This window comes from Larkinella punicea, from assembly GCF_003334855.1.
GTDB classification, from domain to species: domain Bacteria; phylum Bacteroidota; class Bacteroidia; order Cytophagales; family Spirosomataceae; genus Larkinella; species Larkinella punicea.
Map to the genome: position 1 here is coordinate 1 of NZ_QOWE01000031.1, position 57,100 is coordinate 57,100.

Genomic DNA, 57,100 nt, shown 5'->3' on the forward strand with positions numbered 1-57,100 from the left:
CGAAGCTAAAACCGACTGACTCTGAATAATTGGTTTATCCATCGCTTTTGAAAATCCAGTAGATCAAAGAACAACAAACTTTTAACTTTTTATCCCGTAAGGCCAAATCCTTCGTACAGTACTGATTTTACATTTTTCATTCATTTTTCAACCCAGTTTCTCCTTAAAAAGCGCAACGGTTCGTCCCCAGGCGAGTTTGGCAGCGGCTTCGTTGTAGCGCGGGCCGGCGGTGTCGTTGTGAAAAGCGTGTTGTGCCCCTTCGTAGACATACAACTGATACGGTACATTCGCTTTCTTCAGGGCTTCCTCGTAGGCCGGAATCCCCGCATTTACCCGTTCGTCCATCCCGCCGTAATGCAATTGGACCGTCGCTTTGATTTTCGGGACATCAGCAACATCGGGCTGACGACCGTAGAATGGAACGGCAGCTTTCAGATCGGGGTAATTGACGGCCAACTGGTTTGACATGGCGCCACCCCAGCAAAAACCGACACAACCGAGTTTGCCATTGCTGTCGGGGCGGCTTTTCAGGTAATCCAGGCCTTTCAGGAAATTCTGTTTCGTTTTTTCGGCATCCAGTTTCCCAAACAACTCCCGCATCTGCGTTTCGTCGGTGGGTGTTCCTCCGGCGGCTGAGAGCGCATCGGGGGCCATGGCCAGAAAACCGGCCAGCGCGAGTCGGCGGGTGACGTCCTCGATGTGTGGATTCAGACCCCGGTTTTCGTGAATGACGACCACCGAGCCGTACTTTCCATTCGCTTTCGGGCGGGCCAGATAGCCTTTCATGGTGGTGTCGGAACCAGGATAGGTGACGCGTTCGGTGATGATCCGGTCGTCCTGACCCGCAACGGTTTGCGCCTGGGCATAGTTCACTTCCAGGGTCGATAAAACCGCCAGGGCTGCGGTCATGCCGCCGGTCAATTTGGCCAGTCGTGACAGAAAGACATCCCGCTTCAGCGGTACGTGGGTGTACTCGTCAAATAGGTTGATAATGCGCTGATCCATGGGTCAAAGGTTTAGCAGGAAAGATACAAAATAGTTTACGGTTATTTCAAATCAAAACTACTGCCTTCCTGCACCAGCTTCTGGTACAGGTCCTGATCGAACTGGTAGTAGAAAGCCCCCTTTCGGGACGAAACTTTGTCTTTTTCGTTCAGTTTCACCAGCCACTCCATCGAGTTGAGTCGTTTGCTAAAATTTCGGTGATCGAGCGGCTGGTTGTTGATGGCTTCGTAGAGACTGCGCAGTTGGGGAATGGTAAACTTCTCGGGAAGCAGCTCAAAACCAATGGGTTGAGTGCGTGCCCGACGCCGTAGCCGGGCCAGGGCTTTCTCCACCATGTCGTTGTGGTCAAAAATCAAATCCGGTCGTTGGGAAACCGGAAACCACCTGGCATTGTGCGATTCGGCGAGTTTTTTGTCGTATTGGTCGGTGCGAATGAGGGCGTAGTAAGCAATCGAGAGGGTGCGGGCCACCGGGTCGCGCCGGACTTCACCATAGGCATACAGTTGTTCCATGTAAACGCCGGTCAAACCCGTCAGGGTTTCCAGAATCCGTTCGGCGCCTTCGTCGATGCTTTCGTCACTTTTCAAAAAACCGCCCATCAGCGACCAGTTGCCCTGCTCGGGTTCAAATCCCCGCTTGATCAGCAACAGTTGCAGTTCCTGCTGATCGAATCCAAAAATAATGCAATCTAAAGCGACAAAATGCTTTTCGTGCTGGTCGTATACAATTTCCATTCGACGTACCCACGGACAAAAGTCCGTGAAATCCTTACAATGATTGATCCTAGCCTCAATATTAACGCAAACTATGAGATTTACTGCATGATTATGAGTTAATTACGTGCCATAGGATCAGGTGATTTGTTTTGCTATCGCACCGGCGCCCCGGAAACATCAGTCCGCTACGCGGCCAATAATCTCATAGTTCGCATTAATATTAAGGATTTCACGGACTAAAGTCCGTCAGTACGTTAATAAAATACCGAAAATACCACAATTACTAGTCCGGTAATGACCGCAGCACCAATCAAAAACGATCTTGAAACCCGGAACCAGCCGGCTTCCACGGCAAAGGCTTTCGGCGAATCCTGGCCTTTCGATTCGACCAGACTGATCACGACCTGCAAGGCGACACACGCCCAGAAAACCAGCCCCATCCGGTTCAGGAATGGTATGTCGGTGGCGTTGAATTTCAGGTAGGCCGACAGCGGAATGCTCAGCAAGGCAGCCGCCAGTGCTCCATTGGAGGTGGCTTTTTTCCAGAAAAAACCGAGCAGAAAAATTGCCAGAATCCCCGGTGAAATGAAACCGGTATACTCCTGAATGTATTCGAAACCTTGCCCGAAATTCTTTAGAAACGGACTGATTACCAAGGCAATGAGAAACGAAACGACAATGGCAATCCGCCCCCGCCACACGGTTTGCTTCTCGGTCAGGTTGGTGTTGAAAAACTTACGGTGAATATCGAGCATGTAAATCGTCGCGATGCTGTTGGCTTTCCCGGCCAATGACGCCACAATGGCCGCCGTCAAAGCTGCAAACGCCAGCCCTTTCAGACCCACCGGCAGCAGATTGAGCAAAACCGGATAGGAATTATCCGGTTTCACAATACCGCCTTCGGTAATGCCCCGAACAATCGCCGGTTCGGCGTTTTCCTGAAACAATACATAAGCGGCCAAACCGGGCAAAACCACAATCAGGGGCATCAGGATTTTGAGAAACGAAGCAAACAACAGACCGTTGCGGGCCGTGTTGAGGTCGGCCCCCAAAGCCCGTTGCGTAATGTACTGATTACAACCAAAGTAGTTAAAATTAACGATCCATTGTCCGCCAATCACAAACATCATCAAACCGGGCAATTGGGTATAGGCATCCGTAAAACCGCCTTTTCCGTCGTGAACCTGGTACTGCCCCTTGCTGAAAATCATGTGCATATGGTGGTCCGCTTTTTCGCGAATCAGGCCCAGTCCCTCAAAAACACCCGCGCCGGTTCCGACCCGGTCAGACAGCAGATCGAGGGCCAAATAGGTGGTGGCCAAACCGCCTACAACCAGACAAACGACCTGAATCACATCCGTGTAGCCAATCACTTTCATGCCGCCCAGCGTGATGAAAACCGCAAAAACCGTCAGAAAAACGGCGCAGGTCATGAAACCGAAACCGGTCATTTTTTCCAGACTCAAAGCTCCCAGGTAAATGATAGACGTCAGGTTGACGAGGATGTACAGAAGCAGCCAAAAAACCGCCATGATCGTTGCCAGCCGCCCATCGTAGCGTTTTTGCAGAAACTGCGGCATGGTGTAAATCTTGTTTTTGATGTACATCGGCAGAAAATACACCGCAATGATGATGAGCGAAAAACCGCCCACCAGTTCATACACCGAAATCGCCAGACCGAGCTGAAACGCCTGCCCACTCATGCCGATGAATTGCTCCGCCGAGATGTTGGAAGCAATGATCGACGCGCCGATGGCCCACCAGGTCAGGGAGCCTTCGGCCAGAAAGAAATCTTTCGAATCGGCGGTTTGCTTGCCTTTGTGGGTGTATACCCAGTATCCGTACACCGCGACGATGACGAAGTAGATGAGAAAGATGAAATAGTCAACCGATTCGAGTCCAAGGGTCATGATTGCAGGAAGGTTTAGGGGTAAACCCAGACAGCGGCCAGCGGCCCTGTCTGCGGTTTTGATGGCTCCAATTCAACCGCAGACAGGGCCGCTGGCCGCTGTCTGGGTTACTGTCCGTAATACGCGTCTTTGCCGTGTTTCCGGAAATAGTGTTTATCAATCAGGCTTTGCTTGATGCGGGGCGTGTCGGGGTTGATGGTCAGCGTGAGGTAAGCCATTTTGGCAAGTTCTTCCAGAACCGTCGCATTATAAACGGCTTTCGCCGGATTTTTTCCCCAGGCAAACGGGCCATGACAGGCGACCAGCACCATCTCGACTTCGCTGGCCGAGAGGTTTTGTTCCCGAAAAACATTCAGGATTTGGTTGCCGGTTTCGTGTTCGTAATCGCCCTGAATCATCGCGTCGGACATCACCTCCGTCACTGGAATGGAAGCCACCAGATGGTCGGCGTGGGTGGTGCCCAGATTCGGAATTTCGCGCACGGCCTGCGCCCAGGCGACCGCATACGTGGAATGCGTGTGGCAAATACCGCCGATGGTTTCGAAATGGCGATACAGTAAGGTATGCGTTTTGGTATCGGACGACGGCCGCATTTTTCCTTCCACCAACTGGTTGTCCAGATCCACAATGACGATGTCGTCGGGTGTCAGTTCGTCGTACGGAATACCGCTCGGTTTGATGCCCACCACACCCGCTTGCCGGTCGATTCCGCTGACATTGCCGAAAGTGTAAATTGCCAGCTTCTGCCGGGGAATTTCCATATTGGCTTCGTAAACCGCTTCTTTCAGGGATTGATATAAGCTCATAGCAACTAGTTTTTTGCCCCCAACCCCCTAAAGGCCGGGCGGCCGGTGCCGGGCTAATGTATCCGGATTTTTTAAGCCCGGCACCGGCCGCCCGGCCTTTAGGGGAGGTGGGGGTCATTTTTTCTCAATAAAACCGCCCAAACTCAAATACCGCTCGTAAAGCACATCATACACGGCAGCCCGTTCGGGACGGGGCGTATACACGGCATCGAAAGCGGAAGCCATCGCTTTTTGGGCCTCGGCGAATGTCGGATAAATACCGGCGGCCACGGCGGCACACACGCCAGCTCCCCGGGCGCAGCACTGGTCGGATTCGGCCACTTTGATGGGTACGTTCATGACGTCCGCCAGCGTTTGCATGACGAAGGCCGACTTCCGGGCCACCCCGCCAATGGCGATGACCTGCTGAATCGGGACACCTTCTTCCACAAACCGTTCGGCAATCTGGCGTGCGCCATAGGCTGTGGCTTCGACCAGCGATTTGAAAACGTGCGCGGCACTGCTGCCCAGATTTAACCCGGAAATAGCGCCTTTCAGCGTGTGATTGGCATCGGGCGTGCGTCGGCCGTTCAGCCAGTCGAGGGAAACGATGTCGGTTGAACGGACGGGCAATTGGCTGGCCTGTTCGGCTAAGTACGGAAGCAGTGCGGTTTGCAGCGACGGAATCAAACTCGCCTGTCCTTGTTGCGTTAATAAACCGGCGACCGGTTCCAGAATGAGTCGCGTAAACCAGGCGTAGAGGTCGCCAAACGCCGACTGCCCCGCTTCCATCCCGAGCATGCCCGGCACGATGGAGCCGTCGACCTGTCCGCAAATGCCGCGAATCAGCAAATGGCCGACGTCTTCGGAAGGCGCCATGAGCATGTCACAGGTGGAAGTTCCAATTACTTTTACCAGGGCGTAGGACTCAATATTGGCCCCAACGGCACCCATGTGCGCATCAAAACCGCCGACACCAATGATAACCGTAGTCGGAACGCCCAGCTTTTCCGCCCATTCCGCCGAAATCGTGCCCATCGGCTCGTCGGACGTGTAGGTGTGGCGAAAGAGACGGTCGCGCAGTCCCGCCAGCAGCGGATCGAGCGTGGTGAGAAATTCTTCGGACGGCAATCCGTCGAACTCTGCGTGCCAGAGGGCTTTATGGCCAGCCGCTGTCCGGCTTCGTTTGAGCGTCAGTGGGTTGGTGTTGCCGGTCAAAACCGCCGAGATCCAGTCGCAGTGTTCAATCCAGGAAAAAGCCGCCGGTCGGATGGATTCATCGACCCGCAGCGTCCGCAGGATTTTCGACCAAAACCACTCGGAGGAATAGATTCCGCCCACGTATTTCGTAAAATCCGTATCCCAGCGGTGCGCCAGTTGGTTGATTTCTTCCGCTTCCTGGTTGGCCGTGTGGTCTTTCCAGAGAATGAACATGCCGTTCGGATTGTCGGCAAACTGGGGAAGCAATGCCAAAGGCGTCCCGTTTTCATCGACCGGGCCGGGTGTCGATCCCGTCGTATCGACCGAAATTCCCCGAATGTCGGCAATTACCTCCGCCGAAACCGCACGTAGCGCGCTCCGAACCGATTGCTCCAATCCTTCCAGATAATCGAGCGGGTGTTGCCGGAACTGCGAACGGGCGGGGTCACAATAGGCACCGGTTTTCCACCGAACGTATTCATGAACACCCGAAGCCAATTCGTCACCGGTTTCGGCATTCACCAGAACCGCCCGCACCGAGTCCGTTCCAAAATCAACCCCAATTACGTATGGCATAATGAGTGATGAGTTAAGAGTGATGAGTTAAGAGTGCATGCGTCAGCCAACTCTTAACTCATCACTCTTAATGCTTTAAGTGATAGTATGCTTCGTTCCAACGCAGGTCCTGTTTGAAGGCGTGGATGCGGGTTTCTTCGTTGATCAGGACGTATTCGACGCCCGCGATTTCGGCGAAATCTTCCATGTATTCGGAGGAAATCGCTTTGCTGAAAACCGTGTGGTGCGCGCCACCGGCCAGAATCCAGGCGGCTGCAGCCGTTTTCAGATTGGGTTTGGCATCCCACAAGACGCGGGCGACCGGTAATTTCGGCAGCGGTTTTTCCGTTGAAACGACATCCACTTCATTGACAATCAATCGAAACCGGTTTCCCATATCGACCACCGACGCGTTGATGGCCGCGCCGGGTGCCACATTGAACACCAGCCGAACCGGATCAGCTTTGCCGCCAATCGACAGGGGGTGAATTTCGCAGGACGGTTTTCCGTCGGCAATCGATTCATCGATTTCGAGCATGTGCGCGCCCAACACCCGCTGACCGTTGGGCGACAGGTGATAGGTGTAATCTTCCATGAACGAACTGCCGCCTGGAAGCCCCGCTCCCATCACTTTAATGGCCCGGCCCAGTGCCGCCGTTTTCCAGTCGCCCTCACCCCCGAAACTATAGCCATCGGCCATCAGCCGTTGTACGGCAATTCCAGGCAGTTGATTCAGGCCGTGCAGGTCTTCGAAGGTATCCGTGAATCCTTTGATTTGGTGATCGTCCAGAAAACCGCGTAAGCCAATTTCGATTTTGGCAGCATCGCGCAGCGAATCGTGGCGTAACCCGGCTTTTTGCAGTTCGGCAACAATTTGGTATCGCTGTTCATATTCGCTTACTAATGTATTGATTTCCTGATCGGTTACCTGGTTGACATACGCGACCAGATCACCAATCCCGTAGCCGTAAACCGCATAGCCAAACTTGATCTGGGCTTCCACCTTATCCCCTTCCGTGACGGCCACTTCGCGCATGTTATCACCAAACCGGGCAAACCGGGCACCCTGCAAGTCGTGCCAACCGGCGGCCACCCGCGCCCAGACGTTGATGCGCTCGTGCACTTCGGAGTCTTCCCAATGTCCGACAACCACTTTGCGCTCCAGGCGCAAGCGGGCGTTGATGAACCCAAATTCCCGGTCGCCATGCGCCGACTGGTTGAGGTTCATGAAATCCATGTCGATGGTCTCCCAGGGAATGTCACGGTTGAACTGGGTGTGTAGATGCAGCAGCGGTTTCCGCAAAATCTTCAAGCCGTTGATCCACATTTTGGCGGGCGAAAACGTGTGCATCCACGTCATCAAGCCAATGCAGTTGGGTGCAGTGTTGGCTTCCAGACACAGTTTATAGATTTCATCCGGGCCGGTCAGTACGGTTTTGAAAACAATTCTGACCGGAATGGCCGACGACTGGTTGAAGGCATCGACGATGGTCCGGGAATGTTCCGCGACCTGTTTGAGGGTGTCTTCACCGTATAAATGCTGGCTGCCGGTAACAAACCAGACTTCTAAATGGTCAAAAGAAATCATTGGCGAATGGGGTGTTGAGGTAGCCTTTCAAGGATCGATCAGGCTTTGGTAGGCAAATATAAATAATAAATGTATTTTTTACGTTTATGGAAAGAGAAAATTTATACTGGAAATAATCCAGTGTCTAAAAGCGGTTCCTGAAAAGAATAAAGGATTTTCAATTTTAGCACTTTCGCTTTTGCCCCGTTCCCCTAAAGGGGACTTATAGGATCCGGATTAAGCTGCGTCCAAGTCCCCTTTAGGGGAACGGGGCAAAAGCGAAAGTGCAAAGAATTATCAGACGAAGTCCTAAATTTGAAAGGGCATAAAAAAAACAGGAATGCGATTCCTGTTCAGTAGTTTTTGTTCGATCCGTCAGGCGGGTCGTTCCGAGCGGCCTCCCCCCCCTTTTGGGCGGTTGGACGGTCCTTTCCGGGGACCTGGCCGTTTTTTGCGCGGGGGAAAAGCGGCACTTTTCGATGGGTTATATTCCAGTGTTTCACCCAGATGCGCGGGCAACGGAACCTTGGTTACCGGCACACCCAGTAACCGTTCAATGGCCGCGAATTTTCGTTGCTCGGTTTCGCTGATAAACGTATAGGCAATCCCGGTGGTTTCGGCGCGGGCCGTGCGACCAATCCGGTGAACGTAATCTTCGCCGTCGTGCGGAACGTCGTAGTTGATAACGAGGTCGATGTTGTCGATGTCGATCCCGCGCGACAGAATATCGGTTGCCACCAGAATTTTCAGTTTCCGGCTTCGGTAGGCCAGCAGAACCTGCTCGCGTTCATTCTGTTCGAGGTCGGAATGAATCGCTTCGGCGGCAAAACCGGCCTGTTTCAGTTCGCGGGCCAGTTGCTTGACGTTTTCTTTCCGGGAACAGAATATCAGCACCGACGGGAAATTATGTTCCTTCAGCAGGTATTTGACCAGCGCAATTTTCTGTTTCTGATAAACCACAAAAGCCTCCTGAACGATCTTGGCCGGCGGTTTCGACAATGCCAGCGTAATTTCTTCGGGATTGTGCAGGATTTTCCGCGCCAGTTCCCGAATCTTGGGCGGCATGGTAGCCGACAGCAGCAAGCTCTGCCGTTTGGCGGGCAGGAACGAAATGATTTTCACAATATCGCCGTGGAAACCCATGTCCAGCATGCGGTCGGCTTCATCCAGAATCAGGTATTGCAACTGATCGATTTTGGCATAGCCCATGTTCAGGTGGCTGATCATCCGGCCCGGTGTGCAGATTACAATGTCGGCACCACCCGCCAGGGCTTGCCGCTCCGTGCTGTAGGAAGCCCCGTCGCCCCCGCCATAGACAGCAATCGAGCTGACCGAGGTGAAATACGAAAAGCCTTCCAGGTTCTGGGCAATCTGAATCGCCAGTTCGCGGGTAGGCACAATCACCAGTGCCTTGATCTGATCATCAGGACCGGCCGACGTTATTTTGTGAAGAATAGGAAGCAGGTAAGATGCGGTTTTGCCCGTGCCGGTTTGGGCCGAGACAATGAGATCTTTACCAGCCAATATAAGAGGGATAACTTGTTCCTGTACAAGTGTAGGCGTATCGTAATTCATGGCGTCGATACCTTCCATCAACCGATCATCGAAGCCAAAGTCTGAGAATTTCAAGCTAAAAAACTAAAGGTTAAGTGTAGATTTTGGTCAATATAACACTATTTCAGGCATTAAAGCAAATTCCATGCGGATGTTAGGGCCGATTTCCCTCCGCCCGGCTCTTCTTCTTTTCCTTTGATTCGCTTACATTGCTAACCGAACCGTTCTTTTAGCCCCTCATTCCCATCGGGCCGGTTAGTCCAAACGCTATGATTCGTCACACCCTTTCCGCTTTTGCCGTTCTACTGGTATTTTCCACCTGCCAACGCCCTGCTCAACAATCAGTTAATCAATCTACCGTCTATTACCCGGCTCCCGGCGATGCGTGGGAACGACGAAAACCGGAGCAGGTGGGCCTGGATGCGGCTTTGTTGCAGCAGGCCGTAACCTTTGCGCAACAGCAGGAAACCCAGCAAATGCCGCGCGATTTTTCGACTCAGGAAGAAATCTTCGGTACCCTGCTGGGGCCCATTCCCTCGGATCGCGCCCAAACCAACGGTTTGATTCTCAAACACGGTTATATTGTAGCGGAATGGGGCGAAACCGGACGGCCCGATCCGACGTATAGTGTAGCCAAAAGTGTGCTTTCCACGATTCTGGGATTGACCATCGACCGGGGTCTGATCAAGGATGTTCATGATCCGGTAGCAAGTTCCATTCAGGATGGCGGGTATGACTCGGAGCAAAACCGCAAAGTGACCTGGGAACACCACCTCCGGCAAACCAGCGAGTGGGAAGGCGAGTTGTGGGGGAAGAAACACGATTTTGTCGGGACGGCTGCTTACGGGCGCGGAGAGCGAAAACCGCGAACCTTGCAGGAACCCGGCACGTTCTACGAATACAACGACGTGCGCGTGAACCGGCTGGCGCTTTCGCTGCTACGATTATGGAAAAAACCGTTGCCCAATGTCTTGAAAGACGAAATCATGGACCCGATTGGCGCTTCGAACACCTGGCAGTATGTGGGCTATCCGAACGCGCGGGTGAAAGTAGACGGAAAAATGATGTCGTCGGTCAGTGGCGGAACGCGCTGGGGCGGTGGTCTCTGGATCAACACCCGCGACGAAGCCCGGCTGGGGTATCTGGCCTTGCAAAAGGGTCGCTGGAATGATCGGCAACTGGTTTCGGCCAACTGGTTTAAAGAATCGGTCAAAAAGGGGCCGACGGGTCAGGATTACGGCTATTTGTGGTGGCTCAACACCGAAAAGAAGGCCTGGCCCAACGCCCCGGCAACGAGTTTTGCCGCCATTGGGGCCGGTTCCAACATCATCTGGATCGACCCGGAACATGATCTGGTGATCGTCTGGCGGTGGCATAACGGCAATCCCGATGCATTATTCAAACGGGTTCTGGCCGCAGTAAAATAAGTATAATCCATCCACACATACTCAACAAACAAGCATGTCAAATCCAAAGCCTGAAGTCTGGCAACGTGGCCCCGTCGCCGGTATTCCTTCCCTGCTGCAACCCGTTGCCCACGCCCTGTTGCAGGCGCGGGAAGAAGTCTATGCGCTGATGAACGATTTCCCGAGCCGCTATCTGTGGCAAAAACCGGCCGGTGTGGCGTCGGTTGGGTTTCATTTACAGCACCTGACGGGTGTGCTGGACCGGCTCTTTACTTACGCCCGAAACGAAAGTTTGTCACCCGCCCAGCGCGCGTGGCTGGCTGCGGAGGGCAAATCGTTCGAGTCCGAAAATCCGGTTCTGGAGTTGATCAGCCGGTTTAACAGCCAGGTCGATCAGGCCCTTCAGCAACTGGCCAACACCGACGAACAGACGCTGACCGATTTTCGGGGCATTGGCCGGGCGCAACTTCCCTCCACGGTTCTGGGTCTGTTGTTTCACTCCGCCGAGCATACGCAGCGGCATGTCGGGCAACTTTTTGTAACCGTTCGCGTGTTGCTTACCTATCCGAAACCGGATCATTAACGGACCTCTTTACCCCACTGACATGGCATATACCATTCCCGACCAAACCCGCATCGGTCACGTTCACCTGAAAGTTGCCAATCTGGAGCGTGCCTTGGGTTTTTACTGCGACCTGCTGGGCTTTACGCTCGTGACAACCTACGGAAAAGATGCGGCTTTTATTTCTGCGGGCGGCTATCATCACCACATCGGGTTGAACACCTGGTACAGCAAAGATGGCCCACCGGCCCCGGTTCGCAGCGCAGGCCTGTTTCATACGGCCATTCTGTATCCGACCCGCCGGGATTTATCGGTCGCGTTTCGGCGTCTGGTCGAAGCTAACTACGCCATCACCGGAGCCTCGGACCACGGCGTATCGGAAGCCATTTACCTGAATGACCCCGACCAGAACGGCGTTGAATTGTACTGGGATCGTCCGCGCGACGCGTGGCCCCAGAAACCCGACGGTTCGCTGGAAATGTATACGCGACCGCTCGATCTGGAAGCGTTGCTGCGGGAGTCGTTGTAAAATTTCTTGCGTTGGCCGGTTTGGCGTCACCGCTGACAGGGTCTTCGACCGCTGTCAGGGTGACGCCAAACCGGCGTTTACTTCGCTCGTACGTATTGGGGTGGCCACGCGGTTTCAGCCCCCAGTTTTTGGGCGGCATGAAGTGGAAAATAGGGGTCGCGCAGAAATTCGCGGGCCAGCAACACCAGGTCGGCCTGACCGCTCTCCACGATCTCATTGGCCTGTTCGGGCGTGGTGATTAGCCCGACTGCACCCGTCAGAATCCCGCTTTCCTTTTTGACCTTCTCGGCAAAGGGAACCTGATAGCCGGGGCTGAGCGGAATTTTAGCCCCCGCGACGTTGCCCCCCGTCGAGCAGTCGATCAGGTCGACGCCTTTGTCTTTTAAAACCGTCGACAAGGCCACGGCATCGTCGGCCGTCCAGCCGCCTTCGGTCCAGTCCGTTGCCGAAATCCGAACGAACAAGGGGTACTCTTCCGGCCAAACCGTCTGCACCCGTTCGATCAGTTCGAGCAGAAACCGGATGCGGTTTTCGAACGAACCGCCGTAGTGATCCGTCCGGTGGTTGCTGAGGGGCGACAGAAACTGGTGGACCAGATAACCGTGGGCAGCATGAAGTTCGATGATTTTAAAACCGGCTTCCAGCGCCCGACGGCTTGCCGCCACAAAATCGGCCACGATGCTTTCAATTTCTTCGATGGTCAATTCGAGCGGCATCGGCTCGGAAGAACTGAACGGAATCGGGCTGGGCGCTACGGTTTGCCAGCCGCGTTCGGCATCCGGAGCAATGAACTTGCCGCCATCCCAGGGCCGGTTGTGGCTCGCTTTTCGCCCGGCATGCGCCAGTTGCATGGCCGGAACGGAGCCGTGAGCTTCAATGAAAGCCGCAATGCGTTTCAGATTAACCAGATGCTCGTCTTTCCAGATGCCCAGATCGTCGGGCGAAATCCGGCCTTCCGGCGAAACCGCCGTGGCTTCCGTCATCACCAAACCCGCCCCACCCACGGCCCGGCTACCCAGGTGAACGAGGTGCCAGTCGTTGGCAAAACCGTCTTCACTGGAATATTGACACATGGGCGAAACCGCAATCCGGTTTTTGAATTGAACACTTCGAATGGTTAACGGACTGAATAAGTTTGGCATGATACTTTACGATTGTATGCTTTTTTAACCAACAGCCCCCTGAAGGAGTTCGAAAAACCACCGATTTTTCATGCGCCCTATCACCTCGCTACACCTGCCAGGTTTTCAAAACCGGGCAGGTGTTCTCCTCCAATTGCCCGGTAACGACATTCTACAACACCTGTAAGATCTGGTCCATCAATCATGAATCAGAAAAAGAGGACGCTGAAGAATATCGGATTGCAACTGGGTCTCGTTAGGCACCCAGTGATCGTCCCGGCTTCGCAGGTTCTGGGCAATGGTAATCATCTCATTCCCCACTTTACCCTGCTCTTGCAAGGTCAACCGATCAAATTTCTGCTGCCGGACGGGCTCCCAGTAAAAAAGCTCGGTTTTATCGTCGTAAATGCCGAGGGGAATCTTCTTTTTCTTCGTGAAAAGTTTCCGCAGTTCGGTGTCGGCTTCAGCGTGGGTTTCACAAAGAATGTGGTGGTACTGTTTTTTAAATAGATATAGAACTGAAAATCGTTTCATGCTGATGAAAGTTGGTGAGAAGTGGTTCGGCTGATGATCGAACCCAAAACCAATTGGGGATCATCTATCGCTTCCGGGTACTGGCTTCGTATGCTTTTGGGATGTAGGTCAGCCGGTTGTGTCCCGGAAATGCTGACAGGAGGCTCAATTTTGGATAAATAGAATATGGCAGCCTCAATGCCGGTGTAGTATGTATTGTAAATGTATTAACTAATTCACAGACTAACAAGCAGTTCTTGAAAAGATTATAGTAAAAATATATAAAATTTCAACCAGCAAAATGTAACTATTCTACTATATTTTTTATCCAGATAATGATTCAGAATCAATTGATTGCAACAGCAGAACTTCCGTCTGATGACTCCGAATTCCGTTTTGGAAACAGGTTCATCAGACGGAAGTGGTAGCGTTAGCGTCCGATAATTTTGACGAGGGTGCCCCGCGCCACCTTATCGTCGGGACGCAGGCTGTTGAGAACGCCCAGTTCTTCGACGCGATTGGCCGGCATTCCCAGCGTCCCCATCACTTCGCGAAACGAGCCTTCGCGGGAAACCGTCCGGATCTGCACCCGTTCGGGCTTGCGGTTGATCTTTTCCTGATCGGTCAAAGCCCGGAAGTTTTCGGCCACCGGACGAAAAGAACGATACGCACTTTCAAAATTACCGGCCGCCGACAGGCCATGCAGGGCATAAACGGCGTTGTTGTATTGAATCAGCCAGGTGCCGATTTGCAGGGCGGTTTTCGGATCCTGCTGTTGCTGAGGCTGCCCCTGTTGCTGCTGCGGTTGTTGCTGCGAAATCAGCACGTAAGCGGGGTTGCCATTGATGGTAGTGCGGTTGCTTTCGAGCACTTTCAGACCCAGCTCTTTCACCAGCGTCTGGGAGGCTTCTTCCAGCGAATTCCCTTTGGCCAGCATCAGAATCATGGCCGATTTTCCGTCTTTGGGGGCCATCTGGAATTGGGCCGGCGAATTCTGGTGCTGCCAGCCTTTTGGAACCGGAAACTGAAACCGCAACTCCGGATGGTAAAACATATCGTTCTCGACAAAACCCTGTTTGGGATCTTCCCCGTAGAGAATACCGTCGATCATCCGCAAATACCGTTCCCGCTCCACCTGATAGGTCGCTTTGTTCTGGGTCTGATAAGCCGTTGCCATTTCCTTCACTTTCCGGTTGCGGTCCGCCGGATCGGGGTGCGTCGACATAAAATCGGGCACCTGCTGCCCCGAATTGTCGGAAATGCGCTTGATGGTACTGAAAAAATTAGCCATCTGGTTGGCATCATATCCGATTTTGCTCGAATATTCCACGCCAATTTTGTCCGATTCCGACTCGTGGTCGCGGCTGTATTTCATCAAAAACAGGCCCAATCCCTGTTGCAGTGCTTCGAGGTTCTGGCCCAGTTGCGGCACCAGAATGGCCCCGCCAATCATGCCAATGGTGCCCAACATCTGAGTGGCTTGCTGACGGGCCGAATGACGGGCCGTGATGTGTCCGATTTCGTGCCCCAACACCCCGGCAAACTCCGCTTCATTGTTGAAGTGAGCCATGATGCCCCGCGTGAAGTATACATATCCGCCCGGTACGGCAAAGGCGTTGACGACCGGCGAATCGACGATGTAGAATTGATAGGGCAAGTCGGGCCGGTGCGAAATTTTGGCCATCTCCTTCCCTTTCAGGTTGATGAAATCGGTCAATTTTTTATCGTCATAAAGCCCCATCGTGGAAACCACCGAGGGGTGCGATTCCTTGCCAATGGCAATTTCCTGTTCGGTCGACATCAAGGATAATTCCCGTTTTCCGGTAACCGGATTTCGGGAGCAGGCAGAAAATACAAACAGGGTACTGAAGAGTACGAGGGTGGAAAATGTTTTGTTCATACCGATGGAGATGGTTTCTTTTCTTATTTTTGAGTTTTTTGCACCTAAACCTGGGGTTGATCACCCTGAAGCAGAGGTTATTTCAACATGAACTATCAACGCCCCCCCTTTTGTTTTGGGATCGAGCCAATCTATTTTAAAAGGTAAATTTTCCGCATAAATAACATATTAACATAAATTTTGCGGGAACGACGTATACACATGGCCACTTTGGCCTGCATCGTTCGCCTTAAAACACCTGAATCATGAAACTCCTGTTCGCTAGTTTGATTTTGTACCTTTTTTGTGTCGACGGTTTTGCACAGTCGAAGTCTGATAAAAAAACGGCGCAGCAGCCTGTTTCGGGCGGTTATACGATCACCGGCACATTAAAAAATGCCGCCAACCGAAAAATCATTCTGACCGAAAACTCCTTTTACAAATCCAGGCAACAGTCCGATACCACCACGGCGAATGCCAAAGGGCAATTCTCTTTCAAGGGCAAACTGGATGAGGCCACGTTTTTCAGTCTCAGTGTTGCGGGCAAAACCAGCCCTCAATACTTTTTTCTGGAAAACTCCCCCATCACCATCACCGGAAATGCCGATTCGCTCTGGGCCGTCAACATAAGCGGCTCGAAGGAAGAAAATATCCGGCAGAAAATCCAGCAAATGATGATGGACACCGCCATTGGCAACCGCTACAAACGCGCCGAACTCAAATACACCAATGCCCGGGCGGTCAACGATGTCAATGCGATGAAAGCCGCCATCAAGGATCGCGAGCAGGCCGTTGCGCAGGAACTGGTGCGGGTTAAAAATATCATTTCAACCTATTCGTCGTCCGCCGTCGGGGTGAATGTCCTCAGTGTACTGATGAGTTTGGGGGATCTGGCCGGAGCCGATAGCCTGTTGACGATCATGGAATCGAAGGAAATTGGAAAAACCGCCCAGGCGAAATATTTCCGGCAGCAGATCGACGTCATGAGCCGGCTGAACATTGGTAAGGTGGCCCCGGAATTTGCGCAAACCGATACGCTGGGCCAGGTGATCAAACTCTCTTCTTTCAAAGGCAAATACGTTCTGGTCGACTTCTGGGCAAGCTGGTGCGGCCCGTGCCGGGAAGAGAACCCCAATCTGGTGGCCACCTACCAGGCGTTTAAGGATAAAAACTTCACAATTTTTTCCGTCTCCCTCGACAACAACCGCCAGAACTGGCTGAATGCCATTCGGAAAGACAACTTAACCTGGTCGCACGTAAGTGATTTGAAAGGCTGGAAGAATGAAGTGGCGCAGCAGTACGGCATCAACAGCGTTCCTGCTAACCTTCTGGTGGACCCCACCGGCAAAATCGTAGCCCGGAATTTACGCGGTGAAGATTTGAATAAGAAAATCAAGGAGTTGATACAGTGACGGGGTTCCGAAAACCGTACAAATCACCGCTTCACCGGCAGATAGACGTGGAACGTCGTGCCTTTGTCCAGTTCGCTTTCGGCCCGGATGATGCCGCCGTGATTCTCCACAATTTTGCGGCACAGGGCCAGACCGATACCGGTGCCACTGTAGGACTTGCGGTGATTTAGCCGCTGAAAAATCGTAAAAACCCGTTCGGAATATTCCTGCTCAAAGCCGATTCCGTTATCCGTAAACTGAATGTGGACGTAGTCAAAACCCGGATTTAACCCGCTTAGCTGGGCCGCGTCGGTCGACCGGAGAGCCTGCGAAGCAATGACGATGCGGGGATCCTTCACGGAGAATTTGAGGGAATTGCCCATCAAATTCGAAAAAAGCTGGTTCAACTGCATCGGTATTCCTTCAATCACCGGTAGCCAGTCGCGTTGAATCGTAGCCCGTTTCTGCTGAATCAGCAACTCAAAATCGGTTTCGACATTCTCCAGAATCTGATTGAGGTCGGTTTCGACAAAGGGGTCGGCGGTGGTCGACAAGCGGGAATAATTGAGGACGGATTTGATCAGTTCGGCCATGCGCTTCGCCGACGTACTGATTTTAGTCAGGTACTGACCCGCAGCACCTTCATCGTTCAGATTAGCCTGGAGCAGTTCCGAAAACGATTGAATTTTGCGCAGCGGCTCCTGCAAATCGTGGCTGGCAATGTAGGCAAACTGTTCCAGTTCGTGGTTGGTTTTGATCAACTCCTGGTTACTCCGGTTCAGTTCCTCTGTTCGCTGCTGCACCATTTGCTCCAGTTTGTCCGCCATTTTTTTCTGGTCGTCGATGTCGGTACTGGTGCCAATCCACCACTGAATCCGGCCCTCCTCATCCCGCATGGGCACGGCGCGACTGAGTTGCCAGCGGTATTCCCCGTCGTATCGCTGAAACCGGTGCTGAAAGTCAAAATCTTCCCCGGTTTCCATCGATTTCATCCACCGATCCAGGTTGGCCTGGCGGTCGTCCGGATGAACAATACGAACCCAGCCATGATTGGCTACTTCCGCGCTGGTCAGGCCGGAATAGTCATAAACCGCCTGATTGAAATAGTTCAGCGTTCCGGACGAATCGGAAGCCCAGACAAACTGCGGCATGAAATCCGCCAGCAAGCGAAACCGTTCTTTGCTTTCTTCCAGGGCCTTCTGCACCGCTAGTTCAGGACGCAAATCCCGCATAACCGCCCCGATCGCCAGGGGCAAGCCCGTGTTCCGGTCATCGACCCGCAGGCAGTTGTTATACAGCGGAATGGTCTCCCCGGTTTTCACATTCCGGGCGGCAAACCGACCCGACCAGCGGCCCGTTCCCATGACTGACGGGATAATTTCGGCGGCCACGAATTCAAATTGCTCCGGTGTGTGCAAATCCGAAATCGGAATCAGCGAAACATCCTGATCGCAGTCGATGCCCAGCAGTTCTTTCCCGGCTTTGTTAATGTATGAATTGGTGCCATCCAGTTCCAGAATCGACATCAGATCGACGCTGTTTTCAACCAGTGTCATCAATTTATGCTGTTCTTCCCGGCCCCGAACCTCCCCGGTAATGTCCTGCAAGGTTCCGTTAAACCGATAGGCTTTTCCCGACTCATCAAAAAACGCCTTGCCTTTCGCCTTGACAAACCGCTCCCGTTTGTCAAGCCGGTTCACGATGGTATATTCGAGGTCATACTGTCCCGGCGAACCCGGTTTCAGAGCCGCCTGAATGGCTTCGGCGACCCGATCCCGATCTTTGTCAGCGATGACATCCAGAGCCATCGACAAATCGATTTCGGCACCAGGAGCCAGTCCAAACCACGATTTTAGCCGGTCATTTCCGGTAAAGCGGTTTGTGGACGGGTTCAGGTCCCAGGTTGCTAATTCAGCCGCATCGATCGCAAACTGCAATTGCGCTTTGCTTTCTTCCGCTTTTTTTAGGGTCAGAATTTTCTCCGTCGTTTCCGTACAGGTGACAAAAACCCCGCCCACGGCACCCGACTCCACATTGACCGGGCTGTAGCTAAAAGTCCAGTACACCTCCTCGACCCTGCCGTTCCGGTGGATGGGAAGCAGTTGGTCTTCGCTCCAGATGGCTTCACCACCGCCCATCACCTGATCGATCATCGGCTTGACCGACGCCCAGATTTCCGGCCAGATTTCGGCACCCCGCTGTCCCAGAGCCATAGGGTGTTTGCCATTGACGCCCAGGCTGGGTCGGAAGGCATCGTTATAAAAACCGATCAGTTCAGGGCCCCAAAACAAAAACATGGGAAATCTGGAATTCAGGATGATGCTCAGCGTCGTCCGCAGGCTTTGCGGCCAGTTTTCGATACGACCCAATGGGGTTTCCGACCAGTTGAACGAATGGATCAACCGGCCCATTTCGCCCCCACGGGCGAGAAATTGGAAGGGAACAGGCAAGGTTTTGGGTTCCATGAAAAGCTCTTTCAAGCCATCGGCTGATTGAACAACAGTTTAGCCAAGCGAGTGGTCAGGGTTGAAATGAGGGGCGGTTTGGTCAAAAAGTCGGTTGCTCCCAGGGCTTTGGTTTCGTGAATATCTTTGGGTTCCGACGACGTAGAATAAATGATGATGGGAATGTGTTCGATGCGGGCAATTTTCTTTAACTCCATCAAACACTGCTTTCCGTGCATCCGCGGCATGTTCAAATCCAGAAAAATGAACTGGGGCATGAACGCATCTTCCTCGCGGAGTTTTTGGATGGCTTCCCCACAATCGTCAGCCACCACACACGTCAGCGTTGGATCCACTTTTTTCAAAGCCAGCGTAAACAATTCCTGATCGTCTTCGTCATCGTCGATCAGAAAGCAAGTGACGGGTGAGTTCATTCCATAAACCGATTGAGTAATCTTGCGAAGATATTAAACTTATTGATGAAAAGTGCAAAGGCCTTCATTTACCAAAAACTTTCTAACTTACCGCCCAAAATGATCCGACAACTCAAATTTCAGTTCCTAAAAGTCACGAAATCCTTCACTCACTAACCTCCAATTCAACAATGTACCTTCGTTCCCAAGAATGGTTTGGCCGCACCGGCAAAGATGGTTTTATCTACCGGGCCTGGATGAAAAACCAGGGATTTCCACACCATTTGTTTGAAAGTAAGCCCGTTATCGGCATCTGCAATACGTTTTCGGAATTAACACCCTGCAATGCCCACTTCCGCGACCTGGCCGAAGCCGTTAAGCGGGGCGTGTGGGAAGCAGGCGGTTTTCCGCTCGAATTCCCCGTCATGTCGCTCGGCGAGTGCCAGATGAAACCGACCACCATGCTGTTCCGCAACCTCGCCAGCATGGACGTTGAAGAGTCGATTCGCGGCAACTCGATGGACGCCGTGGTGCTGCTGTGTGGTTGTGACAAAACCACGCCCTCGCTGGTGATGGGCGCTTGCAGCGTCGACATTCCCACCCTCGTGGTGTCCGGCGGACCGATGCTGGCGGGTAAATACAAAGGCCGCAACATTGGCACGTCCGACCTCTGGCGGTTTGCCGAAGCCAACAAAAAGGGCGAAATGTCTCAGGAAGAATTCGTGGCCGCCGAAGCCTGTATGGCGCGGAGCCAGGGCCACTGCGCCGTGATGGGAACGGCCTCCACCATGGCCGCGATGGTCGAGTCGCTGGGGCTGGCGTTGCCCGACAATGCCACGATTCCGGCGGCTGATTCGCGCCGGAAAGTGCTGGCCCACATGGCCGGGATGCGGGCCGTCGAGCTGGTGAAACAAAACGTTCGTCCGTCCGATATTCTCACCCGCCAGGCCTTCGAAAACGCGATCATGGTCAATGCCGCTTTGGGTGGATCAACCAATTTCATCATTCACCTGACGGCCATTGCCGGGCGGATGGGCGTGCCGCTGTCGATCGATGATTTTGACAAACTATCGGCCCAAATCCCGTTGCTGGCCAATTTGCAGCCTTCGGGTGAGCATTTTGTGGAGGATTTGTTTTACGCCGGTGGCCTGCCCGCCATCATCAAGGAGTTGCGGCAGTTTTTACACAACGACGCCATGACGATCAATGGCCGGACGCTGGGCGAGAACAGCCTGGCGGCCGAATGTTACAACCGGGATGTGATTGCGTCGGTGGCCGAACCGTTCAAACCGGAATCGGGCGTGGCCATTCTGAAAGGCAATCTGTGTCCGAACGGGGCGGTTTTGAAACCCTCGGCGGCTTCTCCCGAACTGATGCAACACACGGGCCGGGCGGTGGTTTTCGAGAATATCGACGACTACAAAAAGCGCATCGACGACCCGGAACTGGACGTCGATCCGTCGTGCGTGCTGGTGTTGAAAAACGTCGGACCGAAAGGCTATCCCGGCATGCCCGAAGTGGGCAACATGCAGCTCCCGGCCAAAATTCTGGCACTGGGCGTTCACGACATGGTGCGGATTTCGGATGGTCGGATGAGCGGCACCGGTTTTGGAACGGTGGTTCTGCACGTTTCGCCGGAAGCGGCCATCGGCGGCAATCTGGCACTGGTTCAGGATGGCGATCTCATTACGCTCGACGTTGAAAACCGCCTGCTGAATCTCCACGTCGATAACGAAGAACTGGCCCGGCGGCTGACCCATTTTAAACCCATCGACCTTGGCTACGAACGCGGCTACACCCGGATGTACATCCACCACGTTCTGCAAGCCCACGAGGGCGCTGACTTCGATTTCCTGCAAGGCGGTTCCGGCCCGGTGGTGAAGCGGGACTCGCACTAAGTGAGTTTAGACGGGTTGTTTCGCGGAGTTGAGCGGAGAAAAAGGGAGTTACGCGGAGAGATTATAAAAAAACTCTGCTTAACTCCTTTTTTCTCCGCTCAACTCTGCGAAATAACTTCTTTTCAAACTCCCTCCGCCACTTTCTTCATTTTCTCCAGCCCGGTTTTTGCCACCAGCAGCGCGTCCTGCGCGTAGTAGGTCTTGTTGAACAGTTCGAGTGACAACACGATCGTTTTGCCGGGTGTTTTCAATAGTTTCAGCGTATCACGAACCGGCCCGATGCCATCGCCCGGATACACACGGTCGGCATCCACGATGGTTTCGCGGGGCGGATTCGCGGGGTAATCGTTCAAATGGAAAACCTCGATGCCGGGTTTGCCCACCAACGGCAGGCTGGCAGGGCTCGAACCGCCTTTATACAAGTGGTAAATGTCCAGCAACACCCGCGCCGACGGGTGTCCGCTCTCAACGGCGATAAACATCACCTCACTCAGTTTATTCAGGTTTTTGGAACCGCCCCACAGTTCCAGTTGCGGAACCACGCCGGTTTTATCCCCCAACTCCAGAATCGTGCGATAGCGTTCGGCGGCTTTCCGCAGATCCAGACCGGGCTGCTGGGTCGCTCCCATCGGCGGTGCTGCGGTGCGTTTGCAGCCAATCTGGGCCAGCAATTCCATTTCCTGCTTCAGTTGTTCCACGCCTTTAGTCCGGGTGGTTTCATCGTCCACAATCCACTGCGCAAACCCGATGGCGTTTTCAACTTTGATTCCCAGATCACCCAGGAGTTTGCGGACATCGGCGACGGTATGGGTTTTCAGGTATTCCTGAAAGGAGTTCATCCAGATTTCGACCGAGCGAAAACCGGCTTTCGAAGCCACTTCCAGTTCTTTCACAAAACCGAGGTTTTGCCCCCGGATGGTGCTCATATTCAGGGCAAACGTAAACGGCGGAGGGTCTTTTACCACTTCGGGTGAGGAATGGGCTAACAACGTTGAGGGCGACATAACGGCTCCACCAGTCGTGGCGGCTAAGGCAGCAAGGGTCTGACGACGGTTCATGAAAGGTTTGGGAATAAGAACGTTTTGGAGCGAAAAATACGGAATTCCTGAGATTATTAACGCCCATCTCCTATCTTTCTTCCCGGATCACTACACACGCCGGTATGGAATGGATACTTAGTTTTTGCCTCGGGATTGCGCTAAGTGCCTGTTGCGGTTTTCGGATATTTGTCCCCATGCTCGTCGCCAGCCTGGCCGTCAAGGTGGGCTGGATTGCCGTAACGCCCGGTTTTGAATGGCTGGGCACCTGGACTGCTTTCTTTTTACTGGCGACAGCCACCCTGATCGAAATTGGGGCGTACTACATTCCGTGGCTCGACAATGCGCTGGATACGGTGGCCACGCCGGTTGCGTTCGTGGCCGGAGCCATCCTAACCACTTCATTCGTCGCTATCGACGAGCCGGTTTTGAAATGGGGATTAGGTATCATTGCGGGCGGTGGAACGGCGGGTCTCATTCAGGCCGGCACCAGCCTGCTGCGAATCGGCTCAACGGCGACGACCGGCGGTTTGGGCAATCCGGTGGTTGCCAGTGTCGAGAACGTCGCTTCCTTTGGGCTTTCGCTGATGGCGGTTTTTCTGCCGCTGCTGGCTGCTTTTGTGGTTTTGGCCATTTTCGTATTCATCACCCGGCTCATGGTCACCCGGAAAAGGCAACCCCGCCAGCCTGTTTGAATTCCACAGGTTCAACGCCAGGCATTCCGCAGAAACCGCAGCCAGTTTTTGTAAAAGATGTTTTCAATATCATCCTGAGCATACCCCCGCGCAGCCAGTAATCCGGTCAATTTCTGCAAATCGGCGATGGTATCCAGGTCGGTGGGCGACTGTTCGGTGCCATACGTTCCATCCAGATCACTGCCGATGGCGATGTGCTGGCTGCTGCCCGTAAGCTGGCAAATGTGGTCGTAATGCTCGATGATGGTTTCGATGGTGATGCCAAAATCGGCCGGATTGCTGGTTCGCTGCGTAAAACCGGGTTTCATCATCCAGGCATCGAAGCACCCGCCAATCACCCCACCGCGTTCGGCCAACTGAAGAATCTGGTCGTCGGACAACTGGCGCTGATGTGGTACGAGCGTGCGGCAATTGTGGTGACTGGCCCAAACCGGGCCTTTGTAAAGGGAAAGAGCTTCCGAGAAACCTTCGTCGGTCAGGTGTGTAGCATCCAGAATGATCCCCAGCCGATCCATTTCCAACACCAGTTCCCGGCCCAGGGGCGTCAGCGGACCGCTCAAACCGGTGCCGGGGGCATAGCGGCCGGTGCTGTAATGTGCTGGTCCCAAGGCTCTCAGTCCATACGCATAGGCTTTTTCCAGGTACGACAAGTTCACCAGCGAATCGGCCCCTTCCAGACTCAGAATGTAGCCCACCGTTTTTTTTTCGTTGGGAATCGATGCATCGAGCCAGAGCGCGACGTGCTGATCGAGTCCGGCGAGGTCGCGAATCTGAATCATCTCACCCGCGTCCTGCATGGCTTCATACCACGCCCGCTGCGCCTGGGTCATGGCCCAGGCCTGGTGGGGCGAATTCCAGCCCGCGCCAGGCAGATTGCCGTTGCTCTGATTAAACCGGGCGATTTGCGTTGCGACCACGAGGCCAATGTCACCCCGGCGAAGATCGGGCAACGAAACCGTGCCTCTGGCCCGGTCAATTTTATCGGTCATTCCCGCTTCCACGTCCCGGATTTCGTGGGCCGACAGCCGGTAATCGCGGTTCCATTCAATGGCATTCAGGGAAATATCCAGGTGGGCATCAATCAAAAACATGGCAGGCAATTTTCAGTAAAAAGGGCTGAAACGGTATTTCAGCCCCAAGGTAAGTTTATTTTTCGCGGCTCCAAACTTCGCTAACCTTTCCGCCGGTCGAGCTTTGCCCCCGGTGATACCAGTCGTTTCCCTTCAGTTCGGCCTCAAACGGCAGGGAGCGGCCCACGCGGTTGTTGTCGCGGGAGAAAAATTCCAGTTTTTCGGTGTATTTACCGTTTACAGCGGTGTAGGTGCCACCACCTGTTCCCATAAACTGTTTGGTTTCCGGATTGATGGCGGCCCACTGAAACCGGTTTCCGGTCAGGAGTTTCAGGGTTTTCCGGGCGGTGCGCGGGCGGGTTTTCACCTGTCCGTTGTCGTCGATGTTGCCCGTTATGCGCCATAAACCGGCCATCGGGGTTTGAGCCGCTGGGGTGTCGGTGCGTTCGTAGGTATCGGTTCCGTCGTCGGTTTTCACAACCAGCCGGTTGTCTTTGAATGAATCGATGGTCAGCGTTTGCGTGGTTCCAACCATCATGCTGTCTTCAGTATTGAATTCGTAGGTGATTTTCAGTTGCTTGCCATCGGTTTGATACGTTCCACCCTGCGCCCCCAGAAAGCGGCCGTTTTCGTGAAAGGCCCCCATCATATAGCCCTCCGAAAGCACAAAGTCGACCGTGGCACCACCACTATCGGTCAGGCGCCAGGAACCGGCCAGCGAAGGAACGGATTGGCGGGAAGCTGTGGCCATCCACAACACCAGCAAAAGGGAAAATACGGTTTTGATTTTCATGATTTGAAATGGTTAGGGCTGATTGACGCTTTCGGATAGGAACGCGGATGGAGCGGATTAAACGGATCAAAACGGATTTTAATTGGTGCAAATCCGTTCAATCCGCTCAATCCGCGTTCCTATCCAAAGCGTTAATTTCAGGAAAACCGTCGATTATGACAAGAGAATTTTCAAGGCCTGAGGCAGTTATTGATAAACAGCCGTTTTTTCCTCATAAATTACCATAGAATCGTAACATATCACTTCTTCCACGGTTACCTACGTACAAAACCTAAAAACCCCTCATCATGAAAACTCAGGAAAAAGCGGTTTCCATCAATCGGGCGGAAAATCGCTTTGAACTCGAAAATTATGGACAGCTCTCTTTTATCGCCTACACCCCGAAAGACGAAAAAACGCTGGTATTGACGCATACGGAAGTGCCCTTCAAACAGGAAGGCGCTGGTTTAGGATCTCAGTTGGTGGAAGGCACGCTGGAATACATCGAGAAATATAACTTAGAAATAATCCCATCCTGCTCATTTGTAGCCGCTTATCTAAAAAACCATCCGGAATACAACCGGTTGATCAGTCAGGAATACCGGAAAAAAGTATAAATGTCATTCCGGGCCTTTTGTTTCATGGCTTTTGAGGGTTATGTTCCGCTTCGCGCAATTGCCGGGTGGTTTTGCGGGAACCGTCGTGACTCCAGCCCGGTGGACCGAACACATACCGAATGGCCCGTCGAAAAGAACCGGATTTGGCCACATCCCGGCTGATGTCTACCCATTCGTGAAACGCAATCCGGATGGGGTTGTGGGTCTCAATATTTTTGGTCAGCCCGTAGGTGGGGCGTTCTTCTTCCTGTTGAAACGTGCCGAAAAGCCGGTCCCAGATGATCAGCACCCCGGCGTGGTTTTTATCCAGGTATTTCAGATCCGAACCGTGGTGAACGCGGTGATGCGAAGGCGTATTGAAAACCGCTTCGAAGAAAGCCGGAAACCGGTTGATGTATTCGGTATGAATCCAGAATTGGTATAACAAGCTGATTGACTGCATGGTTAGCACCGCGGCCGGATGAAACCCGAGCAACGGTAGCCAGATCCAGAAAACAAACGCCCCACTCAGATTGCCCGTCCACGTTTGCCGGAGCGCCGTTCCCAAATTGTATTTCTGCGACGAGTGATGCACCACGTGGGAGGCCCAGAAATACCGGCTGCTGTGGCTAATCCGGTGAAACCAGTAGTAACTGAAATCATCGGCAAAAAATAGCGCGACCCAAGCCCACCACCGGGTCATATCGATGGTAAAGAGCCGGTATTCATACACCAGCGCATAGGCCCCATACACAATAACCTTGCCCAGCAGTCCGATGATGACATTGCCAATGCCCATCGACAGACTGCTCAGTGTATCCCGGGTTTCATAATAGTCTTTCTGCTGAACCGCCGTAACCACGACTTCCGTAAGCAGCAGAAGGACAAACCCCGGAATGGCGTAATGAATCAGATCATCCATGCCTGTTGCTTAAAACTAAAAAAGACGGATTCGGCTCTCCTCTAATCATTTCTGCAAATCCGGTGCCGGATTCGTAACAAACGAAACCGCCCCCCACCCGTCCGACCGCCCGCATATCGCGTTTTTGTGCCGTTTAAACCGTTTTTTTTCAAAAAATGTAACTTTTAAAAATTTCTACGTCTCAACGTAAACCCTTCGAAAAAGGGCGTCATCTTACAACCAGACACAAGAAATGAAAAAAGTAGTAATGAGTTTGCTGGTTTCCGCCTTGAGCGTAGCCGGCGTTTATGCCCAGAAAAATACGGTATTGGTGTATGGGTCGATCAAAGCCGAATCGCAAAAGACCAGCGAGAGTAACAAGGTCAATACCTTCGGTTTTTCACCTGCGGTTGGTTACCAGTTTACCGACAACTGGACGGCCGGCTTGTCGCTTTCGACCGAAAGCTGGAAAACCACCACGAACGCCGTCGAGTCGAAAACCTCGGCCTTTGCCGTTGGCCCCTTTATCCGGTATGCCGTTCCCCTTTCGGACATTTTCGCCCTCTATGGCCAGTTTAACGCCGATATTCTCTCAGGTAAAACCGGTGGCATATCGGCAAATGGATTTCGTGGCACTTTCTTCCCGGCAATTGGTGTTAATATGAAAAACGGGTTTGCTTTAAACTTTAGCTTCGGCGGTTTGAGCTACGCATCCCTCAAACCCAAGGGCGCTTCTGAAAGCACGACGAATTTTAAATTTGATTTTGGCAGTGGGGCGTCGTTCGGAATTTCGAAAAACTTTGGTTTATGACGATATAAGTGAGAGTAGAGTAGTATTTGTTGTTACTGTTTTAGAAAGCCGTCTCCTTTTTAGGGGACGGCTTTTTTGTTTTCTTTGTAAGTTGTGTACAACCGAAATTTTCCCTGTCAGGCTATGCCGATCGATTTACGAAGTGATACCGTTACCAAACCCAGCCCGGCGATGCTGGAAGCCATGTTCACCGCCGAAGTGGGCGACGATGTGCTGGGCGACGACCCGACGGTGCTGGCCCTGGAAGAGAAAGCCGCCCGGTTGTTCGGGATGGAAGCCGCCCTTTTCTGCACCTCCGGCACGATGACCAACCAATTGGCGATTCGTACCCACACCCGCCCGGGCGACGATGTGATTTGCGACCAGCTATCGCACGTTCACCTCTACGAAGGCGGGGGCATCGCCGTCAATGCGCTGGCGTCGCTTAGTCTGGCGCAGGGCGAACGCGGTAAACTGACGCCCGAACTGGTTCGCGACCACATCCAGCCCGACGACCTGCACAAGCCCATTACGCGACTGGTCTGTCTGGAAAATACCGTCAACAAAGGCGGGGGCTGTTATTACACCATTCCCGAAATTGCCGCCATCCGGCAGGTGTGCGACGAACACGGGTTGAAACTGCACCTGGACGGCGCGCGCCTGTTCAATGCGCTGGTCGAAACCGGGGAAAGCCCGGAAGCCTATGGGCAGCTATTCGATTCGATCAGCATTTGCCTGTCCAAAGGGCTGGGGTGCCCAGTGGGGTCGTTGTTGCTAGGGAAAGCGGATGTGGTCAAACAGGCCCGTCGCTACCGGAAACTGATGGGTGGTGGCTGGCGGCAGGCCGGTTATCTGGCCGCTGCGGGTATCTACGCCCTCGACCACCACATCAACCGCCTGAAACTCGACCACGCCCGCGCCCGAAAAATCGGTCAGATGCTGCTGCCGTTGCCCGAAGTGGAAGAAATTTATCCCATCGACACCAACATTGTCATTTTTCGACTGAACCAGAACATCTTAGCCGCCGATTACGTTGCAGAATTAGGCCGCAAAGGAATTTTAGCCGTTACCTTCGGGAAACACCTGGTCCGCTTCGTCACGCATCTGGACTTTACGGACGAGCACCTTTCGAGTTTAGAACAGAAAATAAAAGAAGGAGTTGTTTCGCAGAGTTGAGCGGAGTCAAGGGAGTTAAGCGTAGAATAGAGATTGAAAAAAACTCCGCTTAACTCCCTTGACTCCGCTCAACTCTGCGAAATAATTCCCAATATCAGACATGCATATTCAAACCAGAACACTACAAAAATCCGATTACGCCGACCTGAAGGAGTCGATGATCGAAGTCTACAGCGGCATCGGCGGGGATTATTGGGAAAAGAACCTCATCGATAAACTGCTAAAAATTTTCCCGGAGGGCCAGTTCTGCGTGGAGGTCGACGGCAAAGTCGTGGCCTGTTCGCTGGCAATCCGGGTGAAGTACAGCGATTTTGGCGACAACCACACGTACGAGGAAATAACCGGTAATTACAGTTTCGACACACACAATCCGAAAGGCAACTGGCTGTATGGCATCGAGTTATTCGTCCACCCTGAATACCGGGATTTGCGGCTGGGTCGGCGGCTCTACGATGCCCGCAAGGAACTTTGTGAGTCGCTGAACCTGAAAGGCATCATGGCGGGCGGGCGGATTCCGAACTACGTGCGCTATGCCGGCGAAATGTCGCCCCGCGAATTTATTGCCAAAGTAAAGCAGAAGGAAATCTACGATCCCACGCTGACGTTCCAGCTTTCCAATGATTTTCACGTCAAGAAAGTGCTGCGCGGATATTTGCCCGGCGACAGTGAATCACTGGAATACGCTACTTTGCTGGAGTGGAACAACATCTATTACGTCGACGAAAAGAAGAAAAAACCGCATACCAACGCCATCATCCGATTGGGCGTTGTGCAGTGGCAGATGCGGCTTTTCTCCAACATGCAGGCCTTGCTCGATCAGGTCGAATTTTTCGCCGATTCGGTCAGCGACTACAAAGCCGACTTTCTGGTTCTCCCGGAATTTTTCAATACGCCCCTGATGGCCGATTTCAATGACCTGCCCGCACCGGTTGCCATTCGCAAACTGGCCGAGGTAACGAATGAAGTGCGTCAGCGGTTGTCGGAACTGGCCATTTCCTACAATGTCAACATCGTTGGTGGCAGTATGCCGTTGATCGACGAGGGGAAACTTTATAATGTAGCTTACTTATACCGGCGCGACGGTTCGTATGAAGAATACCGGAAAATTCACATTACGCCCAATGAAGTCCGGCATTATGGCATGGTGGGTGGCAGCGAAATCCGGACGTTCGACACCGACTGCGGCAAGATCGGTTTGCTGATCTGCTACGACGTCGAGTTCCCGGAACTGAGCCGGATTCTGGCCGATCAGGGTATGCAGATTCTGTTTGTACCTTTCCTGACCGACACCCAGAATGGCTACAACCGGGTGCGGCATTGTGCGATGGCGCGGGCCATTGAAAACGAATGTTACGTGGCCATTTCGGGCTGTGTCGGCAACCTGCCCCGGGTAGCCAACATGGACATCCATTACGCCCAGTCGGCGGTGTTCACGCCTTCCGATTTTCAGTTTCCCAACAACGCCATCAAAGCCGAGTCGACACCCAACACCGAAATGGTGCTGATCACCGACGTCGATCTGTCGCTGCTGACCGAGTTACACGAACAAGGCTCGGTTCAGATTCTGAAAGACCGCCGAACCGATTTGTATGACATTACCGTAAAACGCTCGGCCCGGACGAAGCCGGAAAAGAAAAAAGAACTTTCGAACGAAGAAGACCTGCGGGTTCTGCCTCCGGTGATTGTGGTTGACTAACTGCTCAACTACACCGTGCTGATGCCGCCGTTCCAGTTGAAAACGGCGGCATTTTTATGGCAAACTTTTTTATCGTTGCTACAGAATTGATTGAACCTAACCCATGAACGTAAATACAAAACGAGTCCTGAATCTCCTCACGGTTCTTTTACTGGCGTCGGTCGTGTGCTTCGGAGAGGTGCGTCTACCCAAACTCATCAGCGATGGCATGGTGCTCCAACGCGACGCCCCCCTGAAGATTTGGGGATGGGCAAAACCGGGCGAAAAAATTTCCGTCCGTTTTAAAAACCGCAACTACAAAACCGTCACCGACGCCACCGGTCAATGGCAGATCAGGCTACCCGCCACGCCGGCGGGCGGGCCCTTCACGATGGATATTGTGGGAAGTTCCCGGCTGACTCTCAAGGATATTCTGGTGGGCGACGTCTGGTTTTGCAGCGGGCAAAGCAACATGGTGCATCAACTTAACATCCATGACGTCACGTACGCAAAAGAAATTGAACAGGCCAACGACTCCCAAATCCGGCAGTTCTGGGTACCCACGCTGACGAACCTGCAAAAGCCCCAAAGTGATCTTCCGGCCGGACAATGGAAAGCCGCCGTGGGCGAAGACGTCAGGGCCTTTTCGGCAGTGGCCTATTTTTTCGCTAAAAAACTGTACGCAACCTATAAAATCCCCATTGGCATCATCAACGCCAGTGTTGGCGGGACGCCCATCGAAGCCTGGACAAGCGAAGAAGGATTGGCCAATTTCCCGGCGATGAAAACCACCATCGCGAAGAACAAAGACACCACCTATTTCAATCACCTGAACCGGAAACCGCCTGCACTGGCAATACAACCCGAGGATGTTGGACTAACCGCCACCCCAAAATGGTCTGACGTTTCGTATACGCCAAAGGGCTGGCGCCCGATCAACATTCCCGGTTATTGGGAAGATCAGGGGCTGAAAGACTTGAATGGCGTCGTCTGGTATCGCAAGGAAATCGACGTACCGGCTTCAATGACCGACCAGCCCGCCAAAGTCTTTCTGGGTCGGATCGTGGATGCCGACGAACTGTTTATCAATGGAAAACCGGTCGGAAAAACGACGTATCAATACCCCCAGCGCCGGTATAAACTACCTGCCGGTGTCCTGAAAGCCGGGAAGAATGTGCTCGTCATCCGGGTCACCAACACGGCGGGGAAAGGCGGTTTTGTTCCCGACAAACCTTACTGTCTTTTTGCCGGAACCGACACCCTCGATCTGAAAGGCACCTGGCAGTATAAAGTGGGTGCGGCCTATCGGCCCCCAGTTGGCGTTTCCGGGGGTGGAATCAGTGCGCAAAATCAACCCACCGCCTTGTATAATGCGATGGTGGCTCCGGAAATCAACTACGCCATCAAAGGTTTTTGCTGGTATCAGGGGGAAAGCAATGCCGGTCGTCCTGAGGAATACGCTACGCTGCTACCGGCCTTGATTTCGGACTGGCGACGGCACTGGAACCAGGGGACACTGCCCTTTCTGTATGTTCAGTTACCCGGTTTTATGGACTACAATTACCAGCCCTCTGAAAGCCATTGGGCGGTTTTGCGGGAAGCACAGCTCAACGCCCTGAAGGTGCCTAATACGGGTATGGCCGTGGCGATTGATCTGGGCGAATGGAACGACATTCACCCCGACAATAAAAAAGACGTGGGCGAACGGCTGGCTCTGGCTGCCTTGAAAACCGCTTACCACGAAAACCTGATTTCTTCCGGCCCGATCTACCAATCATCGGCAATTGAGGGGAATACCATCGTGGTCAGCTTCTCTGATGCCGGTGGAGGATTGGTCACGCAGGACGGGGAAGCACCCGGTGACTTTGCCATTGCGGGCAGCGATAAAAAATTTGTATGGGCAAAGGCCCGTATCCAAAATGGCCAGGTGGTGGTCTGGAGTGATGAGGTGCCGGAGCCCCGGTATGTGCGCTATGCCTGGGCCGATAACCCCGTAAATCCCAATCTGTATAACCGGGAAGGATTACCGGCGTCCCCTTTTCGGACCGACCGGTAAAAGCAAATGAATGACCGGAAAACGGAGCGGCTGATGACCTGAATTGGATCAGCCGGTGATTGTTATGGCGGAACGATGTGTTTGGCAAACCGTAAAAATGAGATGAATTCCCTACTTTCGCCTTTACTTCGAAACCGCCGGCTTTTCAACAACCCATGTTAGACCAATATAAACAGCAACATCCGTACTTAGTGGCTCTGGATTCCATCATCTTCGGTTTTGACGGGGAAAGCCTGAAAGTGTTACTCGTCAAACGCGGCATGGAAGAGCGTACCTGGTCGCTGATGGGTGGATGGCTGCAACCCGTTGAAAGCCTGGAACAGGCAGCCGCCCGCATCTTGTTTGACCTGACCGGCCTGACCAACGTATACCTGGAACAGTTGCATGCTTTTGGTGACCCGCACCGCGACCCCATTGTCCGAACGGTTTCGGTGGCGTATTTCTCGCTGGTAAAAGTGGCAGATTATGAATCGAAAATCACGGAGACGTATCAGGCCCGCTGGTTTTCGATCTATAATTTGCCGCCTTTATTATTCGACCACGGCGACATGGTCGACCTGGCCATCAAACGGTTACGCTACAAAGCGGCACAGCATCCCATTGGTTTCGAACTTCTACCTGAGAAGTTTACGATTCCCCAACTTAAAAAGTTGTACGATGCCGTCTACAACACCGAATTTGATAAGCGAAACTTCAGCCGGAAAATCCTCTCGACGAACCTCCTCATCAAACTGGACGAAAAGCAGAAAGGGTTTTCCCGGAAGGGTGCCTATTACTACCAGGTAGATCAAACCAAATACCAGCAGGCCACCGACTCCTTTTTAAATTTTATACCCACCTAGCTCAAATTTCCAGCCAGCGATATCATCTCCCGGAGCGCAACGACTTGCTACTTTACGGCCAGTTACAAGGAGGAGTTTAAGAAAAAAATAGTAGGTGTCGTTTTGACATTTATAAAATAAGTGTCAACTTTACACCATTAGAAAATTTCCGTTGAAATCAGATCGAATTCAAAACCGCTTAACCAATTCACAAACCATGTCAACCATCACCCTGGGCGACCGGGAATATTTCCCCGGCATTGGCGCCATTGCCTACGAAGGCCCCAAATCCAAGAATCCGTTAGCGTTTAAATGGTATAATCCGGATCTCATGCTGGGTGGCAAAACGCTGCGGGAGCAACTCCGCTTTGCCATTAGCTACTGGCACACCTTCTGCGGAGCGGGCGGAGATCCGTTTGGTCCCGGAACGCGGATTTTTCCGTGGGATCAGGATAGCGACGCCAACGTGCGGGCGAAACTGAAAATGGATGCTGCTTTTGAGTTTTTCACCAAAATTGGAGCACCGTATTATTGTTTCCACGACATCGACCTGGTGGATGAAGGCCCATCGGTCAATGATTACGAAAGCCGCCTGCAGGCCATTGTCGACTACGCAAAACAGAAGCAGTCGGCCAGTGGTGTCAAGCTGCTGTGGGGCACGGCGAATGTGTTCTCAAACCCGCGCTACATGAACGGCGCATCGACCAATCCGGATTTTGCGGTGTTGGCCTATGCCGGAACCCAGGTTAAAAATGCCATCGATGCCACCATCGCTTTGGGTGGCGAAAACTACGTGTTCTGGGGTGGCCGGGAAGGCTATATGTCCCTGTTGAACACCAACATGAAGCGGGAAGTCGAACACCTGGCGAAGTTTCTGACCATGGCCCGCGATTATGCCCGCCAGCAAGGTTTCAAAGGCACCTTCTTCATTGAGCCGAAACCGATGGAACCCACGAAACACCAGTACGATTACGACGCGGCTACGGTTATTGGTTTCCTGCGTCAGTACGGTTTAGAGAATGATTTTCAACTGAACATCGAGGTCAACCACGCGACTTTGGCCGGGCATACCTTCGACCACGAATTGCAGGTAGCGGCTGATGCGGGGATGTTGGGCAGCATCGACGCCAACCGGGGCGACAACCAGAATGGCTGGGATACCGATCAGTTTCCGATCAATCTGTACGAACTGGTTGAAGCGGCTCTGGTGATTCACCAGGCGGGAGGCATCACACCCGGGGGTATCAACTTCGACGCCAAAGTGCGCCGGAACTCCACCGATTTCGAGGATTTATTCATTGCACACATCAGCGGCATGGATGCGTTTGCCCGTTCGTTTATCGTGGCGGATGCCATTCTGAAAGAGTCAGACTATCTCAAATTCCGGACTGAACGGTACAGCTCTTTCGATGGCGGCCCCGGAAAAGCGTTTGAAGAAGGCAAACTGACGCTGGAAGATCTGCGCAGCTACACACTCGAAAACGGGGAGCCGGCCGTTCGCAGTGGCAAGCAGGAATGGCTGGAGAGCCTCATCAATCAGTATATCTAATATTTCCCCTTTCCTATTCGCCACTCAGGTCCGATGTTTTTGTGGCCTGAGTGGCGGATATACGGATGATCCTAAAAAATAAACGCATGGAAACGAGTGAATTAGCAAAAGTCGCTTCGCAGGTACGCCGGGATATTGTCCGCATGGTGCATGGCGTCGCATCCGGGCATCCGGGAGGTTCGCTGGGGTGTACGGACTTACTGGTGAGTCTGTATTTCCAGGCCATGAACCTGAAAATGGACGATCAGGGTTCCGTCGTGTTTGATATGAGCGGTTCGGGCGAAGATCTGTTCTTTTTGTCCAATGGTCATATTTCGCCGGTACTGTATTCCGTGCTGGCCCGCCGTGGTTATTTCCCGGTTTCCGAGCTGGCGACATTCCGCAAACTGAATTCCCGGTTGCAGGGCCACCCCGCAACGGCGGAACACCTACCCGGAATCCGCATTGCTTCCGGTTCTTTGGGGCAGGGACTTTCGGTAGCGGCTGGTGCTGCCTATGGCAAAAAAATCCGCAACGACCCCCACCGGGTCTACTGTTTGATGGGTGATGGCGAGCAACAGGAAGGGCAGATCTGGGAAGCCGCAGCCTTTATTCCGCACCGCAAACTGGATAATCTGATTGCCATTATTGACTTTAACGGACAGCAGATCGACGGCCCTACCGATGTGGTTCTCAACAACCGTGATCTGGGTGCCAAATACGAAGCCTTCGGCTGGACAGTGCTCCACATGGACGGCAATGACCTGGATGATGTGGCATCGACCCTACAAGCCGCTCAAGAGGCTGGTGGCCAGGGCGCTCCCGTTTGCATCATCATGAAAACGGAAATGGGACAGGGCGTTGATTTCATGATGCACACCCACAAGTGGCACGGAACGGCTCCCAACAACGAACAGCTCACCGCAGCCCTGGCTCAACTGGAAGAAACCCTCGGCGACTATTAATTCTGACCTCATGAAAACCTACACGTTTACCGAAAAGAAAGATACCCGTTCCGGTTTCGGCGCGGGCATGGCAGAATTGGGCCGCTCGCATCCGGATGTCGTTGCCCTCTGCGCCGATCTGGTAGCTTCCCTCAAACTGGACACGTTCATCAAAGAAAATCCCGACCGGTTTATCCAGTGCGGGATTGCTGAAGCCAACATGATCGGGGTTGCCGCCGGTCTGACGCTGAACGGCCTGATTCCTTTTGCTACGACCTTTGCCAACTTTGGCTCAAGCCGGGTGCTGGACCAGATTCGTCAGGCGGTCGCGTATTCGAATAAAAATGTTAAAATCTGCGTCTCTCACGCGGGGCTGACCCTGGGCGAAGATGGCGCAACGCACCAGGTGCTGGAAGACATCAGTATGATGAAAGCCCTGCCCGGCATGACCGTTATCAATCCCTGCGATTTCAACCAGACCAAAGCCGCCACCATCGCCATTGCCGATTATGAGGGGCCGGTTTACCTCCGGTTTGGACGTCCCGTTGTGCCCAACTTTACCCCCGCCGACCAACCGTTTGAAATCGGAAAAGCCATTCTGCTCAACGAAGGTGCGGATGTCTCTATTTTTGCCACCGGGCACATGGTCTGGCAGGCACTGGAAGCCGGTAAGCTGCTGGCCGAACAGGGTGTAGAAGCCGAAATCATCAACATCCACACCATCAAACCGCTGGACAAAGAGGCAATTCTGGCATCGGTTTCGAAAACGGGTTGTGTCGTAACGGCCGAAGAACACCAGATGAACGGTGGTTTGGGCGATAGCGTGGCGCAGGTACTGGCGCTGAACCATCCGGCCCCGCTGGAAATGGTGGCCGTCAACGATTCGTTCGGCGAAAGCGGAACACCGGAGCAACTGATGGAAAAATACGGATTAACAGCGGCCTCGATCGTCGCCAAAGCGCTGGCAGTTATCCAGCGGAAAAAGTAAGGATTGGTCTTGATCCGGGTCGTCGTGAAAAGCCCGGATCAGGACGCTCTCAGCCGGAGGTCTGTTATTTTACCGCCTGATAGACCTCCAGCGGCCGATCCGTCGACATCACATCCGCGCCATTTTCGGCAAACTTTTTATAGACCTGATCGCCTTTGGCAATGGCCTGTTTGTCCAGATTGCCGAGCGTTCCGAGAATACAGGAAATCCCTTTTCCGTGCAAAAACCGGTATAACTCAGGGCTGGGTTCTTTGACGCCCACAAACGCCACCATGTTGCGGTCTGGAATACCGAGGTCGTGGAGTCGCTGGTAGTCTTCTTCTTTCAGAATCGTAACCGACAACATCAGGTTCGGGTCAAGCCGGTAGACTTCGGCGGCTTGCGTGGCGCTGTAGGTGATCACCACCGAATAATCAGCCGCGCCCGTCCGCCGGACCATCTCGACAACTTTGGCAAAAGGGACGTTTTTTTTGACATCCAGCGTGTAAATCACCTTGCCTTTCCCCCACCGCAGCACCTGCTCCAGCGTCGGAATTTTGAAGTTCGTCACATTGCCCAGGTTGTCTTCCAGGCGGTATTGCTGCGTTTCTTCGTAGGTTTTTCCGATGAGTTTACCAGTTCCGGTCGTCGTTCGGTCCAGGGTTTGGTCGTGCATCATCACCAGCACACTGTCGCGGGTCAGGTCGATGTCACATTCGATGATCACGGGCAGTTTTTCGGCCAGATAAGCAAACGATTCGATGCAATTTTCGGGGTAACCTTTGATATCGCCCCCACCCCGGTGGGCACTGATCATGGCGGTTCTGCCGGGGGTGTAGTTGAAAAAAGTCGACAGCCCGCCCGCCGGAACGCGGTACGCATTGAGTACGGTTTTTGGCGCACAACCGGTTAGTAAACCGATCGTAAAACCAAGCCATAAAATTCGTTTCATGTTGTGAAGTGTGTATACAGACCTGTTAGGTTTTAAAAACCTAACAGGTTTAGTTGTCTGTCGCTACTTATACATCGATATTTCCTACCATCTCTTCCGGTTTCACCCATTCGTCAAACTCCGCTTCCGTCAGGTAGCCCAGTTTGATGGCGGTTTCTTTCAGTGTGCTGCCTTCGCGGTGGGCGGTTTGGGCAATTTCGGCGGCTTTGTAATACCCGATTTTGGTGTTCAGCGCCGTCACCAGCATCAGCGAGTTGTTGACGTGCTTCCGGATATTTTCTTCAATCGGACGAATCCCGACAGCACATTTGTCGTTGAACGACACACACACATCCCCAATCAGCCGCGCCGAGTGCAGAAAGTTGTAGATCATTACCGGTTTGAAAACGTTCAGTTCGAAATGACCCATGGAACCGCCGATGTTGATCGCGACATCATTGCCAAACACCTGAGCCGCCACCATCGTCATGGCTTCGCACTGCGTGGGGTTCACTTTCCCCGGCATGATCGACGAACCCGGTTCGTTGTCGGGAATGAAGATTTCACCGATGCCCGCGCGTGGTCCCGACGACAGCATCCGCACGTCGTTCCCAATTTTCATCAGGCTGGCGGCAACGGTTTTCAACGCGCCGTGCGCTTCCACAATGGCGTCGTGAGCGGCCAGGGCTTCAAACTTATTTTCGGCGGTAACGAACGGCAAACCCGTCAGGTCGGCGATGTGTTTGGCGACGTTTTCGGAATAATTCGGGGGTGTGTTGATACCCGTTCCGACGGCGGTTCCGCCCAGGGCGAGTTCGCTCAAATGCGCCAGCGTGTTTTTGATGGCTCGTAAACCGTGCGTCAACTGAGAAACGTAACCCGAAAATTCCTGCCCTACCGTCAACGGTGTGGCATCCATGAAATGCGTCCGGCCAATTTTGACGACATTTTTAAACTCTTTCGCCTTCGCATCCAGGGTGTCCCGCAGTTTTTCAATTCCGGGAATCGTCACTTCGATCAGAATCTTGTAAGCCGCAATATGCATGGCCGTCGGAAACGTATCGTTCGAGGACTGCGACTTGTTGACGTCGTCGTTCGGGTGAAGCGCTTTCTTTTCGTCAGTCAACTGGCCACCCTGCAACACGTGGGCACGGTAGGCTACGACTTCGTTGACGTTCATATTCGACTGCGTACCGGAACCGGTTTGCCAAACAACCAGCGGAAACTGATCGTCCAGTTTGCCGTCCAGAATTTCGTCACACGCCCGCCCGATCAGGTCCGATTTCTCCTGCGACAACACGCCCGCGTCGAGATTGGTCAGGGCTGCGGCTTTTTTCAGATAGGCAAACGCCCGAACGATTTCGCGGGGCATTTTATTGATGTCTTGCGCAATTTTGAAGTTTTCAATCGAACGCTGGGTTTGTGCGCCCCAATACACGTTGGCCGGTACCTGAACCTGGCCCATCGTGTCTTTTTCAATCCGGTATTCCATTTTGAGACAATAGACGTTAGACTTGAGACAAAAGATGCCGGCGGGTTTGCCCGGCGCTTCCGGTGGCAAAGGTAGAACACAAGCCAATAGATACGCATGGAATTTATATATTTGTCAGGATGTTGTCAAATGACAGGATTAAATTATTCAAATAACTATGCAGGTGCCACTTCAGAAGATTGTATTAGCATTGGGAGGTGAAGGTCTGATCAATCATCAGGTCAGACATGAATTTGATTTGTTGGCTGTTGCCAGAGAAGGGTTACCAATGGATTCTATCACTCACCTTCAAAAAAATATGGGTTTCACGAATAAAACGATGAGCCATATTCTTGCCATTTCGGAAAGCACATACCAACGTCGCATCCGAAATCAGGCTAAATTAAATCAGGACGAAACGGAAAAAGCCATTGCTTTATCTGAAATTTACGCAAAAGGCATGGAGGTTTTTGAAATCAAAGAAGACTTTGAGTATTGGTTAAATGCAAAAATAATAGCCCTACAAAGCCAAAAACCGATTGATCTATTAGATTCAATGATCGGTCGCAAACAGGTTTTAAATGTTTTGAACGCCATTTTGCACGGTATTTACACTTGACAGCTATTCTATAACAAAAACTACTTACTGCCTATAACTGAAAAGCGTTTCATAAAAAAAGGTGTACAACCTGGGATTACTTTTGCCCACATGAGACTTTATAGAATCACAAAAACAAATTACGCTAACGATCTTAACGGCACTGGTGGACTTTATGCTTCGGGACGGTGGCACCGCGAAGGCACATTGCTTCTCTACTTTGCCGAACACGTTTCCTTAGCTATGCTTGAGATGCTAGCCAATTCAGAAATATTGCCCATCAACGTGAGTCTAGTAACGGTAGAGCTTCCTGAAATGGCTTCAATTCGTCAGACTAGGCTTGAAGATTTGCCATCGGATTGGAGAAATATACCTTACAAAGAAACCTTAGCCGATATTACTGAACGGTGGATAACTGAAATGCAGTTCTGGGCTATGCGTGTTCCATCAGCCCACTCTCCCACTGAATTCAATTATTTGTTAAATCCATTACATCCGGAACATAAAACGTTGGAAGTCGTTAGCATTCAACCCATTTCATTCGACCGTCGATTAAAATAAACCTGTATGCCTTTTTTAGTGCTTGACCTTGAAATGACCGGCCCGGAGCCGGATTGGAACGAAATTATTCAGGTGGGTGCCGTTCTTTTCGACGATAATTGGGTTGAAAAAGGGCAGTATCTGACCAACGTCTATCCCGAAAACGAAGACGCATTTTCGAGTTCGTCCGAGAAAATCCACAACCTGTCGCTGGCCGACCTGGAGGATGCGCCGATGATTTACGACGTATTGCCGGAACTGGAAGAGTGGATTATCAAGCAGTTGGGCATCCAGAAAACGCAGAAAACGACGGACAACAATCCGTATTTGCGGGAGGTGATCATCTGCGGTCAGAGCGTGATCAACGACATCAATTTCCTGAAAGAAGCCTACCGCCTGGAGAAACTCAAATGGCCGTATTCGCGCACGCTGGTCGACCTGCACACCCTTAGTTATTTTGCGTTTCGGATTCTGAAAAAGAACAAAAAACCCGTTCCACAACGGCTGAGTTTGAAAGAAATTGCCGGCCATTTTGGTTTTGAACGCGAATCCGACATTCACAACGCCCTCGAAGATGCAGTTTTAACGGCGAAGTGTTTGAAGGAGGTCTTTAAACTCGCGGACCACCTGAAGCTAGGCGAGTAAGCGATCAATCTCCCCCGTCACAATCTTCCAGCGCGTGGCCCAATCGCCCGATACATCGACGTAATCGATATTCCGTTGGGCCAGGGCGGTTTTGAAGCGGTTATACATTTCTTCCCGGCGATGACCCAGATCGCGCAGACCGTCGGCTACCCAGGGCACGTCAATGTTCAGCAGGAAATACCGGTCATAGGTAATCTGTTTTTCCAGTTCGAATAGAACCGGCGGAACTTCCTGTAAATAATGCTCGGCGTATAATTCGGTTGTAATCAGATCTGTATCACAGATCAGCAGTTTGTTCGCTTTTTGGGTTGCGTCCAGAACCGCCTTCGTCTGGGCGTGGCCGATCGTCACGTAATCGTCGAGCGTCAGGTCGTTGGACGTAATCAGATCGCGGGCGACTTCCTGCACAAAAACCGTCTGATAATGCGCAGCCAGTTGCTCCGCCAGGGTGGTTTTGCCAACGCTTTCAGAACCATACAGGCAGATCAACTTAACGTTTCCGATCATCGGGCGGACTGGGGATAACTTCGGTACTCCTTCGTAAAATGATACGCTCCAACCAGGGCAATCAGACAGTAAAACGCGTATTCGATACCAACCACTTTCAACCCTTTCACAAAATACATGTAGGCACTGATGGCATCGACCAGCAGCCAGACATACCAGGTTTCTACTTTTTTCCGAATCAGCAGAAATGTGGCCACAATGCTCATCACCGACGTAAAGGAATCCAGATACGGAAACGCGCTGGGTTTGTTGAACAGAATCGGAAACCATTCGTGCAGATTCCCGGCAATTGTCCCGAACAGAACCGTCGCCAGCGATCCGGCGAATAGAATCATGCCAAACTGTTTTCGCGATAATTGACTGACTTTCAGTTCTCTTTTCTGGTCTTCTTCCCCGGTTTTCGGGTGCGTCCACTCCCACCAGCCCACGAGGTTCATGACAAAAAAGAAGATTTGCAGGAACATGTCGGGATACAACTGAATCTGATAAAACAGAAAGAAAAACGTCGTCACGCTAATCAGACCAGCGGGCCAGCTCCAGATGTTCGCTTTGGCCGACCACCAGGTGGCAAAGGCGCCAACGACGGTTCCGACAAATTCGAGGTAACTCATCGGATACCCGAGAACCGTAAAAAAAATCGAGTCAATATCGAAAAAATCCTTCATCGCGCGACTTCGAGCCAGACCGGGCCGTGGTCGGAATGAACGGCGTCGGGCAGGTGTCCGGCGGCCACGATGTGGTCTTTGTAGGGTTCGCTGACGGAAATGTAGTCGATCCTCCAGCCCTTGTTATTGGCGCGCGCACCGGCCCGGTAACTCCACCAACTGTATTCGATTTTGTCCGGATTCTTGTAGCGGTAGGAATCAATAAAACCGCTATCGAACCACTTCGTCAGCCACGCCCGCTCTTCCGGCAGAAAGCCCGAGGACGTTTTGTTGCGAACCGGATCATGAATATCAATGGCGGTGTGCGCGATGTTGTAATCCCCGACGACAATGACATTCGGTCGGGTTTGGCGCAACTCCTGAACGTAGTCGAAAAAATCATCCAGAAACTGCATCTTTACGGTTTGCCGAATTTCGCCGGTCGTTCCCGACGGAAAATAGCAATTCAGTAAGGTCAGATCGCCAAAGTCGGTGCGCAGAATCCGGCCTTCGCAGTCATAAATGGACATGCCGCACCCCAAAACGACCTGATCCGGCGGCAGTTTAGAAAACGTCGCCACCCCGCTGTAGCCCTTCTTCTCGGCCGCATGCCAGTGATATTGATAGCCCAATTCTTCAAACGGCAGCAAATCGACCACGTCGTGGGTGGCTTTCACTTCCTGAAAACACAGGATGTCGAACGAATTTTGCGAAAGCCATTCGACCAATCCCTTACTCAGCGCCGACCGGATGCCGTTGAGGTTGTAGGTCAGGATTTTGACGGTTTCGCTGGAGTGATTGAATGTGTCGGTATTGGTCATTAGACAACGTAATTTTCTAAGAATATGGCTTTCCTCCTCTTTTGCCCCCGACCCCTAAAGGGGCGCGGACGTCGCTTTATCCGATGGCTCGGCGTCCGTGCCCCTTTAGGGGTCGGGGGCAAAGGCTGGATTTAGTGACAAGTTGTTAAATCACCACATTGACAATCCGCTTTGGCACCACCACCACTTTTTTCGGCGTTTTTCCTTCCAGCCACTTCAAAACCACCTCATTCGCCAGGACTTCTTTTTCAATGTCCGAAGCAGCGGTATCGACCGAAAACGTCAGCGTCGTGCGAACTTTCCCGTTGATTTGCACCGGGTATTCGATGGTGTCTTCCACCAGATAAGCCGGATTGAAAACCGGGAATTCGGCGTAGCTTAATGTACCGGCTTCGTTGCCTAATGCCGCCCAGAGTTCTTCCGTGATGTGGGGCGCAAACGGAGCCAGCACCACGACCAATTCCTGTAAAACCGCTTTTTTATTGCACTTCAAGGCCGACAACTCGTTGACACACACCATGAACGCGCTCACCGAGGTATTGAACGACAGATGCTCAATGTCCTCCGCCACTTTCCGGATGGTTTTGTGCAACACTTTCAATTCGGCAGGTGTCGGTTTTTCGTCGGTCACCAGCCAGCGACCGGGGCGGGTTTCCGTTGGTTCTTCGTAAAACAACCGCCAGAACTTTTTCAAAAACCGGTACACACCGTCAATGCCGTTCGTATTCCACGGTTTGGCGTCGGTCAGCGGGCCGAGGAACATTTCGTACAACCGCAACGTGTCGGCACCGTAGCGTTCCACAATCGTATCCGGATTGACGACGTTGAACTTCGATTTCGACATTTTCTCGATTTCGACTCCGCAGATGTATTTGCCGTCCTCTAAAATAAACTCGGCATTCTCAGCCAAATCCGGACGTGTTTTTATAAAGGTCTCGACATCAAGCACGTCGTTTTCAACGATATTGACATCGACATGCAAGGGTGTTACTTCATATTGGTTTTTCAAGCCGTTCGAAACAAAAACCGGCGTTTTCCCTTCGCCAACTGAGTCTTTCAAGCGATACACAAAATTCGACCGGCCCAGAATCATGCCCTGATTGACCAGCTTCTTAAACGGTTCTTCTTCCGGCACAAAGCCCCGGTCTTTCAGGAACTTGTTCCAGAACCGGCTATACAGCAAGTGGCCCGTCGCGTGTTCGGAACCGCCTACGTACAAATCCACATCGCGCCAGTAGTCGATGGCTTTTTGATCGGCAAATTCCTGGTCGTTCTGCGAGTCCATGTAGCGGTACCAATACCAGCTTGAACCCGACCAGCCGGGCATGGTGCTTAGTTCGTATTCGTATTTTTCTTCCCCTTTAGGGGACTGAGGGGTGTATTTCCATCCTTCAGCACGCGCCAACGGCGGTTCACCGGTTTCGGTGGGCAGGTATTTATCGACCGGCGGCAATTCCAACGGCAAATCCTGTTCGTCCAATAAATATGGCAAACCGTCTTTGAAATAAACCGGAACGGGTTCACCCCAATACCGCTGGCGACTGAAAACCGCGTCGCGCATCCGGAAATTGATCTTGGCTTTTCCAATGCCGTGTTCTTCCAAAAACTTGACCAGAACCGGCACCGCTTCCTGATACGTCAGGCCGTCGATGATTCCGGAGTTAATATACCTACCTTCTTTGGTGTTATCCGCCTGTTTATCAATATCTTTCTGACCATCCAGAATCGGAATGATCGGCAAATCGAAGTGTTTGGCAAACGCCCAGTCGCGCTGATCGCCCGAGGGAACGGCCATGACTGCACCGGTTCCATAACCCGCCAACACGTAATCGGCCAGATAAATGGGTACGCGCTCGCCGTTGAACGGATTGATGCAGTAGCTGCCCGTGAACACCCCCGAAACCGTTTTGGCGTCGGCCATCCGGTCGCGCTCAGAGCGCATTTTGGCGGCCGTGACGTACGCATCGACAGCCGGTTTTTGCGCCAGTGTCGTCAGTTCGGCCACCAGTTCGTGTTCCGGTGCCAGCACCATAAACGACACGCCAAAGATGGTGTCGATACGGGTTGTGAAGACTTTAATTTTAGGAGAAGCGGAAGAAGGGACGAACGGATGAACGGACGAATCCTCCCCTCCTCCCTTATTCCCTTCTTCCTTAAGTACCTCAAAACTAACCTCTGCTCCCGTCGATTTTCCGATCCAGTTGCGTTGCTGTTCTTTCAGCGAATCCGACCAATCGACGGTGTCCAGTCCGCGCAATAACCGGTCGGCGTAGGCGGTAATCCGCATCATCCACTGGCGCATCAGTTTCTGCTCGACGGGATAACCGCCCCGCTCCGAAACCCCGTCTTTCACTTCGTCGTTTGCCAAAACCGTCCCCAGAGCCGCACACCAGTTCACGACGGCGTCGGCCACGTAGGTCAGGCGGTATTTCAACGTGATTTCGTATTGCTCGCGTTCCGATTTGGCGTTCCATTCTTCGGCAGTAAAATGGGGCACGTCGTCGTCGGACACGGCCTGAATTCCGTAGGTACCCGCGCTTTCAAATTTGGCAATCAGGGTCTCGATGGGTTCGGCCTGGTCGGTTTCCTTGTTGTACCAACTGCGGAATAGCTCCATAAAAATCCACTGCGTCCATTTGTAAAACTTCGGGTCGGACGTGCGGACTTCGCGGCTCCAGTCGAAACTGAAGCCAATATTTTTCAATTGCTCAATGTAGCGGGTCGCATTCTCTTCGGTCGTAATCGCCGGATGCTGACCGGTTTGGATGGCGTATTGCTCGGCAGGCAGACCGAACGAGTCGAAGCCCATCGGGTGCAGCACGTTGAATCCTTTCAGCCGTTTGTAGCGGGTAACAATATCAGAGGCAATGTATCCCAGCGGATGGCCGACGTGCAAACCGGCACCCGACGGATAGGGAAACATGTCGAGAATGTAATATTTTGGTTTTGAAGCGTCGTTTTCGGTGCGAAAGGTGTGGTTTTTCTCCCAGAACGCCCGCCAGTTTTCTTCAATCTTTTTGTGGTTGTATTCAGACATAAGAGTGTATGCGTTTTAAAGAAAGTTGTTTCGCAGAGTTGAGCGGAGAAAAAGAGAGTTAAGCGAAGAAAAAAAACTCTGCTTAACTCTTTTTATCTCCGCTCAACTCTGCGAAACAACTCACTCGCAAAAGTAGGATTTTCTTATGGATTCGCCTGCGTATTTCTCTGAAGTCGGTTGAGGGTATAGCAAACCAGGTGATTCAGAAGGCTTTGCTGGGTGGTGGAGCGAAGTTTGCCCAGTTCGAGTTCGTAGATGTACCCGGCCTTGAGTTCCGACAGTTTCAGCGTCACGGTTTTCCCATCGGCCGAGAGTTCGGCATTTGAAACCGCCACAGGCTGCACGTCGAACTGCTTGGAGCCGTAGGCTTCGTGGTATTCGTAATAATAGCGTTTGAACTGAAAATTAGCCACTTGCTTCGCCGTAACCGCATCGAGTGGCTGCGTGAACGTCAGCGCAAAACCGGTCGGCGTCAGTTTCATGTCGGCCAGTTCGAGCGGCACTTTCCCCTTCCAGCGAACGTGCTGAATGCCGCGGTCGCCCGCCCAGCCGTGGTCGGTTTGGCCGATCCAGAGGCTTCCATCGGCCGCAAAAGCCAGCCGGTTATTTCCTTTCCGCAAACCACTTCCGACCAGAAACGGCGCACAGGCCCCCTGAATATGCCCATCGACGGTTTCGAGCATCAGCCGAACCAGATACGGATGATTCATCTCCCCAACCAGCATTTTCCCGACAAAAGGTCCGAATCGGCCACCGGTATTGTCCAGCACCGGCTGCGTCGGAGAATCCGCGATCCGGCTGTGGGGAAAGGCCACGCTCTCGACCGTCCTGAGACTGTCCAGCATTTTGACCGGTAACTTGATGGGTGTTATGTGCGGAAACCCTTCTTTCCACAACAGGCTCGCCGGATGGCCGTAGTGCTTTCCTTCCTGAACGTGATACAACTTGCTCGTCCCCAGCCAATCGCCCTGATTGTCAGAAGCAAACAGATTTCCATTGGCATCAAAACCGATGCTGTTGGGTGACCGGAAACCGCTGGCATAGGGGTGCAACTTTCCATCGGGCGTCAGTTTCATGATCCAGCCCCGGTATGGTACCGCCGAATACATCCGGCCCGGTCGGCCCAGGGTGTCCAGTTTCCCGCGTACTTCCGGGAATATTCCGGCTCCGTTCGACGCACAATTCAGGGCAATGAACAGATTTCCCTGTTTGTCTTTCACGGGACCAAAGGCAAATTCGTGGTAATTGCCGGACAGCCCAAAGTCATCGGTCACGGTAAGGTATTCATCCGCAACGCCGTCGCCGTTGGTGTCTTTGATGCGGGTCAGTTCCGGGCGTTGCATTACCAGAATCTCGCTGTTGCTAACCGCCATAATCCCCAGCGGATCGTGAATCCCTTCGGCAAACAGCTTCCAGGTTTTCGTTTTGGGGTTATACATCATGATTTCCCCCCGGTGAAACCCCGCGACAATCCGGCCATCGGGCATAATCGCCAGACCATCCGTTTCTGCCGTCAGCCCTTTGGGCATCTGAATGGTTTCAACCTCGTAATAATCCGTAATCGTATCGGCGGGGAAGTTTTTTGATGGGAACGCAGATGATACAGATAGAACGGATAAAAACAGATAAATTAAAATCCGTTTGATCCGTCCAATCCGTGTCATCCGTGTTCCTATCAAACTCGTAGTTGTCGTTTTCATTCCGCAGTCATCGTTATCGTGAAGTTCCTCGTTCCGACCGGCAGTCGCACCATGCCGTCCTGAATTTTGCCCACCGACGGACGGTATTTGACGCCGTCGCCGGATTTACAGGCAAAATAAACCGGGCCTGAAACCGCCCCCAGGCTGAAATGCCGAACCAGCCCCCGCCCCGTCGGCAACGGTTTGATCAGTTCCCGAACTTCGATTCCATTCACGGTATACCTGAATTCCGGGTAGCGGTTGATGAGTTTGTAGCCTTTGAAATGCACTTCCGGCAGCCGGTCGGCAGTACCAAAGCGGATCGAAAAACCGCCCTGATCCCGAAAATAGACGTCGCCGACCACGTGCGTCGGTTTTTTACCGTTTCCGTCCCAATGGTCGCTTTGGTCGATGAACCCACCCGTCCAGGCGTAACGCAACCGGCAAGACCCGGCATCCCAGCAATACGCCTGTTTGGGCGTCAGTCCGACCGCAATCGATGCGGGGCCGGAGTCGGGCATGAAGGTTCGATACACCGCCGGGTATTTCAGGTCGTACGGATGGTCGGGCATGTGTCCGGCATGACCAGCCATATCGTCTTTGCGGTTGGCTGCTACATTGGGATCTTTGTCCAGCGGGGGAACCGTTGCGGGCCGTCGGGTAACGTAAATGACGCCATACATCACAAAACCGTGGCCGGGATAGGTGCAGACGTAGGAGTAAATCCCATCCTGCGACAGCACAAAGCTGATTTTTTCCGATTTGCCCGGATCGACCGTTGCCGTGTGCGCCACAACATCCGGGGTGCGGGGCACATAATTGAGCTTGACGGCCTGATCGCCGAGGGCCAGCGACGTGTTGACCACCCGCAACCGCGAATTGGGTAGCGTAACCACCAGATTGTGAGCCATGTCGTCGTAATTATCGAGGGTCAGATGGACCCGGGTGCCGGGGCGCACCACGAAACGCGGAACATCGTACTTCAGGCCTTCGATGGCCCGAATTGTCAAGGTTGTATCCTGAGCAAGGGCTACCGGAATTTTTAGGCCGCAAAGTGCAACGAAAAGCACTACAACTGCGTATTTTCTCATGAGGGAAAAGTATAGGAAAAAAAGCAAATTAACGGCTTTTTCTACTAATCTGGTTTCATTTCTGCAAAATCGCAATCGCATGAAACTGGGTACAATTTTCGATTTTTCCATTCGTTAATTAATGAGGTCTTTTCACTGTAACTACATGAATCTTATCGATCTACCGCTACTTTTTTCATTTCCCGGCTTTCTTAGAAATCAATTCGTATGCGGTGGACATTTTTATCGACTTGTTCTGTCAATGTCGCAATTCTCTCTCTATTAATCGGGTGTCAGTCTGATCAGGACGCCATTGGGCCAGCGGGTGATTGCCTGGTTCAGTCATCCGTCACCAACGGACAGGCCATTGCCGGTTCATACATTGTAACCTACAAATCCACGGAGAACTTACCCGTTGCGCCGAATGCGCGGGTTGGGGCCGCCGTTCAGCAACTTTTAACCCGCCACGGCCTGAACGATCCGAATGCGCAGGTGTTATTTTCCGGCGAATCGACCGGTTTTCTGGCGCACGTCAGCGCGGCCGAAGCGGAAACGCTGAAAGCCGACCCATCCGTTGAACTCGTCGAACCCGACCGGATTATCTCCATTTGCAGTTGCGTCGATGTGGCCGTCACCTCCACCCTGACCTGGAATGTCAGACAAACCGGCTACGGACGGGGGGATCTGAACCCGGACAAAACCGCCTGGATTCTCGACACGGGCATCGATCTGGATCACCCCGACCTGAATGTCGACACGGGCCGGAGCCAGTCGTTTCTGACCGGCAAAACCGCCGATGACGAAAATGGCCACGGAACTCACATCGCCGGCATTATTGGTGCGTTAAACAACAACATCGGGGTAACCGGCGTTGCTTCGGGTGCTACGCTGGTGGCCCTGCGGGTACTGGACAATGAAGGTGAAGGCAAACTGTCGGCACTGGTTCAGGCGGTTTCCTACGTCAATATCAACGGCAAAGCGGGCGATGTTGTCAACATCAGCATCGGCGGTGAAGGAACGTCGGCGAGTCTCGAACGGGTCATCAAACAAGCCGCTGACAAAGGAATCCTATTTGCGATTGCCGCCGGGAACGAAGGGGAATCCGCCGAAAAATACGCGCCAGCCAATGTCAATCACGCCAATGTATTTACGGTTTCGGCCATGGATCAAAGCGGCAATTTTGCTTCGTTCTCCAATTTTGGCCCGACGGTCGACATCTGCGCGTATGGCGTTCGGATCACGTCAACGTATTTGAACGGCCGCTATGCTTCTCTTTCCGGTACTTCGATGGCATCTCCGCACGTGGCCGGTTTGCTACTGATCCGGGGTCGCACCATTCCCACCAACGGCTTTGTCAGGAATGATCCTGACGGAACGCCAGACCCAATTGCCGGGGGCGAATAATCGGACGTTTTTCTTGTTTTAATCCAACCGATTGCCCACCTTTGCACTCGAATTCGATTATCCCGACGGCATTTCTTAATGCCGTTTTTCATGAGAAGAATTCTCTACTAACTATATATAGCTAATTACTTATGCAATCTATCTCAGCCTCCGACTCTTCGCCAGAAGCCTCTACCCCCGTCGGGCTGAACTTAAATGGATTGAAAATAACGGTTCAGGGAGAGTCGGCGGCTGAGCAGGTGAAAGCTTTGCGTCAGGCGTTTCCGGAATCCGAAATTGACCTGATTCCCGACGTTCCCCCACGCTCTGTCCTGCTTCGCCGACGCAACCGGACCGAAATTGCCATCTATATTTCTTCAGCATTGGCCCTGATGATTGTCGGGCATTTGCTGTTCAGTTACCTCACGCTCGACCGGCTGACGCTGGTCATGGATTCCCTTGAACTCAACAATGATTTCTGGTATTATCTGGCGGGCGGTTTTATAGCCCAGATGATCGACGGGGCATTGGGCATGGCTTACGGGGTGACGGCTTCGACGCTCCTGCTGACCGTGGGCGTCAGTCCGGCGGCTGTCAGCGCCAGCGTTCACAGTTCCGAGATTTTCACCAGCGGAGTGTCGGGTTATATGCACCTGCGGTTCGGGAACGTCAACAGCAAACTCTTCAAAGCCGTCCTGATTCCCGGTGTCATTGGTGCCTGCATGGGCGCCTATCTGCTGGTGTCGCTGGAACAATATTCGGTGTATATCAAACCGGCGGTTGCGGTTTACACCGCCGTTTTGGGCGTGCTGATCATCCAGAAAGCCCTGGCGAAACGCATCAAGAAAAAGCCCATCAAAAAAATCGGGTTACTGGCCTGGTTTGGCGGAACGATGGACGCCATCGGTGGCGGAGGCTGGGGACCCATCGTGTCCTCGACGCTGATTGCCAGCGGACGGCATCCGCGTTACACGATTGGGTCGGTCAATCTGGCGGAGTTTTTCATCTCGCTTTCCAGTTCTCTGACGTTCGTTACACTGATCGGTCTGACCCACTGGCAAATCATCATTGGTCTGATCCTGGGCGGTATGATTGCCGCCCCCATTGCCGCCATTCTTTCGACCCGATTGCCGATAAAAGCCATGATGATTATGGTCGGCGTTGTCGTAATAATCGTAAGTTTGCGGAATATTATTACAGTTTTATTTTAGAGATAAGAGGATAGACAAGAGAAGAAAGACGCAAATCAACGGCTGCCACTTTCTTTATTCTCTTGTCTCATCTCTCTTGTCTACATTTCCATTCATGAAAAGACAAACGAAAGCCATCCGGATCCAGACGAAGAAATCGCAGTACCGCGAACATTCGACGCCTTTGTTTTTGACTTCCAGTTTCACATTTGAAAGCGCGGAGCAGGGAAAAGCCCTGTTTGAGGAAACCGAAGAAGGAAACATTTATTCCCGATTCTCCAACCCGAACGTGACGGAATTTGTCGACAAGGTGTGTATGCTTGAGAACGCCGAAGCCGGCATCGCGACGGCAACCGGAATGGCTGCGGTTTTTGCGAGTATGGCGGCTTTGCTGAAATCGGGGGATCACATCGTAGCCTGCCGGGCCTTGTTCGGGTCGGCGCACCAGATCATTTCGCAAATTCTGGTGAAGTGGGGCATCACGTACACCTACGTAGATGCCGAGGCTTCGGAAGCGGACTGGGAAGCGGCCATCCAGCCCAACACCAAAATGGTGTACCTGGAAACACCCTCGAACCCGGGTCTGGAACTCGTCGATCTGGAAATGCTGGTTCGTTTGAAAAAGAAATACGGTTTTATCCTGAACGTCGACAACTGTTTTGCCACGCCGATTCTGCAAACACCGCTCGATCTCGGTGCCGACCTTTCGGTTCATTCTGCGACGAAATACATGGATGGACAGGGACGTGTGCTGGGTGGCGTTATCGTCGGCTCGGAAGAACTGATGGCCCCGATCCGGTTTTTTGCCCGGCATACCGGCCCGTCGATGTCCCCGTTCAACGCCTGGACGCTGTCGAAAAGCCTGGAAACGCTGGAGCTTCGCATGGATCGCCATTGTGCCAACGCCCTGAAACTGGCGCAGGCCCTGGAGCAACACCCGGATGTCCATGCCGTGAAATACCCCTTCCTGCCCTCCCATCCGCAGTATGAACTGGCGAAACGGCAGATGGAAGCCGGTGGTGCCATTGTCACGTTTGAGGTGGAAGGCGGTTTTGAACGCGTGAAGTCCCTGTTTGAATCCTTGAAAATTGCCTCACTTTCTTCTAACTTAGGGGATACGCGGACCATTGTAACGAATCCGTTTACGACCACGCATTCCAAACTGAAACCGGACGAAAAAGCCGCCCTGGGCATCACGGAAGGTTTGATTCGGGTGTCGGTCGGATTGGAAGACGCCGATGATCTGGTCGAAGATTTTGAACAGGCGGTTACAAAGTCGGCAATAGCGGTGAAATTGCCAGTAGAGTAATCTTTTAGTTTCATTTATTGGTTTTTCTCTGGTCTAAATTAATTAATAGACGGTTATGAAAACGCTAACCATTCAGTTACCAGATTCAGTTAATGAACACGATCTGTTAATGCAGGTGGCGGGTTTGTTGTTCGAAAAAGGGATTCTCTCCTCTGGGCAAGCCGCCGAAATGGCAGGCATCAGTAAAGTAGAATTTCTTGAGTCAATCGGCCACTACGGTATTTCAATTTTTGGAGAAACACCGGAGGATATTGAAAATTTATAATCGAAATGGTAATTATTGCGGATACAAGTTGTCTTATTGTGCTTCGTAAAATTGGACTCCTTACTTTGCTTAGAGAACTTTACAAAACGGTTACTGTAACAAATATTGTAGCTAATGAATGTAAATTTCTGTTACCAGATTGGATTGAAATTCTCCCAATCCAGCCAAGTGCTTTTCTGAGTGAATTGCAACAAAAGTTAGATGCTGGTGAAGCTACTTCCATCGCACTGGCCAATTCACTTCCTGAATGTATATTAATAATTGATGAAGCTAAAGGACGGTCCGTGGCTAAGGAATTGAATATTTCAATTATTGGTACACTCGGAGTCTTGTTGAAAGCCAAAGAAACAGGTTTAGTTCATTCAATGAGCCGATTATTAAATGAATTACGTTTAAAAACTGATTTTCGATTTTCTAAAGAGATAGAAAGAGCTATTCTCATTAAAGCCGGTGAGTTATGAAACATCTGAAAATCAGTTTAATTCTTATAATTCTGGTCATATCCAATTTGGAGCTTTCTGCTCAAACCACCAAAAAACCGCTCCGCATTGGGGTGGTGGGTCTGGTGCATTCGCACGTCGGCTGGATTCTGAACCGGGCGAAAAAAACCGGCGACCCGGATATCGAAGTCGTTGGCATTGCCGAACCCAATCGGGAAGTGGCCGAGCGGTATATGCAACGGTACGGTTTACCGATGAGCCTGGTCTATTCGACAGTGGAGGAAATGCTGGACAAAACCAAACCAGATGCGGTGACGGCATTCAACGAGATCAGCAACCACATCAACGTCGTAAAACTCTGTGCGCCCCGCGGCATTCACGTCATGGTGGAAAAACCGCTGGCGGTCAGCATCGATCAGGCCCGGCAGATGGAAGCGTTAGCCAAAAAGCACAAAATCCATTTGTTGACCAACTACGAAACCACCTGGTATGGCAGCAACCACAAAGCCTACCAGATTGCGGTAAAAGACGGCGCCATCGGCCCGATCCGCCGGATTGTCGTACACGACGGCCACGATGGCCCCAGCCGGATGAACAAGGAATTTGTGGCCTGGCTCACTGATCCGGTTACCAACGGAGCCGGGGCCTTGTTCGATTTTGGGTGCTACGGCGCCAATCTGGCGACCTGGCTGCTGAAAGGGGAACGGCCAACGACTGTCAGTGCGGTTACCTTACAGATCAAACCGGATGTGTACCCAAAAGTGGACGACGATGCGACCATTGTGCTGACGTATCCCAAAACCCAGGTCGTTATTCAGGCGTCGTGGAACTGGCCGTTTAGTCGCAAGGACATGGAAGTGTACGGCGAAACCGGGTATGTGTTTACGCTCGATGGTACCCGAATGCGGATTCGGTTGAAAGACGATAAGACGGAACAAACGGCGGAAGCGGCCAAAACCGATGCGCCGGTCACCGATCCGTTCGACTATCTGGCGCAGGTGGTGCGGGGTGAAACTAAATCCGTCGATGATTTGTCATCGTTGCAAGTGAACATGATTGTGATGGAAATTCTGGATGCAGCCCGTCGTTCGGCCAAAGAAGGAGGCAAACCCATTGCTTTAAAATAGGACAACTATAGCTTACTATAAATTTTGCGGACTAAACGGGGTGACCCGCACAATCCGTCGTAGAATATGATCGCGGAACCTTCCTATACAATCGACAGCCTAGCGGAACGCCTGGCGGGCAAGAGCGAAGTTGAAAGCCTGCAAACGCTGGCCGAATTATTTCCCGGCCAGGTGGTTTTTTCATCCAGCCTGGGCTACGAAGACCAGGTGATTACGGACATGATCCTGGCCAACAACCTTCCAATCCGGATTTTTTCGCTGGATACCGGCCGGATGTTCAATGAAACGTATCAGGTTTGGCAGAAAACCAACAGCCGGTACGACACCAAAATTGAAGCCTACTTCCCGAAAGGCGAATCGGTGGAGAAACTGCTGAACGAAAAAGGCCCGTTCAGTTTCTACGAATCGGTCGAAAACCGGAAAGAATGCTGTTTTATCCGGAAGGTAGAACCGCTCAACCGGGCGCTGAAAGGCAACAAAATCTGGGTGACCGGTATTCGCGCCGAACAGTCGCAAAACCGCCAGACCATGACCCAACTGGAAGCCGATGATGCTCATCAGTTGATCAAATTTCACCCGCTGATGAACTGGTCGTTTGACGAAGTGAAAGCGTATGTACGCCAGAACAATGTGCCGTACAACCCGCTTCACGACCGCGGTTTTGTGTCAATTGGTTGCCAGCCCTGCACGCGCGCCATTCAGGAAGGCGAAGACTTCCGGGCCGGTCGCTGGTGGTGGGAAGATAATTCGAAAAAGGAATGTGGTTTACACGCCAAATAAACCTCCGCTAAACTCTGTATTTCTCTGCTTAACTCTGCGAAATAGTTCAAGGAGTTGTTTCGCAGAGTTAAGCAGAGAAATTTTGGAGGTAAGCAGAGAGAACTTATGAGTACTTACAAACTTGATTATTTAGATCAACTCGAATCGGAAGCGATTCAGATTATGCGCGAAGTAGCCGGCCAGTTTGAACGGCCCGCGCTGTTGTTCTCGGGTGGAAAAGATTCCATCACGCTGGTGCATCTGGCCCTTAAAGCCTTTCGCCCCGGCAAATTCCCGTTTCCACTGGTTCACATCGACACCGGTCATAACTTTCAGGAAGCCACCGATTTCCGGGATTGGCTGGCCGAAAGTCTGGGCGAAAAGCTGATTGTCCGGTATGTGGAAGATACCATTCGCGAAAAGAAACTGAAAGAACCGACGGGCCGCAACGCCAGCCGGAACGCCTTGCAAACGTTTACCCTGCTCGATACCATCGAAGAATTTGAGTTCGATGCCTGCATCGGTGGCGCCCGGCGCGACGAAGAAAAAGCCCGCGCCAAAGAACGCGTCTTTTCCGTTCGTGACGAATTTGGTTCCTGGGACCCTAAACTTCAACGTCCGGAATTGTGGAACATTTACAACGGCAAGATTCACAAAGGTGAAAACGTCCGGGTTTTCCCGATTTCGAACTGGACCGAACTGGACGTTTGGAACTACATCAAGCGTGAAAATATCGACCTGCCCAGCATTTATTTTGCCCACGAACGTGAGTTGATTCTGCGCGACGGCAAGCTGCTGGCGACGGCCAAAGGCGTGATTCAAACCGAAGAAAGTGATCAGATTGTAACCCGGCGGGTTCGTTTCCGGACCGTTGGCGACATTTCCTGCACCGCAGCCGTAGAGTCAGACGCCGATACGCTCGAAGCCGCCATTGCCGAAATTCAGGCCACCCGCATCAGCGAACGGGGCGAAACCCGGATCGACGATCAGGTGTCGGAAGCCGCCATGGAAGACCGGAAAAAGGGTGGGTATTTTTGATTAGACAGGCTGTTGCTGTTACTCTTAGTTAAATGCCAACTGTAGCTTTTATTGATGGAATTAAAATCGAAATTTTCTTCAGAGACCATGTTCCACCGCACATCCACGCAACTTCTGCTGAGAATGAAGTTCTAGTTGTCATTGCGGATGCAACAGTGTATGCAGGCTCATTTCCAAAAAGAAAACTCAGTAAAGTAACTGACTATGTGACTGACTCTGAAAATAAAAAACGGTTAATGAAACTATGGAAAGAATACGGCGGCAGCTAATCAGACCGAAAAAATTACTAGAGATTGAGCCCTATAAAGCCGTAATCCTTTGGTCTAATGGCGAAATCAGAGTTAATGACTTTTCTCAGGAAGTGCAAGAGTGGGAAGCGGGAGCCAATAAATATTTAGCCAAATTGGCTGTTCCAAAAGTTTTTATGACCGCTTTTATAAAAGAAAATGCGCTTGCCTTTTCTGGCGTAAAAATTAAAGTCCCTGGAATTCCCGGAACGCAACCTCTTGATCTTGACCCGGATGTTTTGTACAAGGACAGTAAAAAAATAGGCAGATCCGTTTCCCCTGAAGAAATTAGCACTTTTACTAATCCGCGAAGAAAACCTGAAAAGCCTGCAATTGAATTAACATTTTCTAAAAAAGGGAAATCGATACAATTCTCATTTGGAGATTCAGAAGCTCCTGAATTAGGAAGAAAAATAAGGGCTTTATTCATTCAGATGGGAAATGAATTAATTAAGATTGAAAATTAAATGGACTTACTCCGATTTATTACCGCAGGTAGTGTCGACGACGGCAAAAGCACGCTGATCGGCCGCCTGTTATACGATTCAAAATCCATTCTGGCCGACCAGATGGAAGCCATCGAACGCGCCAGCAAAAGCCGCGATGACGGTGAAATTGACCTGGCTTTACTGACCGACGGTTTGCGCTCAGAACGCGAACAGGGCATCACCATCGACGTGGCTTACCGGTATTTCCAGACCACGAAACGCAAGTTCATCATCGTCGATGCGCCGGGGCATATTCAGTATACCCGCAACATGGTGACGGGGGCTTCCAATTGCCAACTGGCGGTGGTGCTGGTCGATGCCCGTCATGGCGTAGTCGAACAGACGCGCCGTCACTCGCTGATTGCGTCTATGCTCGGTATTCCGCACCTCGTGGT

53 protein-coding genes (1 of these 53 cut by a window edge) are annotated in these 57,100 nt (G+C 52.3%); 29 read left to right on the forward strand and 24 right to left on the reverse strand.

Annotation, left to right across the window (positions count from 1 at the left end):
* Positions 1 to 147: 147 nt before the first annotated feature.
* The 7 genes from DUE52_RS28255 to DUE52_RS28285 all read right to left on the reverse strand — a co-directional run bounded on the left by DUE52_RS28255 (position 148) and on the right by DUE52_RS28285 (position 9,367).
* Positions 148 to 1,005 (reverse strand): dienelactone hydrolase family protein, encoded by an 858-nt coding sequence (locus DUE52_RS28255; RefSeq protein WP_114409454.1) that lies wholly within the window; start codon positions 1,003 to 1,005, stop codon positions 148 to 150.
* 41 nt (positions 1,006 to 1,046) lie between these two features.
* Entirely contained in the window at positions 1,047 to 1,739 is a 693-nt protein-coding gene (locus DUE52_RS28260) for an NUDIX hydrolase (RefSeq protein ID WP_114409455.1), read from the reverse strand.
* Between the two features lie 236 nt (positions 1,740 to 1,975).
* Positions 1,976 to 3,631 (reverse strand): sodium/sugar symporter, encoded by a 1,656-nt coding sequence (locus DUE52_RS28265; RefSeq protein ID WP_114409456.1) that lies wholly within the window; start codon positions 3,629 to 3,631, stop codon positions 1,976 to 1,978.
* Between the two features lie 107 nt (positions 3,632 to 3,738).
* The gene (locus tag DUE52_RS28270; protein ID WP_114409457.1) at positions 3,739 to 4,437 is read right to left on the reverse strand and encodes an L-ribulose-5-phosphate 4-epimerase; all 699 of its coding nucleotides are present in this window, start codon (positions 4,435 to 4,437) and stop codon (positions 3,739 to 3,741) included.
* A 114-nt stretch (positions 4,438 to 4,551) separates the two neighbouring features.
* Positions 4,552 to 6,192, reverse strand: a complete 1,641-nt coding sequence (locus DUE52_RS28275) for a ribulokinase (protein WP_114409458.1) — start codon at positions 6,190 to 6,192, stop codon at positions 4,552 to 4,554.
* A gap of 67 nt (positions 6,193 to 6,259) precedes the next feature.
* Complete coding sequence (gene araA, locus DUE52_RS28280; RefSeq protein WP_114409459.1) at positions 6,260 to 7,759, reverse strand: L-arabinose isomerase; 1,500 nt, start codon at positions 7,757 to 7,759, stop codon at positions 6,260 to 6,262.
* A 354-nt stretch (positions 7,760 to 8,113) separates the two neighbouring features.
* Positions 8,114 to 9,367, reverse strand: coding sequence for a DEAD/DEAH box helicase (locus DUE52_RS28285; protein WP_114409460.1), 1,254 nt, complete (start codon positions 9,365 to 9,367; stop codon positions 8,114 to 8,116).
* A gap of 194 nt (positions 9,368 to 9,561) precedes the next feature.
* On the opposite strand from DUE52_RS28285, the gene DUE52_RS28290 reads away from it, so the two are divergent.
* From DUE52_RS28290 to DUE52_RS28300, 3 genes are read left to right on the forward strand one after another with little or no spacing between them, the layout of a single operon-like run.
* The gene (locus DUE52_RS28290) at positions 9,562 to 10,719 is read left to right on the forward strand and encodes a serine hydrolase domain-containing protein (RefSeq protein WP_114409461.1); all 1,158 of its coding nucleotides are present in this window, start codon (positions 9,562 to 9,564) and stop codon (positions 10,717 to 10,719) included.
* Positions 10,720 to 10,753: 34 nt separating this feature from the next.
* Positions 10,754 to 11,281, forward strand: a complete 528-nt coding sequence (locus DUE52_RS28295; RefSeq protein ID WP_114409462.1) for a DinB family protein — start codon at positions 10,754 to 10,756, stop codon at positions 11,279 to 11,281.
* Between the two features lie 22 nt (positions 11,282 to 11,303).
* Complete coding sequence (locus DUE52_RS28300) at positions 11,304 to 11,789, forward strand: VOC family protein (protein ID WP_114409463.1); 486 nt, start codon at positions 11,304 to 11,306, stop codon at positions 11,787 to 11,789.
* A gap of 77 nt (positions 11,790 to 11,866) precedes the next feature.
* Here the strand turns inward: DUE52_RS28300 and DUE52_RS28305 are convergent, their stop codons facing one another.
* From DUE52_RS28305 to DUE52_RS28315, 3 genes are all read right to left on the reverse strand, one after another.
* The gene (locus DUE52_RS28305; RefSeq protein ID WP_114409464.1) at positions 11,867 to 12,931 is read right to left on the reverse strand and encodes an NADH:flavin oxidoreductase/NADH oxidase; all 1,065 of its coding nucleotides are present in this window, start codon (positions 12,929 to 12,931) and stop codon (positions 11,867 to 11,869) included.
* Positions 12,932 to 13,108: 177 nt separating this feature from the next.
* Positions 13,109 to 13,444: a hypothetical protein gene (locus DUE52_RS28310; RefSeq protein WP_114409465.1), complete on the reverse strand. Its 336-nt coding sequence runs from the start codon at positions 13,442 to 13,444 to the stop codon at positions 13,109 to 13,111.
* A 409-nt stretch (positions 13,445 to 13,853) separates the two neighbouring features.
* Entirely contained in the window at positions 13,854 to 15,323 is a 1,470-nt protein-coding gene (locus tag DUE52_RS28315; RefSeq protein WP_114409466.1) for a M48 family metalloprotease, read from the reverse strand.
* Between the two features lie 245 nt (positions 15,324 to 15,568).
* On the opposite strand from DUE52_RS28315, the gene DUE52_RS28320 reads away from it, so the two are divergent.
* Complete coding sequence (locus tag DUE52_RS28320) at positions 15,569 to 16,714, forward strand: TlpA disulfide reductase family protein (RefSeq protein ID WP_114409467.1); 1,146 nt, start codon at positions 15,569 to 15,571, stop codon at positions 16,712 to 16,714.
* Positions 16,715 to 16,737: 23 nt separating this feature from the next.
* Here DUE52_RS28320 and DUE52_RS28325 read toward each other — a convergent pair whose 3' ends face one another.
* Entirely contained in the window at positions 16,738 to 19,158 is a 2,421-nt protein-coding gene (locus tag DUE52_RS28325) for a PAS domain-containing protein (RefSeq protein WP_133299969.1), read from the reverse strand.
* An 11-nt stretch (positions 19,159 to 19,169) separates the two neighbouring features.
* Entirely contained in the window at positions 19,170 to 19,571 is a 402-nt protein-coding gene (locus DUE52_RS28330) for a response regulator (RefSeq protein WP_114409469.1), read from the reverse strand.
* A 170-nt stretch (positions 19,572 to 19,741) separates the two neighbouring features.
* Between DUE52_RS28330 and DUE52_RS28335 the strand changes: the two genes are divergently transcribed.
* The gene (locus DUE52_RS28335; RefSeq protein WP_114409470.1) at positions 19,742 to 21,448 is read left to right on the forward strand and encodes an IlvD/Edd family dehydratase; all 1,707 of its coding nucleotides are present in this window, start codon (positions 19,742 to 19,744) and stop codon (positions 21,446 to 21,448) included.
* Between the two features lie 122 nt (positions 21,449 to 21,570).
* Here DUE52_RS28335 and DUE52_RS28340 read toward each other — a convergent pair whose 3' ends face one another.
* Positions 21,571 to 22,506: a sugar phosphate isomerase/epimerase family protein gene (locus DUE52_RS28340; protein ID WP_114409471.1), complete on the reverse strand. Its 936-nt coding sequence runs from the start codon at positions 22,504 to 22,506 to the stop codon at positions 21,571 to 21,573.
* Positions 22,507 to 22,610: 104 nt separating this feature from the next.
* Between DUE52_RS28340 and DUE52_RS28345 the strand changes: the two genes are divergently transcribed.
* A complete protein-coding gene (locus DUE52_RS28345) occupies positions 22,611 to 23,180 on the forward strand; it encodes a DUF4126 domain-containing protein (RefSeq protein WP_114409472.1) in 570 nt (189 codons plus the stop codon).
* An 11-nt stretch (positions 23,181 to 23,191) separates the two neighbouring features.
* Here the strand turns inward: DUE52_RS28345 and DUE52_RS28350 are convergent, their stop codons facing one another.
* Both DUE52_RS28350 and DUE52_RS28355 read right to left on the reverse strand, forming a co-directional pair.
* A complete protein-coding gene (locus DUE52_RS28350) occupies positions 23,192 to 24,271 on the reverse strand; it encodes a dipeptidase (RefSeq protein ID WP_114409473.1) in 1,080 nt (359 codons plus the stop codon).
* Between the two features lie 55 nt (positions 24,272 to 24,326).
* A complete protein-coding gene (locus tag DUE52_RS28355) occupies positions 24,327 to 25,043 on the reverse strand; it encodes a membrane or secreted protein (protein ID WP_114409474.1) in 717 nt (238 codons plus the stop codon).
* A 287-nt stretch (positions 25,044 to 25,330) separates the two neighbouring features.
* On the opposite strand from DUE52_RS28355, the gene DUE52_RS28360 reads away from it, so the two are divergent.
* Entirely contained in the window at positions 25,331 to 25,639 is a 309-nt protein-coding gene (locus DUE52_RS28360) for a GNAT family N-acetyltransferase (RefSeq protein ID WP_114409475.1), read from the forward strand.
* 22 nt (positions 25,640 to 25,661) lie between these two features.
* On the opposite strand, the gene DUE52_RS28365 is transcribed toward DUE52_RS28360, so the two are convergent.
* A complete protein-coding gene (locus tag DUE52_RS28365) occupies positions 25,662 to 26,540 on the reverse strand; it encodes a sterol desaturase family protein (protein ID WP_114409476.1) in 879 nt (292 codons plus the stop codon).
* 232 nt (positions 26,541 to 26,772) lie between these two features.
* Here DUE52_RS28365 and DUE52_RS28370 point away from each other — a divergent pair, with 232 nt between their 5' ends.
* From DUE52_RS28370 to DUE52_RS28405, 8 genes are all read left to right on the forward strand, one after another.
* Positions 26,773 to 27,330, forward strand: a complete 558-nt coding sequence (locus tag DUE52_RS28370; RefSeq protein WP_114409477.1) for an outer membrane beta-barrel protein — start codon at positions 26,773 to 26,775, stop codon at positions 27,328 to 27,330.
* 123 nt (positions 27,331 to 27,453) lie between these two features.
* On the forward strand, positions 27,454 to 28,485 hold the full coding sequence (locus DUE52_RS28375) for a threonine aldolase family protein (protein WP_114409478.1): 1,032 nt from the start codon (positions 27,454 to 27,456) through the stop codon (positions 28,483 to 28,485).
* A 100-nt stretch (positions 28,486 to 28,585) separates the two neighbouring features.
* A complete protein-coding gene (locus DUE52_RS28380; protein WP_114409479.1) occupies positions 28,586 to 30,181 on the forward strand; it encodes a bifunctional GNAT family N-acetyltransferase/carbon-nitrogen hydrolase family protein in 1,596 nt (531 codons plus the stop codon).
* 103 nt (positions 30,182 to 30,284) lie between these two features.
* Positions 30,285 to 32,216 carry a sialate O-acetylesterase gene (locus DUE52_RS28385; RefSeq protein WP_114409480.1) on the forward strand — a complete coding sequence of 644 codons (1,932 nt, stop codon included), beginning with the start codon at positions 30,285 to 30,287 and terminating at the stop codon, positions 32,214 to 32,216.
* Positions 32,217 to 32,371: 155 nt separating this feature from the next.
* Positions 32,372 to 33,058, forward strand: coding sequence for an NUDIX hydrolase (locus DUE52_RS28390; protein WP_114409481.1), 687 nt, complete (start codon positions 32,372 to 32,374; stop codon positions 33,056 to 33,058).
* Between the two features lie 196 nt (positions 33,059 to 33,254).
* A complete protein-coding gene (gene xylA, locus DUE52_RS28395) occupies positions 33,255 to 34,586 on the forward strand; it encodes a xylose isomerase (protein ID WP_114409482.1) in 1,332 nt (443 codons plus the stop codon).
* Between the two features lie 86 nt (positions 34,587 to 34,672).
* Positions 34,673 to 35,530: a transketolase gene (locus DUE52_RS28400; protein ID WP_114409483.1), complete on the forward strand. Its 858-nt coding sequence runs from the start codon at positions 34,673 to 34,675 to the stop codon at positions 35,528 to 35,530.
* 10 nt (positions 35,531 to 35,540) lie between these two features.
* The gene (locus tag DUE52_RS28405) at positions 35,541 to 36,497 is read left to right on the forward strand and encodes a transketolase family protein (protein ID WP_114409484.1); all 957 of its coding nucleotides are present in this window, start codon (positions 35,541 to 35,543) and stop codon (positions 36,495 to 36,497) included.
* Positions 36,498 to 36,561: 64 nt separating this feature from the next.
* On the opposite strand, the gene DUE52_RS28410 is transcribed toward DUE52_RS28405, so the two are convergent.
* Together DUE52_RS28410 and fumC are read right to left on the reverse strand one after the other, a co-directional pair.
* Positions 36,562 to 37,428: a glycerophosphodiester phosphodiesterase family protein gene (locus DUE52_RS28410; RefSeq protein ID WP_114409485.1), complete on the reverse strand. Its 867-nt coding sequence runs from the start codon at positions 37,426 to 37,428 to the stop codon at positions 36,562 to 36,564.
* A gap of 67 nt (positions 37,429 to 37,495) precedes the next feature.
* The gene (gene fumC, locus DUE52_RS28415; RefSeq protein WP_114409544.1) at positions 37,496 to 38,899 is read right to left on the reverse strand and encodes a class II fumarate hydratase; all 1,404 of its coding nucleotides are present in this window, start codon (positions 38,897 to 38,899) and stop codon (positions 37,496 to 37,498) included.
* Positions 38,900 to 39,056: 157 nt separating this feature from the next.
* On the opposite strand from fumC, the gene DUE52_RS28420 reads away from it, so the two are divergent.
* The 3 genes from DUE52_RS28420 (at position 39,057) to DUE52_RS28430 (ending at position 40,661) form a co-directional block, all read left to right on the forward strand.
* The gene (locus DUE52_RS28420; RefSeq protein WP_114409486.1) at positions 39,057 to 39,497 is read left to right on the forward strand and encodes an Xre family toxin-antitoxin system antitoxin; all 441 of its coding nucleotides are present in this window, start codon (positions 39,057 to 39,059) and stop codon (positions 39,495 to 39,497) included.
* A gap of 90 nt (positions 39,498 to 39,587) precedes the next feature.
* Positions 39,588 to 40,037: an RES family NAD+ phosphorylase gene (locus DUE52_RS28425; RefSeq protein WP_114409487.1), complete on the forward strand. Its 450-nt coding sequence runs from the start codon at positions 39,588 to 39,590 to the stop codon at positions 40,035 to 40,037.
* A 6-nt stretch (positions 40,038 to 40,043) separates the two neighbouring features.
* A complete protein-coding gene (locus tag DUE52_RS28430; RefSeq protein ID WP_114409488.1) occupies positions 40,044 to 40,661 on the forward strand; it encodes a 3'-5' exonuclease in 618 nt (205 codons plus the stop codon).
* Here the strand turns inward: DUE52_RS28430 and DUE52_RS28435 are convergent.
* The 6 genes from DUE52_RS28435 to DUE52_RS28460 all read right to left on the reverse strand — a co-directional run bounded on the left by DUE52_RS28435 (position 40,650) and on the right by DUE52_RS28460 (position 48,440).
* Positions 40,650 to 41,168: an AAA family ATPase gene (locus DUE52_RS28435; RefSeq protein ID WP_114409489.1), complete on the reverse strand. Its 519-nt coding sequence runs from the start codon at positions 41,166 to 41,168 to the stop codon at positions 40,650 to 40,652. The two genes, DUE52_RS28430 and DUE52_RS28435, sit on opposite strands and share 12 nt — an antisense overlap.
* On the reverse strand, positions 41,165 to 41,833 hold the full coding sequence (pnuC, locus tag DUE52_RS28440) for a nicotinamide riboside transporter PnuC (protein WP_114409490.1): 669 nt from the start codon (positions 41,831 to 41,833) through the stop codon (positions 41,165 to 41,167). The genes DUE52_RS28435 and pnuC overlap by 4 nt, the downstream gene beginning before the upstream one ends.
* Positions 41,830 to 42,633: an exodeoxyribonuclease III gene (locus tag DUE52_RS28445; RefSeq protein ID WP_114409491.1), complete on the reverse strand. Its 804-nt coding sequence runs from the start codon at positions 42,631 to 42,633 to the stop codon at positions 41,830 to 41,832. Before DUE52_RS28445 ends, pnuC begins: the two co-directional genes overlap by 4 nt.
* A gap of 145 nt (positions 42,634 to 42,778) precedes the next feature.
* Positions 42,779 to 45,670: a leucine--tRNA ligase gene (gene leuS / locus DUE52_RS28450; RefSeq protein ID WP_114409492.1), complete on the reverse strand. Its 2,892-nt coding sequence runs from the start codon at positions 45,668 to 45,670 to the stop codon at positions 42,779 to 42,781.
* Between the two features lie 143 nt (positions 45,671 to 45,813).
* Positions 45,814 to 47,370: a PQQ-dependent sugar dehydrogenase gene (locus DUE52_RS28455; protein WP_229312340.1), complete on the reverse strand. Its 1,557-nt coding sequence runs from the start codon at positions 47,368 to 47,370 to the stop codon at positions 45,814 to 45,816.
* The gene (locus DUE52_RS28460; protein WP_114409546.1) at positions 47,367 to 48,440 is read right to left on the reverse strand and encodes a plastocyanin/azurin family copper-binding protein; all 1,074 of its coding nucleotides are present in this window, start codon (positions 48,438 to 48,440) and stop codon (positions 47,367 to 47,369) included. The genes DUE52_RS28455 and DUE52_RS28460 overlap by 4 nt, the downstream gene beginning before the upstream one ends.
* A 207-nt stretch (positions 48,441 to 48,647) precedes the next feature.
* Here DUE52_RS28460 and DUE52_RS28465 point away from each other — a divergent pair, with 207 nt between their 5' ends.
* The 11 genes from DUE52_RS28465 to DUE52_RS28515 form a co-directional block, all read left to right on the forward strand.
* Entirely contained in the window at positions 48,648 to 49,823 is a 1,176-nt protein-coding gene (locus DUE52_RS28465) for a S8 family serine peptidase (protein WP_114409493.1), read from the forward strand.
* Between the two features lie 131 nt (positions 49,824 to 49,954).
* On the forward strand, positions 49,955 to 51,013 hold the full coding sequence (locus DUE52_RS28470; protein ID WP_114409494.1) for a sulfite exporter TauE/SafE family protein: 1,059 nt from the start codon (positions 49,955 to 49,957) through the stop codon (positions 51,011 to 51,013).
* Between the two features lie 94 nt (positions 51,014 to 51,107).
* Positions 51,108 to 52,301 carry a trans-sulfuration enzyme family protein gene (locus tag DUE52_RS28475; protein WP_114409495.1) on the forward strand — a complete coding sequence of 398 codons (1,194 nt, stop codon included), beginning with the start codon at positions 51,108 to 51,110 and terminating at the stop codon, positions 52,299 to 52,301.
* A gap of 55 nt (positions 52,302 to 52,356) precedes the next feature.
* Complete coding sequence (locus tag DUE52_RS28480) at positions 52,357 to 52,566, forward strand: UPF0175 family protein (RefSeq protein WP_114409496.1); 210 nt, start codon at positions 52,357 to 52,359, stop codon at positions 52,564 to 52,566.
* 5 nt (positions 52,567 to 52,571) lie between these two features.
* Positions 52,572 to 53,027, forward strand: a complete 456-nt coding sequence (locus tag DUE52_RS28485; protein ID WP_114409497.1) for a PIN domain-containing protein — start codon at positions 52,572 to 52,574, stop codon at positions 53,025 to 53,027.
* Positions 53,024 to 54,133, forward strand: coding sequence for a Gfo/Idh/MocA family protein (locus tag DUE52_RS28490; RefSeq protein ID WP_114409498.1), 1,110 nt, complete (start codon positions 53,024 to 53,026; stop codon positions 54,131 to 54,133). Before DUE52_RS28485 ends, DUE52_RS28490 begins: the two co-directional genes overlap by 4 nt.
* A 66-nt stretch (positions 54,134 to 54,199) precedes the next feature.
* Positions 54,200 to 54,913 (forward strand): phosphoadenylyl-sulfate reductase, encoded by a 714-nt coding sequence (locus DUE52_RS28495; RefSeq protein ID WP_114409499.1) that lies wholly within the window; start codon positions 54,200 to 54,202, stop codon positions 54,911 to 54,913.
* A 105-nt stretch (positions 54,914 to 55,018) separates the two neighbouring features.
* The gene (gene cysD / locus DUE52_RS28500; protein WP_114409500.1) at positions 55,019 to 55,930 is read left to right on the forward strand and encodes a sulfate adenylyltransferase subunit CysD; all 912 of its coding nucleotides are present in this window, start codon (positions 55,019 to 55,021) and stop codon (positions 55,928 to 55,930) included.
* Positions 55,931 to 55,962: 32 nt separating this feature from the next.
* A complete protein-coding gene (locus DUE52_RS28505; RefSeq protein WP_114409501.1) occupies positions 55,963 to 56,199 on the forward strand; it encodes a DUF4160 domain-containing protein in 237 nt (78 codons plus the stop codon).
* Positions 56,175 to 56,684 carry a hypothetical protein gene (locus DUE52_RS28510; RefSeq protein ID WP_114409502.1) on the forward strand — a complete coding sequence of 170 codons (510 nt, stop codon included), beginning with the start codon at positions 56,175 to 56,177 and terminating at the stop codon, positions 56,682 to 56,684. Before DUE52_RS28505 ends, DUE52_RS28510 begins: the two co-directional genes overlap by 25 nt.
* Positions 56,685 to 57,100 carry the 5' portion of a sulfate adenylyltransferase subunit 1 gene (locus tag DUE52_RS28515; protein ID WP_114409503.1) on the forward strand. It continues 838 nt past the right edge of the window, so only the first 416 of its 1,254 coding nucleotides appear in the window; it begins with the start codon at positions 56,685 to 56,687; its stop codon lies off the right edge, out of view.

What these genes read in the sequence shown, in the direction of transcription:
- DUE52_RS28480 (WP_114409496.1), top strand. Translation starts at nt 52,357, where the DNA reads ATGAAAACGCTAACCATTCAGTTACCAGATTCAGTTAATGAACACGAT.
- DUE52_RS28350 (WP_114409473.1), bottom strand. Translation starts at nt 24,271, where the DNA reads ATGTTTTTGATTGATGCCCACCTGGATATTTCCCTGAATGCCATTGAA.
- DUE52_RS28375 (WP_114409478.1), top strand. Translation starts at nt 27,454, where the DNA reads ATGCCGATCGATTTACGAAGTGATACCGTTACCAAACCCAGCCCGGCG.
- DUE52_RS28340 (WP_114409471.1), bottom strand. Translation starts at nt 22,506, where the DNA reads ATGAACCGTCGTCAGACCCTTGCTGCCTTAGCCGCCACGACTGGTGGA.
- pnuC (WP_114409490.1), bottom strand. Translation starts at nt 41,833, where the DNA reads ATGAAGGATTTTTTCGATATTGACTCGATTTTTTTTACGGTTCTCGGG.
- DUE52_RS28325 (WP_133299969.1), bottom strand. Translation starts at nt 19,158, where the DNA reads ATGGAACCCAAAACCTTGCCTGTTCCCTTCCAATTTCTCGCCCGTGGG.
- DUE52_RS28390 (WP_114409481.1), top strand. Translation starts at nt 32,372, where the DNA reads ATGTTAGACCAATATAAACAGCAACATCCGTACTTAGTGGCTCTGGAT.
- DUE52_RS28365 (WP_114409476.1), bottom strand. Translation starts at nt 26,540, where the DNA reads ATGGATGATCTGATTCATTACGCCATTCCGGGGTTTGTCCTTCTGCTG.
- DUE52_RS28445 (WP_114409491.1), bottom strand. Translation starts at nt 42,633, where the DNA reads ATGACCAATACCGACACATTCAATCACTCCAGCGAAACCGTCAAAATC.
- leuS (WP_114409492.1), bottom strand. Translation starts at nt 45,670, where the DNA reads ATGTCTGAATACAACCACAAAAAGATTGAAGAAAACTGGCGGGCGTTC.
- DUE52_RS28510 (WP_114409502.1), top strand. Translation starts at nt 56,175, where the DNA reads ATGGAAAGAATACGGCGGCAGCTAATCAGACCGAAAAAATTACTAGAG.
- fumC (WP_114409544.1), bottom strand. Translation starts at nt 38,899, where the DNA reads ATGGAATACCGGATTGAAAAAGACACGATGGGCCAGGTTCAGGTACCG.
- araA (WP_114409459.1), bottom strand. Translation starts at nt 7,759, where the DNA reads ATGATTTCTTTTGACCATTTAGAAGTCTGGTTTGTTACCGGCAGCCAG.
- DUE52_RS28305 (WP_114409464.1), bottom strand. Translation starts at nt 12,931, where the DNA reads ATGCCAAACTTATTCAGTCCGTTAACCATTCGAAGTGTTCAATTCAAA.
- DUE52_RS28420 (WP_114409486.1), top strand. Translation starts at nt 39,057, where the DNA reads ATGCAGGTGCCACTTCAGAAGATTGTATTAGCATTGGGAGGTGAAGGT.
- DUE52_RS28435 (WP_114409489.1), bottom strand. Translation starts at nt 41,168, where the DNA reads ATGATCGGAAACGTTAAGTTGATCTGCCTGTATGGTTCTGAAAGCGTT.
- cysD (WP_114409500.1), top strand. Translation starts at nt 55,019, where the DNA reads ATGAGTACTTACAAACTTGATTATTTAGATCAACTCGAATCGGAAGCG.
- DUE52_RS28260 (WP_114409455.1), bottom strand. Translation starts at nt 1,739, where the DNA reads ATGGAAATTGTATACGACCAGCACGAAAAGCATTTTGTCGCTTTAGAT.
- DUE52_RS28300 (WP_114409463.1), top strand. Translation starts at nt 11,304, where the DNA reads ATGGCATATACCATTCCCGACCAAACCCGCATCGGTCACGTTCACCTG.
- DUE52_RS28345 (WP_114409472.1), top strand. Translation starts at nt 22,611, where the DNA reads ATGGAATGGATACTTAGTTTTTGCCTCGGGATTGCGCTAAGTGCCTGT.
- DUE52_RS28295 (WP_114409462.1), top strand. Translation starts at nt 10,754, where the DNA reads ATGTCAAATCCAAAGCCTGAAGTCTGGCAACGTGGCCCCGTCGCCGGT.
- DUE52_RS28380 (WP_114409479.1), top strand. Translation starts at nt 28,586, where the DNA reads ATGCATATTCAAACCAGAACACTACAAAAATCCGATTACGCCGACCTG.
- DUE52_RS28310 (WP_114409465.1), bottom strand. Translation starts at nt 13,444, where the DNA reads ATGAAACGATTTTCAGTTCTATATCTATTTAAAAAACAGTACCACCAC.
- DUE52_RS28505 (WP_114409501.1), top strand. Translation starts at nt 55,963, where the DNA reads ATGCCAACTGTAGCTTTTATTGATGGAATTAAAATCGAAATTTTCTTC.
- DUE52_RS28495 (WP_114409499.1), top strand. Translation starts at nt 54,200, where the DNA reads ATGATCGCGGAACCTTCCTATACAATCGACAGCCTAGCGGAACGCCTG.
- DUE52_RS28430 (WP_114409488.1), top strand. Translation starts at nt 40,044, where the DNA reads ATGCCTTTTTTAGTGCTTGACCTTGAAATGACCGGCCCGGAGCCGGAT.
- DUE52_RS28405 (WP_114409484.1), top strand. Translation starts at nt 35,541, where the DNA reads ATGAAAACCTACACGTTTACCGAAAAGAAAGATACCCGTTCCGGTTTC.
- DUE52_RS28470 (WP_114409494.1), top strand. Translation starts at nt 49,955, where the DNA reads ATGCAATCTATCTCAGCCTCCGACTCTTCGCCAGAAGCCTCTACCCCC.
- DUE52_RS28410 (WP_114409485.1), bottom strand. Translation starts at nt 37,428, where the DNA reads ATGAAACGAATTTTATGGCTTGGTTTTACGATCGGTTTACTAACCGGT.
- DUE52_RS28360 (WP_114409475.1), top strand. Translation starts at nt 25,331, where the DNA reads ATGAAAACTCAGGAAAAAGCGGTTTCCATCAATCGGGCGGAAAATCGC.
- DUE52_RS28355 (WP_114409474.1), bottom strand. Translation starts at nt 25,043, where the DNA reads ATGAAAATCAAAACCGTATTTTCCCTTTTGCTGGTGTTGTGGATGGCC.
- DUE52_RS28270 (WP_114409457.1), bottom strand. Translation starts at nt 4,437, where the DNA reads ATGAGCTTATATCAATCCCTGAAAGAAGCGGTTTACGAAGCCAATATG.
- DUE52_RS28255 (WP_114409454.1), bottom strand. Translation starts at nt 1,005, where the DNA reads ATGGATCAGCGCATTATCAACCTATTTGACGAGTACACCCACGTACCG.
- DUE52_RS28315 (WP_114409466.1), bottom strand. Translation starts at nt 15,323, where the DNA reads ATGAACAAAACATTTTCCACCCTCGTACTCTTCAGTACCCTGTTTGTA.
- DUE52_RS28335 (WP_114409470.1), top strand. Translation starts at nt 19,742, where the DNA reads ATGTACCTTCGTTCCCAAGAATGGTTTGGCCGCACCGGCAAAGATGGT.
- DUE52_RS28275 (WP_114409458.1), bottom strand. Translation starts at nt 6,192, where the DNA reads ATGCCATACGTAATTGGGGTTGATTTTGGAACGGACTCGGTGCGGGCG.
- DUE52_RS28330 (WP_114409469.1), bottom strand. Translation starts at nt 19,571, where the DNA reads ATGAACTCACCCGTCACTTGCTTTCTGATCGACGATGACGAAGACGAT.
- DUE52_RS28460 (WP_114409546.1), bottom strand. Translation starts at nt 48,440, where the DNA reads ATGAGAAAATACGCAGTTGTAGTGCTTTTCGTTGCACTTTGCGGCCTA.
- DUE52_RS28425 (WP_114409487.1), top strand. Translation starts at nt 39,588, where the DNA reads ATGAGACTTTATAGAATCACAAAAACAAATTACGCTAACGATCTTAAC.
- DUE52_RS28455 (WP_229312340.1), bottom strand. Translation starts at nt 47,370, where the DNA reads ATGAAAACGACAACTACGAGTTTGATAGGAACACGGATGACACGGATT.
- DUE52_RS28400 (WP_114409483.1), top strand. Translation starts at nt 34,673, where the DNA reads ATGGAAACGAGTGAATTAGCAAAAGTCGCTTCGCAGGTACGCCGGGAT.
- DUE52_RS28465 (WP_114409493.1), top strand. Translation starts at nt 48,648, where the DNA reads ATGCGGTGGACATTTTTATCGACTTGTTCTGTCAATGTCGCAATTCTC.
- DUE52_RS28485 (WP_114409497.1), top strand. Translation starts at nt 52,572, where the DNA reads ATGGTAATTATTGCGGATACAAGTTGTCTTATTGTGCTTCGTAAAATT.
- DUE52_RS28370 (WP_114409477.1), top strand. Translation starts at nt 26,773, where the DNA reads ATGAAAAAAGTAGTAATGAGTTTGCTGGTTTCCGCCTTGAGCGTAGCC.
- DUE52_RS28320 (WP_114409467.1), top strand. Translation starts at nt 15,569, where the DNA reads ATGAAACTCCTGTTCGCTAGTTTGATTTTGTACCTTTTTTGTGTCGAC.
- DUE52_RS28265 (WP_114409456.1), bottom strand. Translation starts at nt 3,631, where the DNA reads ATGACCCTTGGACTCGAATCGGTTGACTATTTCATCTTTCTCATCTAC.
- DUE52_RS28475 (WP_114409495.1), top strand. Translation starts at nt 51,108, where the DNA reads ATGAAAAGACAAACGAAAGCCATCCGGATCCAGACGAAGAAATCGCAG.
- xylA (WP_114409482.1), top strand. Translation starts at nt 33,255, where the DNA reads ATGTCAACCATCACCCTGGGCGACCGGGAATATTTCCCCGGCATTGGC.
- DUE52_RS28490 (WP_114409498.1), top strand. Translation starts at nt 53,024, where the DNA reads ATGAAACATCTGAAAATCAGTTTAATTCTTATAATTCTGGTCATATCC.
- DUE52_RS28385 (WP_114409480.1), top strand. Translation starts at nt 30,285, where the DNA reads ATGAACGTAAATACAAAACGAGTCCTGAATCTCCTCACGGTTCTTTTA.
- DUE52_RS28290 (WP_114409461.1), top strand. Translation starts at nt 9,562, where the DNA reads ATGATTCGTCACACCCTTTCCGCTTTTGCCGTTCTACTGGTATTTTCC.